The organism is Streptomyces sp. BA2 (genome assembly GCF_009769735.1).
Classification (GTDB): Bacteria; Actinomycetota; Actinomycetes; order Streptomycetales; family Streptomycetaceae; genus Streptomyces.
Genome location: NZ_WSRO01000002.1, coordinates 8970912 through 9026458, shown reverse-complemented (window position 1 = coordinate 9026458; position 55547 = coordinate 8970912). Strand labels below are relative to the sequence as shown.

At 69.2% G+C, this 55547-nt stretch carries 53 protein-coding genes and 1 pseudogene (2 of these 54 cut by a window edge); 20 read left to right on the top strand and 34 right to left on the bottom strand.

Going from position 1 to position 55547, the window contains the following annotated elements; translation table 11 throughout:
* Nucleotides 1-347: the 5' portion of a hypothetical protein gene (locus E5671_RS43235; RefSeq protein WP_160509660.1), read on the bottom strand. 148 nt of this gene lie to the left of the window's left edge; only the first 347 of its 495 coding nucleotides appear in the window; its start codon is at nt 345-347; the stop codon falls past the left edge of the window.
* A gap of 87 nt (nt 348-434) precedes the next feature.
* Complete coding sequence (locus E5671_RS43230; RefSeq protein WP_160509659.1) at nt 435-1325, bottom strand: hypothetical protein; 891 nt, start codon at nt 1323-1325, stop codon at nt 435-437.
* A 608-nt stretch (nt 1326-1933) separates the two neighbouring features.
* On the opposite strand from E5671_RS43230, the gene E5671_RS43225 reads away from it, so the two are divergent.
* Nucleotides 1934-4879 (top strand): family 16 glycoside hydrolase, encoded by a 2946-nt coding sequence (locus tag E5671_RS43225; protein WP_160509658.1) that lies wholly within the window; start codon nt 1934-1936, stop codon nt 4877-4879.
* A gap of 110 nt (nt 4880-4989) precedes the next feature.
* On the opposite strand, the gene E5671_RS43220 is transcribed toward E5671_RS43225, so the two are convergent.
* Nucleotides 4990-5295 (bottom strand): winged helix-turn-helix transcriptional regulator, encoded by a 306-nt coding sequence (locus E5671_RS43220; RefSeq protein ID WP_160509657.1) that lies wholly within the window; start codon nt 5293-5295, stop codon nt 4990-4992.
* 14 nt (nt 5296-5309) lie between these two features.
* Here E5671_RS43220 and E5671_RS47555 point away from each other — a divergent pair.
* Both E5671_RS47555 and E5671_RS47550 read left to right on the top strand, forming a co-directional pair.
* Nucleotides 5310-5729 (top strand): annotated as a pseudogene (locus tag E5671_RS47555) (NAD(P)-binding domain-containing protein); the annotation flags it as partial.
* Nucleotides 5730-5793: 64 nt separating this feature from the next.
* Nucleotides 5794-6102 (top strand): imine reductase family protein, encoded by a 309-nt coding sequence (locus E5671_RS47550; RefSeq protein ID WP_336606008.1) that lies wholly within the window; start codon nt 5794-5796, stop codon nt 6100-6102.
* Between the two features lie 37 nt (nt 6103-6139).
* On the opposite strand, the gene E5671_RS43210 is transcribed toward E5671_RS47550, so the two are convergent.
* Nucleotides 6140-6829, bottom strand: coding sequence for a GntR family transcriptional regulator (locus E5671_RS43210; protein WP_160509656.1), 690 nt, complete (start codon nt 6827-6829; stop codon nt 6140-6142).
* Nucleotides 6830-6980: 151 nt separating this feature from the next.
* Between E5671_RS43210 and E5671_RS43205 the strand changes: the two genes are divergently transcribed.
* The 3 genes from E5671_RS43205 to E5671_RS43195 all read left to right on the top strand — a co-directional run bounded on the left by E5671_RS43205 (nt 6981) and on the right by E5671_RS43195 (nt 12115).
* Nucleotides 6981-8297, top strand: a complete 1317-nt coding sequence (locus tag E5671_RS43205; RefSeq protein WP_443032768.1) for an MFS transporter — start codon at nt 6981-6983, stop codon at nt 8295-8297.
* A 218-nt stretch (nt 8298-8515) separates the two neighbouring features.
* On the top strand, nt 8516-11170 hold the full coding sequence (locus E5671_RS43200) for an ABC transporter substrate-binding protein (RefSeq protein ID WP_160509655.1): 2655 nt from the start codon (nt 8516-8518) through the stop codon (nt 11168-11170).
* Between the two features lie 177 nt (nt 11171-11347).
* Nucleotides 11348-12115 (top strand): methyltransferase, encoded by a 768-nt coding sequence (locus E5671_RS43195; RefSeq protein WP_160509654.1) that lies wholly within the window; start codon nt 11348-11350, stop codon nt 12113-12115.
* A 30-nt stretch (nt 12116-12145) separates the two neighbouring features.
* Here E5671_RS43195 and argF read toward each other — a convergent pair whose 3' ends face one another.
* The 10 genes from argF to E5671_RS43145 form a co-directional block, all read right to left on the bottom strand.
* Nucleotides 12146-13138 (bottom strand): ornithine carbamoyltransferase, encoded by a 993-nt coding sequence (gene argF, locus E5671_RS43190; RefSeq protein ID WP_160509653.1) that lies wholly within the window; start codon nt 13136-13138, stop codon nt 12146-12148.
* Between the two features lie 185 nt (nt 13139-13323).
* The gene (locus tag E5671_RS43185; protein ID WP_160509652.1) at nt 13324-14145 is read right to left on the bottom strand and encodes an HAD-IIA family hydrolase; all 822 of its coding nucleotides are present in this window, start codon (nt 14143-14145) and stop codon (nt 13324-13326) included.
* A gap of 178 nt (nt 14146-14323) precedes the next feature.
* Complete coding sequence (locus tag E5671_RS43180; RefSeq protein WP_160509651.1) at nt 14324-15307, bottom strand: BtrH N-terminal domain-containing protein; 984 nt, start codon at nt 15305-15307, stop codon at nt 14324-14326.
* A 177-nt stretch (nt 15308-15484) separates the two neighbouring features.
* On the bottom strand, nt 15485-16753 hold the full coding sequence (locus E5671_RS43175; RefSeq protein WP_237330374.1) for a lipase family protein: 1269 nt from the start codon (nt 16751-16753) through the stop codon (nt 15485-15487).
* A gap of 115 nt (nt 16754-16868) precedes the next feature.
* A complete protein-coding gene (locus E5671_RS43170) occupies nt 16869-17654 on the bottom strand; it encodes a class I SAM-dependent methyltransferase (RefSeq protein WP_237330373.1) in 786 nt (261 codons plus the stop codon).
* A gap of 17 nt (nt 17655-17671) precedes the next feature.
* On the bottom strand, nt 17672-18640 hold the full coding sequence (locus tag E5671_RS43165) for a DUF3500 domain-containing protein (protein WP_160509650.1): 969 nt from the start codon (nt 18638-18640) through the stop codon (nt 17672-17674).
* A 276-nt stretch (nt 18641-18916) separates the two neighbouring features.
* Nucleotides 18917-19456, bottom strand: a complete 540-nt coding sequence (locus E5671_RS43160) for a GNAT family N-acetyltransferase (protein WP_160509649.1) — start codon at nt 19454-19456, stop codon at nt 18917-18919.
* Nucleotides 19457-19623: 167 nt separating this feature from the next.
* On the bottom strand, nt 19624-20616 hold the full coding sequence (locus E5671_RS43155; protein WP_160509648.1) for a phospholipase: 993 nt from the start codon (nt 20614-20616) through the stop codon (nt 19624-19626).
* Nucleotides 20617-20767: 151 nt separating this feature from the next.
* On the bottom strand, nt 20768-21439 hold the full coding sequence (locus E5671_RS43150) for an alpha/beta fold hydrolase (protein WP_160509647.1): 672 nt from the start codon (nt 21437-21439) through the stop codon (nt 20768-20770).
* Nucleotides 21440-21517: 78 nt separating this feature from the next.
* Nucleotides 21518-21709, bottom strand: a complete 192-nt coding sequence (locus E5671_RS43145) for a hypothetical protein (protein ID WP_160509646.1) — start codon at nt 21707-21709, stop codon at nt 21518-21520.
* 294 nt (nt 21710-22003) lie between these two features.
* Here E5671_RS43145 and E5671_RS43140 point away from each other — a divergent pair, with 294 nt between their 5' ends.
* From E5671_RS43140 to E5671_RS43125, 4 genes are all read left to right on the top strand, one after another.
* On the top strand, nt 22004-23236 hold the full coding sequence (locus E5671_RS43140; protein ID WP_160509645.1) for a cytochrome P450 family protein: 1233 nt from the start codon (nt 22004-22006) through the stop codon (nt 23234-23236).
* A gap of 81 nt (nt 23237-23317) precedes the next feature.
* The gene (locus E5671_RS43135; protein WP_237330372.1) at nt 23318-23698 is read left to right on the top strand and encodes an STAS domain-containing protein; all 381 of its coding nucleotides are present in this window, start codon (nt 23318-23320) and stop codon (nt 23696-23698) included.
* Nucleotides 23699-23814: 116 nt separating this feature from the next.
* On the top strand, nt 23815-24045 hold the full coding sequence (locus tag E5671_RS43130; protein WP_443032814.1) for a chaplin: 231 nt from the start codon (nt 23815-23817) through the stop codon (nt 24043-24045).
* 167 nt (nt 24046-24212) lie between these two features.
* Nucleotides 24213-24953 carry a DUF1838 family protein gene (locus E5671_RS43125; protein ID WP_160509643.1) on the top strand — a complete coding sequence of 247 codons (741 nt, stop codon included), beginning with the start codon at nt 24213-24215 and terminating at the stop codon, nt 24951-24953.
* On the opposite strand, the gene E5671_RS43120 is transcribed toward E5671_RS43125, so the two are convergent.
* The 4 genes from E5671_RS43120 to E5671_RS43105 form a co-directional block, all read right to left on the bottom strand.
* Entirely contained in the window at nt 24950-25666 is a 717-nt protein-coding gene (locus E5671_RS43120; protein ID WP_160509642.1) for a spermidine synthase, read from the bottom strand. The genes E5671_RS43125 and E5671_RS43120 overlap by 4 nt on opposite strands.
* A 45-nt stretch (nt 25667-25711) precedes the next feature.
* Nucleotides 25712-27397 carry a ribonuclease J gene (locus E5671_RS43115; protein ID WP_160509641.1) on the bottom strand — a complete coding sequence of 562 codons (1686 nt, stop codon included), beginning with the start codon at nt 27395-27397 and terminating at the stop codon, nt 25712-25714.
* Nucleotides 27398-27568: 171 nt separating this feature from the next.
* On the bottom strand, nt 27569-28465 hold the full coding sequence (locus tag E5671_RS43110; RefSeq protein ID WP_160509640.1) for a sucrase ferredoxin: 897 nt from the start codon (nt 28463-28465) through the stop codon (nt 27569-27571).
* A gap of 10 nt (nt 28466-28475) precedes the next feature.
* The gene (locus E5671_RS43105) at nt 28476-29687 is read right to left on the bottom strand and encodes a cupin domain-containing protein (RefSeq protein WP_160509639.1); all 1212 of its coding nucleotides are present in this window, start codon (nt 29685-29687) and stop codon (nt 28476-28478) included.
* Nucleotides 29688-29731: 44 nt separating this feature from the next.
* Here E5671_RS43105 and E5671_RS45645 point away from each other — a divergent pair, with 44 nt between their 5' ends.
* Entirely contained in the window at nt 29732-30028 is a 297-nt protein-coding gene (locus tag E5671_RS45645) for a hypothetical protein (protein ID WP_202121482.1), read from the top strand.
* 219 nt (nt 30029-30247) lie between these two features.
* Here E5671_RS45645 and E5671_RS43095 read toward each other — a convergent pair whose 3' ends face one another.
* Together E5671_RS43095 and E5671_RS43090 are read right to left on the bottom strand one after the other, a co-directional pair.
* Nucleotides 30248-30598 carry an SH3 domain-containing protein gene (locus E5671_RS43095; RefSeq protein ID WP_160509638.1) on the bottom strand — a complete coding sequence of 117 codons (351 nt, stop codon included), beginning with the start codon at nt 30596-30598 and terminating at the stop codon, nt 30248-30250.
* Between the two features lie 162 nt (nt 30599-30760).
* Entirely contained in the window at nt 30761-30985 is a 225-nt protein-coding gene (locus E5671_RS43090; RefSeq protein WP_160509637.1) for a hypothetical protein, read from the bottom strand.
* Nucleotides 30986-31246: 261 nt separating this feature from the next.
* Here E5671_RS43090 and E5671_RS43085 point away from each other — a divergent pair, with 261 nt between their 5' ends.
* Entirely contained in the window at nt 31247-31990 is a 744-nt protein-coding gene (locus E5671_RS43085; protein ID WP_160510796.1) for a class I SAM-dependent methyltransferase, read from the top strand.
* Nucleotides 31991-32107: 117 nt separating this feature from the next.
* Here the strand turns inward: E5671_RS43085 and E5671_RS43080 are convergent, their stop codons facing one another.
* Nucleotides 32108-32278, bottom strand: a complete 171-nt coding sequence (locus E5671_RS43080) for a hydrophobic protein (RefSeq protein ID WP_160509636.1) — start codon at nt 32276-32278, stop codon at nt 32108-32110.
* Nucleotides 32279-32547: 269 nt separating this feature from the next.
* Here E5671_RS43080 and E5671_RS43075 point away from each other — a divergent pair, with 269 nt between their 5' ends.
* The gene (locus E5671_RS43075) at nt 32548-32973 is read left to right on the top strand and encodes a peptidase inhibitor family I36 protein (protein WP_237330371.1); all 426 of its coding nucleotides are present in this window, start codon (nt 32548-32550) and stop codon (nt 32971-32973) included.
* An 8-nt stretch (nt 32974-32981) separates the two neighbouring features.
* On the opposite strand, the gene E5671_RS43070 is transcribed toward E5671_RS43075, so the two are convergent.
* Complete coding sequence (locus E5671_RS43070; protein WP_237330955.1) at nt 32982-33530, bottom strand: MSMEG_1061 family FMN-dependent PPOX-type flavoprotein; 549 nt, start codon at nt 33528-33530, stop codon at nt 32982-32984.
* A gap of 265 nt (nt 33531-33795) precedes the next feature.
* Here E5671_RS43070 and E5671_RS43065 point away from each other — a divergent pair, with 265 nt between their 5' ends.
* From E5671_RS43065 to E5671_RS43055, 3 genes are all read left to right on the top strand, one after another.
* Nucleotides 33796-34980: a MalY/PatB family protein gene (locus E5671_RS43065; RefSeq protein ID WP_160509633.1), complete on the top strand. Its 1185-nt coding sequence runs from the start codon at nt 33796-33798 to the stop codon at nt 34978-34980.
* A gap of 348 nt (nt 34981-35328) precedes the next feature.
* Entirely contained in the window at nt 35329-35994 is a 666-nt protein-coding gene (locus E5671_RS43060) for a hypothetical protein (protein ID WP_160509632.1), read from the top strand.
* 235 nt (nt 35995-36229) lie between these two features.
* A complete protein-coding gene (locus E5671_RS43055; protein ID WP_160509631.1) occupies nt 36230-37117 on the top strand; it encodes a sigma-70 family RNA polymerase sigma factor in 888 nt (295 codons plus the stop codon).
* 54 nt (nt 37118-37171) lie between these two features.
* On the opposite strand, the gene E5671_RS43050 is transcribed toward E5671_RS43055, so the two are convergent.
* From E5671_RS43050 to E5671_RS43040, 3 genes are all read right to left on the bottom strand, one after another.
* Nucleotides 37172-37645: an NUDIX hydrolase gene (locus tag E5671_RS43050; RefSeq protein WP_160509630.1), complete on the bottom strand. Its 474-nt coding sequence runs from the start codon at nt 37643-37645 to the stop codon at nt 37172-37174.
* A gap of 119 nt (nt 37646-37764) precedes the next feature.
* Nucleotides 37765-38637: an LLM class flavin-dependent oxidoreductase gene (locus tag E5671_RS43045; protein ID WP_160509629.1), complete on the bottom strand. Its 873-nt coding sequence runs from the start codon at nt 38635-38637 to the stop codon at nt 37765-37767.
* Between the two features lie 54 nt (nt 38638-38691).
* Nucleotides 38692-39474, bottom strand: coding sequence for a glutamine amidotransferase-related protein (locus E5671_RS43040; RefSeq protein WP_160509628.1), 783 nt, complete (start codon nt 39472-39474; stop codon nt 38692-38694).
* A gap of 76 nt (nt 39475-39550) precedes the next feature.
* On the opposite strand from E5671_RS43040, the gene E5671_RS43035 reads away from it, so the two are divergent.
* Complete coding sequence (locus tag E5671_RS43035; RefSeq protein ID WP_160509627.1) at nt 39551-40432, top strand: LysR family transcriptional regulator; 882 nt, start codon at nt 39551-39553, stop codon at nt 40430-40432.
* Between the two features lie 35 nt (nt 40433-40467).
* On the opposite strand, the gene E5671_RS43030 is transcribed toward E5671_RS43035, so the two are convergent.
* The 3 genes from E5671_RS43030 to E5671_RS43020 form a co-directional block, all read right to left on the bottom strand.
* Entirely contained in the window at nt 40468-41313 is an 846-nt protein-coding gene (locus E5671_RS43030; protein WP_160509626.1) for an LLM class flavin-dependent oxidoreductase, read from the bottom strand.
* A 205-nt stretch (nt 41314-41518) separates the two neighbouring features.
* On the bottom strand, nt 41519-43102 hold the full coding sequence (locus E5671_RS43025; protein WP_160509625.1) for an AbgT family transporter: 1584 nt from the start codon (nt 43100-43102) through the stop codon (nt 41519-41521).
* Nucleotides 43099-44391, bottom strand: a complete 1293-nt coding sequence (locus tag E5671_RS43020) for a metal-dependent hydrolase family protein (protein ID WP_160509624.1) — start codon at nt 44389-44391, stop codon at nt 43099-43101. The genes E5671_RS43025 and E5671_RS43020 overlap by 4 nt, the downstream gene beginning before the upstream one ends.
* A 92-nt stretch (nt 44392-44483) precedes the next feature.
* Here E5671_RS43020 and E5671_RS43015 point away from each other — a divergent pair, with 92 nt between their 5' ends.
* A complete protein-coding gene (locus E5671_RS43015; RefSeq protein ID WP_160509623.1) occupies nt 44484-45503 on the top strand; it encodes an Lrp/AsnC family transcriptional regulator in 1020 nt (339 codons plus the stop codon).
* A gap of 27 nt (nt 45504-45530) precedes the next feature.
* Here the strand turns inward: E5671_RS43015 and E5671_RS47180 are convergent, their stop codons facing one another.
* Nucleotides 45531-46973 carry a helix-turn-helix domain-containing protein gene (locus E5671_RS47180; protein WP_160509622.1) on the bottom strand — a complete coding sequence of 481 codons (1443 nt, stop codon included), beginning with the start codon at nt 46971-46973 and terminating at the stop codon, nt 45531-45533.
* Nucleotides 46974-47271: 298 nt separating this feature from the next.
* On the opposite strand from E5671_RS47180, the gene E5671_RS43005 reads away from it, so the two are divergent.
* Together E5671_RS43005 and E5671_RS43000 are read left to right on the top strand one after the other, a co-directional pair.
* On the top strand, nt 47272-47928 hold the full coding sequence (locus E5671_RS43005) for a hypothetical protein (protein ID WP_160509621.1): 657 nt from the start codon (nt 47272-47274) through the stop codon (nt 47926-47928).
* Nucleotides 47925-48527 (top strand): hypothetical protein, encoded by a 603-nt coding sequence (locus E5671_RS43000; RefSeq protein ID WP_160509620.1) that lies wholly within the window; start codon nt 47925-47927, stop codon nt 48525-48527. The genes E5671_RS43005 and E5671_RS43000 overlap by 4 nt, the downstream gene beginning before the upstream one ends.
* A gap of 84 nt (nt 48528-48611) precedes the next feature.
* Here E5671_RS43000 and E5671_RS42995 read toward each other — a convergent pair whose 3' ends face one another.
* From E5671_RS42995 to E5671_RS42975, 5 genes are all read right to left on the bottom strand, one after another.
* Complete coding sequence (locus E5671_RS42995; RefSeq protein WP_160509619.1) at nt 48612-49391, bottom strand: class I SAM-dependent methyltransferase; 780 nt, start codon at nt 49389-49391, stop codon at nt 48612-48614.
* A 67-nt stretch (nt 49392-49458) separates the two neighbouring features.
* On the bottom strand, nt 49459-53328 hold the full coding sequence (locus tag E5671_RS42990) for an ATP-binding cassette domain-containing protein (RefSeq protein WP_160509618.1): 3870 nt from the start codon (nt 53326-53328) through the stop codon (nt 49459-49461).
* 187 nt (nt 53329-53515) lie between these two features.
* Nucleotides 53516-54070 (bottom strand): isochorismatase family protein, encoded by a 555-nt coding sequence (locus E5671_RS42985; RefSeq protein ID WP_160509617.1) that lies wholly within the window; start codon nt 54068-54070, stop codon nt 53516-53518.
* Between the two features lie 62 nt (nt 54071-54132).
* Entirely contained in the window at nt 54133-54600 is a 468-nt protein-coding gene (locus E5671_RS46665) for an ANTAR domain-containing protein (protein ID WP_237330370.1), read from the bottom strand.
* Between the two features lie 187 nt (nt 54601-54787).
* Nucleotides 54788-55547 carry the 3' portion of an SMI1/KNR4 family protein gene (locus E5671_RS42975; RefSeq protein ID WP_160510794.1) on the bottom strand. It continues 680 nt past the right edge of the window, so 760 of the gene's 1440 nt are visible here — the last part of the coding sequence; the start codon falls outside the window, past its right edge; it ends in the stop codon at nt 54788-54790.

Genomic DNA, 55547 nt, shown 5'->3' with positions numbered 1-55547 from the left:
AGGCAGATGTGTCCGCCGCTGTAACCGGTGAGCCGGTAGAACGCGACGGCGAGGCCGGACGTCCCCTTGTGCAGGAGCGACGTCGCGCGGTTCTCGTCATCGCCCTGGAATCCGCCCGTACTGTTGCCCCAGTCGGAGTCCACGCCCGACGACCTGCCGAGGTAACCCTCGCAGCGGTCGTTCCAGTAGGCATACATGTAGCCGTTGGCCGCGTTGTTGTAGTTGTCGGAACAGGTCGCGGCGGCCGGTGCGGCGGCCGGCTCATCGGCCTGTGCGGTGCCTGCGGGGACCAGCATTCCGAGCGTTGCGAGGCCGAGGCCCGCTGCTGTGGCCAGGGTTTTGCGCATGGTGCATCACTCCTTGTTCCGTGGGTGTTGTGGGTGCCCCGCAGCTGTGCCGCTGCGGAAGTTCGCCTTCGTAGACGCGGCTCGGCGTCACTTCTTCGAGTCGGTGATGTCCTCGGCTCGGGCCAAGGCGCCGGCTTCGATCGTTCGGCGCGTGGCGATGGCCTCGCTGTGACGTCGGGGAAGCTTCTTGGTGCGGTACTCGCGCTCCAGCGTGCGTGCCGTGTCGGCAAGTGCCGTCCGCTTCGCGCAGGTTGACTCGGCTACAGCCAGTTCCACTTCGATGGCGTGGGCCTTCGCGTCACTCTGTCCATCGACGAGCTCTTCGAGTTCGGCACGGACCGCCGGAGGATCGGCATAGGCGTGTCCCGCCTTGCGCATGCAGGCCGACCACGCCTTGAGCGCGGTCACGAAGCGCTCTTCGCGCAGCAGATCCGGAACGTACAGCGGAGTCAGGTTGTCGGTGGTCTTCTGGACGCGATACCAGGTCTCGTAGCTGCCGTACAGGCGCTCACCGGCGACGACGCGGCAGCTGTGGGCGGGAGTCCGGACCGTGCCACCCGTGGGCAGTTCGGCCGACAGCATCCGGCCGGTGTCGTCACCGTCGAGGGTCCTGTCGTAGCGGGCGCGTTCAGCGGTGGAGAGCTTGTCGAGGTACGCGAGATTCGGATCGGTCCGTCGGGCCTTCTCAGCCTTCTTCTCCAGTTTCCCGCCGTATCCGTACCGCTTCGCCCACGCGATGTCGTCCAGTGCGTAGCTCTGGCCTTTGCGTTCCTCGACGGTGGGTATCCGCGCCACCCAGTATTTGAAGCCCTTTCCCTCCATGCACTTCTTGACGAGCAACTCTTCGGCATGCCGGACCCGGATCCGCTCTGCGTCGGTCAGGTCCCGCGCACCGCTCCTGGAGGCTTCGGCCGAAGTGTCCCACTGCGGCTCAGTCGCGCTCGACTGCTCGCTCGTGCTGGTGGTGCAGCCGGCCATGGCGCATATGGCGATGACTGTGGCTGTGCTTGCCGAAACGAATGCTCGCCTCATGGTGCAACGCACTCCCCCGAGTTGTGGCGCTGGTTGGTCGACGCGCCGCTTTGCCCCTTGAGCATCTCTGAGGGGAACGGGGTCAGCCAGGCCTTGTAGCTATGCCTCAAAAGCGCAGGCGCCATGGGGGGAATCGAATGCTCCGTATCTACGAGCGAGGCACGGAGTGCGGGACGAGGAGTGCGGGACGCTGAGTGCGGGGGCGCTGAGTAGGGGGCGCGGGGCGCGGCCGTCGCGCCAGCTCCCCTGTAGCAACTCCCAGACAGTTTCTCCTTGTTGAGGACAAAGTATGGACGATACGAGGTGCGCTTCGTACGCTGGGCGTCGCTCTCGTACACAAGTCTGCGCCAGGCGCGGCGTCATGCCGTGGCCGCACCATCCGCATGTGCATCAACTCCCTCCGCGGACACGGGCTTCCGGCGGCCCGGGCCGCCTCACAGCGCCCAGCAGGAGACCGAGTGACGCCACACGAGCACCCCCCGCGCCCACGCCGTATCCGCCCCCGCACGCGTCTGAGACCGCGCAGAGCCGCCGGGATTCTCCTGGGGCTGCTGATGGCCGGCGGCGTAGTGACCGCGCCGGCCGCCGGCGCCGAAGACAAGCCCTTTGCCGATCTGCCGCCGCAGGAACCCGGGGTCACGCTGCGGGTGTTCGACGTCCAGTCCCCGCTGAGCAAGCTCTGCGACCTCAAGCCCGCCCAGACGCCCAACGTAGACAAGCTGATCCCCACCATCGACTGGACCTCCACGGAGGGCTTCGGGTTCAGCGACAACTTCGTGTCGCAGATCATCGGCAACATCAACGTGCCCACGGATGGCGCGTACGGCTTCCGTCTGATCAGTGACGACGGTTCGCGGCTGTTCATCGGTGACAAGAAGGTCATCGACCACGACGGGCTGCACGGCGCCGAGCCCAAGGACGGCGAGATCACCCTCACCCCGGGCTACCATCCGCTGCGTATCGACCACTTCGACCGGAGCTACGACCAGCAGGTCACCCTGCAGTGGAAGCCGCCCGGCGCCGACGACTTCGCCCTCGTACCGAACTCCGTGCTCAGTACGGATGCCGACGTGGTGCGGGTCACCGCGCCGGGCCGCAAGGAGTGCGAGGGCAGCCTCGACACGCCCGGCGACGGCCTCCCCCTGACGTCGGTCAACCCCGGCTACACGCTGAGTGATCTGCGCCCCAAGGGGTTTGAGCCGCAGGTCTCCGCGATGGACTGGCTGCCGGACGGACGGCTCGCGGTGACCACCTGGGGCGGCAGCCAGGAGACCAAGGGCCAGGTGTACGTCCTGGACAACGTCACCGGCGACACGGGACCGGACAAGGTCACCTACGAGAAGATCGCCGACGGGCTCAAGGAGCCGATGGGCATCAAGTACGTGGACGGGAAGCTGTATGTCTCGGAGAAGCACCAGCTGACCGAACTCGCCGACCTGGAGGGCGACAACGACGCAGGCGAGCGGCGGAAGATCGCCGAGTGGCCCTACGGCGGAAACTTCCACGAGTTCGCCTTCGGGCTGCTCTACGAGAAGGGCGACTTCTATCTGAATCTGTCCGTCGCCATCAACTACGGCGGCGCGACGACCGATCCGCAGCCCGCCCCCAACCGCGGCACCACGATCAAGGTGAACAGGAAGACCGGGAAGGTCAGCTACCTGGCCGGCGGCCTGCGCACTCCCAACGGCATCGGCCGCGGCCCCGGCGGTGAGCTGTTCGTCACCGACAACCAGGGCGGCTGGCTGCCCGCCTCGAAACTGATGCACGTCAAGCAGGACCGGTTCTTCAACCACTACACGAACCCGGAAGGACCGTTCGACGACAAGAGCGTCACCAAGCCGGTGCTGTGGCTGCCGCAGAACGAGATCGCCAACTCCCCCAGTACTCCCATGACCCTCAAGAAGGGGCCCTTCGCCGGGCAGATGCTGTTCGGCGACGTCACCTACGGCGGACTGCAGCGCGCCGACCTGGAGAAGGTCAACGGCGAGTTCCAGGGCGCGGTGTTCCGCCACACTCAGGGGCTGGAGTCCGGCATCACGCGTATCTCCACCGGCCCGGACGGGGCGATCTACACCGGCGGTCTTGGGGCGGACGGCAACTGGGGCCAGGAGGGCAAGCTCCGCTTCGGCCTGCAGAAGCTCACCCCGAACGGCAAGACCGCCTTCGACATCAAGACGATGCGCGCCACCCGCGACGGCTTCAAGCTCACCTACACCAAGCCGCTTTCGGACAAGACGGTCGAGAGGCTGACCAGCGGGGCCTACTCCGTCGAGCAGTGGCGTTACGCCCCCACACCCGCCTACGGCGGCCCCAAGGTCGACGAGGAGCCCCTGCCCGTCACGAAGGCCGACATCTCCGACGACCGGCGCACCGTCCAGCTGACCATCCCCGGACTCAAGAGCGACCGCGTGGTGCACGTCCGCTCACCGCGTCCGTTCTCCTCGGCCGACGACGAGCAACTGTGGTCCACCGAGGCCTGGTACACCCTGAACGCGCGCCCCGGCCACGACGAGCCGGTCACCTCCTACGACGCCGAGTCGGCGCGGCTGTCCGGGGGCGCGGACATCGACACCGAGCACGCCGGCTCCACCGGCAGCGGCTTCGTCGACGGCTTCAGCAAGCCCGGTGCCACCGCCACCTTCGACGTCCAGGCCCCGTCCAAGGGCACCTACGCCGTGGGCCTGCGCTACGCCAACGGCCCCCATCCCGCCCCCGGCACCAAAACCCTCAGCGTGAGTGTGAACGGCGGGCCCGCGCGCCAGACACATCTGCCCTCCACCGAGACGTGGAAGCGCTGGTCGACCAAGACTGAGCAAATCGCCCTGCGCAAAGGCCGCAACACCATCACGTATTCCTACGAGTCCGAAGACACCGGCCACGTCAACCTCGACATGATCGAGGTACGGCGGCCGGGCAGCCGTATCGACCTCTTCTCCGGCGGCAGTACGTCCACCGCCTGGCAGCACCCCGACGGCGGGAGCGTCCAATGGCCCCACACACCCGATAAATCCATCGAGGTGTGCTGCGGCGACATCCGCACCAAGCAGGCCTTCAACGACTTCACCCTGCACGCCGAGTTCCGGGTGCCCAGACTCCCCGACGACGTCACCGGACAGGACCGCGGCAACAGCGGCATCTACCTCCAGGAACGCTACGAGATCCAGATCCTGGACTCGTACGGAGTGGAGAAACTCGCCGCGAACGAAGCCGCATCCATCTACAACAAGAAAGCCGCCGACCACAACGCCGCCACGGAGCCGGAAACCTGGCAGACGTACGACATCACCTTCCGCGCGGCCCGCTTCGACGCGGACGGCAAGAAGACCGCCGACGCACGAATCACCGTGGTGTGGAACGGCAAGAAGGTCCACGACAACGTGGCCGTCGACGGCCCCACCGGAGCCGGCGACGCCGAATCCGCGGCAGCGGGAGCCATCCGGCTCCAGGACCACGGCAACAAGGTCCGCTTCCGCAACATCTGGATCCAACCGGAGGACTGAACCCACACACCCGATCCACACCGGCCGCGGCCCGCCCACCACCACATGGGCGGGCCCGGCCTGTTGCTGACCGGACAGGGCGTGGCACGTACCTGAAGGTGCGTACTTGATCAAGAACCGGTGTCCGGGGAGTCTGGTGGAAGCGCGCCAAGTCCCTCGTCCGTTTCCGCCCCGGCCCTTGCGGTCAGGTGGTCCCGACCCCAGTCGGAGAGCAGTTCAAGGAGTTCGTACAGCCGACGGCCCTGCTCGGTCAGCGAGTACTCGACCCCAGGCGGCATTTCGCCGTAGTCCTCCCGGTGCACGATCCCGTCCGCCCGGAGCTCCCGGAGCTGCTGGGTCAGCACCTTCTCACTGATGCCGGTGACCAGTCGCCTGGTCTCCCCGAAACGGCGCGGACCGTCGGCGAGCGCCCACATGATGAACGACTTCCATGTCTGCTTCCCCTTCCCCCGTCACCGTTCTCAGCCTGGGCCCGATGGGCCGGGCCCTGGCCGCGGCGTTCCTGGCCACAGGCCGTCCCACAACCGTGTGGAACCGTACCCCGGGCCGCCCGGATGGCCTCGTGGAGAACGGCGCCGTCGAGGCCGCGACCGCCGCCGAGGCGATCGCCGCGAGCGACCTCGTGGTGGTCTGCGTCCTTGACTACGACGCCGTCCGCACCGTCACCACCCCGCACACCGCAGCGCTCAAGGGACGCACCCTGGCCAACCTCACCGCCGGCACCCCCGACGACGCCCGCGCCACCGCGCAGTGGGCCAGCTCGCACGGCATCGGCTACCTCGACGGCGCCATCATGGTCCCGACCTACCTCATCGGCGGCCCCCACACCCTGGTCCTCCACAGCGGCCCGGCCGACCTGTACGAACGCCACCGCGACACCCTGCGGGCCATCGGCGGCACCTGCGTGCACCTGCGTGCATCTGGGTTCGGACCCGGGCCGTGCAGGGGCGCACGACGTGGCGCTGCTCGACATCTCCTGGACGGCACTGACCGGTGTCGTCCACGCCTTCGCCCTCGCCAGGGCCGAGGGCATCACCGCCCGCGACCTCGCTCCCTACGCCAAGGGGATCACCGCTCTCCTACCGGACGTGATCGACGCCTCCCGCAGCCGGGGAGTGGACAGTACGGTCATCTCCGCCGCCCACGACATCGCCCTCCGCGGCATGACGGCCGGCTACGCGGACGACTCCTATGCCCACGTCGCCGACCTGCTCCGCGACTGAGCCGACCACTCGACCGGGGCGGGCGGGAGCCCGAAACTCACGCTCCTTCCTGGCCGCTCGCGGCGCGCGTCAAGTTGTCGCTGGAGTGGGCGAGGTAGCCCTGGAGCAGCTGCTCCGCCTGAGTCGTGTCGCCCTTCTCCAGCGTCTCCAGCAGGGCGCGGTTGCGTTCCAGGTACGGGGAGTGCAGGGCCTTCGGGTCTTTCAACGCATGGAAGGCCAGGCGGAGTTCGGCCAGGACTGTGCGCATGCATTCATCGATGCGGGGGCTGTCGGCCAGGGCGACGAGTTCCCGGTGGAAGTGGAAGTTCGCCGTACCCAGCGCATCCCAGTCCTCCGCCGCGGTGGCCCCCTCGCCGTCGGCCACGGCAGCCGCCAGGCCGTCCAGGGGGTAGGGCGGCTGCCCCAGCGAGCGGACGACGGCGCACTCCACCAGGAGCCGCACCCGGTAGATGTCGGCGACGTCCGCGGCGCTCGGTATGCGCACGAAGACTCCCCGGTTGAGCTCGTGGACCAGCAGTCGTTCATGGGTCAGCAGGCGGAAGGCTTCCCGAAGGGTGTTGCGGGAGACTGCGAGGGCCGTGCAGATCTCGTCCTCGGACAGTTTTGCGCCAGGCTTGAACTGACCCTCGCCGATGCGTATGCGCAGCAGATCCGCCACCCGTTCGGAGATGCTCGAGCGCCCCAACAGGTATTTGTCGCCCGCGAGTTGATCCGCTTGGCGGCTCATGGATGCTCCTTCCTCAGACCTCAGGGCTGACCATATGACACCCCTCGGGGAGGAACAATGACGCATCCTCTTGTCGGATTGTTCACCAATCCCCTACGGTGACGATTCATCAACTCGCGGCCCCATCAAGCCCCTTGAGAGGTGCACGGCCATGAGCATGAGTTCTCCCTCCCCGGACAAGGCCACCTCCACGGACGCGACCACCGCTCCGGAGCAAGCCGCCTCCCCGGACCACGGCGAACGCCGGTTCGCCTGGTTCCACGAGCTCGGCCCCGATGGGCGGCGCGCCTTCCTCGGCGCGTACGGCGGCTACGGCCTGGACTCGTACGACTTCTACGTGCTGCCACTGAGCCTGGCCGCCATCGGCGTCTACTTCGGGCTCGACAACGGCCAGACCGGCCTGCTGGCCACGGTGACTCTGCTCATGTCCGCTGTGGGCGGGGCCTTGGCCGGAGTGCTCGCCGACCGCGTCGGCCGCGTACGCGCGCTGATGTGGACGGTGAGTGTGTACGCGATCTTCACGGTCGCCTGCGGCTTCGCGCCCAACTTCGGCACCCTGTTGGTCTTCCGGGCACTGCAAGGGGTCGGGTTCGGCGGGGAGTGGGCGGTCGGCGCGGTCCTGGTGGCCGAATACGCGGCGAGTCGTCACCGCGGACGCACCCTCGGATGGATCCAGTCGGCCTGGGCCGTCGGCTGGGGGCTGGCCGTTCTCTCGTACACCCTCGTGTACAACCTCGTAGATGACGACATCGCATGGCGGGTGCTGTTCTTCACCGGCGCACTGCCCGCGCTGCTCGTGTTCTACGTCCGGCGCAACGTGAAGGACGCGCCCGCCGCCGCCGAGCGGTTGAAGGCAGCGGCACGCTCGCACTCGTTCGCGGACATCTTCCGGGGGCCGCTGCTGCGTACGACCCTGCTGGCCGGCCTGCTGTCCACAGGTGTGCAGGGCGGCTACTACACGCTGGCGACCTGGATTCCCAAGTACCTCAACGACGAGCGGGGCCTCTCGGTGACCGGCGTCGGCGGGTTCCTCGTCGTACAGATCGTCGGTGCGTTCTCCGGTTACGTGACGGGCGCCCACCTGGCTGACCGGCTGGGGCGTCGGCTCACCATCCAGATCTTCGCCGTGCTGTCGGCCCTGTGCGTGCTGTGCTACTCCCAGGTACCCGCCGGTTGGGACGAAGCCTCTCTGCTGCTCGGCTTCCCGCTCGGGTTCTGCATGTCGGCGATCTTCTCCAGCTTCGGCTCCTTCCTCGCCGAGCTCTACCCCACCGAAGTACGCGGCACCGGGCAGGGGTTCACGTACAACACCGGCCGGGCCGTCGGAGCCGCCTTCCCCACCCTCGTCGGATTCCTGTCCGACAGCTGGGGCGTGGGCGGCGCGCTCGGCTTCGCCGCCGCAGGCTATGCGCTGGCCTACGTCTCACTGCTGGGGCTTCCCGAAACCCGCGGCATCGAACTGCGCTGAGACAGGCCCACCACGTCGAGTCGCGCTCAGCCGAACGGAGCCGTGTCGCGACCGGCAACTCATTGATCGTGGAGGAGAGCTGGAGGCTTTCCATGAACCGTCCCGTACCGCCGAACCGGCACGACCCCACACCTGGGCACGCGTTCCGTCCAGGGCATGAGCAGAGGTTCCCGGCCTTTCCCCGTTCACGTGATTTCCTGCCCGCCTTCAGGAAGGCGGTGGTCCCTCCCCGGGCCGACTGGAAGTGTCTGCGGGACAAGGTGCTGCCGGCGATGCTGCTGGACACGGGGGACGAAGGCTTCTCGGACGAGCTCCTGGACAAGTTCGCCTTCATTCTGGGGCCCGAGGAGAAGCTGGTCGCCTACGCCAGGGCGCGCCGTCTCCCGGATGCTCCTGCCGATCAGGCACCGCAGGTCTCGTTGACCCTGCGTGCGGGCAACGGCCTGAACGGAGCGAGTCCTCCCCGGGTCGGGAAGCTGCGGCTGCGGACCTTCCAGCTGATGCAAGAGCTCGTGGAGCGGACCCAGACGGAGCAGGCCAGGGCGGAGCTGGCCCAGACAGAGCAGACCCCGGCAGGCCAGAGGGTCCTCGACGAGAAGCCGCTGCGCGACCACATCTACTCGCTGCGCGCCAAGAGCGGGTTCCTCGGCGCGCTGACGAAGCTGAGCTGCGCGGAATCCGCGCAGGTGGGTGGCTGGGTCGACAAGGTGTGGCTGGTGGCTGGGCCGCTCCTTTACACCTTCCCGCGGTGGTGCTGGGCGAGCTGGTGGAGCCGGCGGCTCATCAGGTCCAAGAAAAGCTGGTTCGTGTCCTGGCGAGGTATTGATCCGTCAGGCCGGTTCTTCGAGCGGGCGAGCAACCTGCTCACGCTGCGGGACGGCGATCAGGGGCAGCTCGAGATCTTCGAGGAACTGCTGTTCCGCGCCCTGCTCGCGGACCTCGCGCGGGCCAGGCCGGGGTGGTTCGGCGCCTGGGCGCGCCGCCGCAGGTCCCGGCGCGTGGTCCTGTTCCACCTGCCGCCGGAGGGCTCGCCCGGCGAGGAGCTGACCCGACGGTTCCTGAGCACATATCTGAAGGTCGCCGCCGAGGCGGGAAGCGCCTCTCTGCTCCTTGTCGGCGCGGGGTATGCCGCCGCCTACGCGGACGAAGGCTGGCCGAAGTGCCGGGACCTGAACGAAGCGGCGGACAGGCTGTCCCCGGCCGCCGATCCTGCGAACCCTCCGCTCCCGCTGCTGGTGTCGGCGCGGCGGCCGCACTCCGCCGACGAGGCCGAGCCCGACCAGGGGGAACGTCTGCATCCGGCGCCGGTGAAGAAGTTTCGCTGGGGGCCGCGGACGGAGCTGACCGGCGAACTGGCGATTTGTGGTCTGGTACTCGCCATGCTGTCCACGGCCGTGTGCTACGGAATCGATCCGCCGGAGGCCCAGGCCTGCCTGGACGGAGAGGTTGTCCAAGGGCAAGGCACTCCCGGTACGGTGCCCGAGGCGGCGGACGAGGGCAAGACGCCCCAGGAGCAGTACGAGGAGGTCCTCGCCGCGATCAAAGACCTCAACGCCAAGGCGCTGACCGCCGAGAAGAAGTTCGACAAGCCGGTGCGCAGGGTGGTCTACCTGGGGGCGGGAGTGGATCCCGACCCGGATCAGGTGGTCATGAACGGCATGATCCCCGAACTGCGGGGGATCCTCCTGGCCCAGGAAGAGCTGAACCGTCTGGCGTCGCAGGACGAGGACCGGGTGCGGCTGTATGTCGAAGTCAGGGATACCGGAAGGAAGTTCAAGAACGTCGTCCGGCATGCACGAGACGTCGTCAAGGATGCCGAAGCGAACAAGGAGCGGCAGGACAGCCGGACGATCGTGGGCGTGATCGGGTTCAGGGAGAGCCGGCAGCTGACAAAGCAGGCCGCGCGCATCCTCAGTAACGGGAAGGTTCCGGTGATCGGCACGACGGCCACGGCGGACGCCATGCAGGACGCCGGCTCGTACTACCGGCCGATGTCCCCGGACAACAGCCGTGAGACGGCCATCGCCGCGCAGTTCGCGCGCGACGGGAACATCATCGAGACGACGCCGGGGAACTGCGCGACCTCCACGCGTGCCCTGGTCGTCAAGGACCCCAACGATCTCTACACCCGCGAACTGGGCGGGAAGTTCGTCCACAAGTTCGGCGCGGGCACCGAGACATGGGAGTTCCCCGGAGGGGAAGGCACGGACGTCTCCGCCCAGGACACCGCCCAGCACGTGTGCGACGTCGTCAAGAAGGACCGCCGCACGGTCGTCTACTGGGCCTCCCGCGTCGAGAGCTTCACCAAGTTCGTCAACGCCTATGGGCCCGATGCCGGTTGTGGCGGGCTACCGCTGACGGTCATCGGCAGCAACGAACTCACCAATGCCGCGCTCGGCGGCCTGTACCTGGACAAGAAGTGGCTGCGGCTGTACCACACCGTGCATGTGCTGCCCAACGGGCACGCTGACGAGAACAATGAGGCCAAGGCGTTCATCAAGCGCTACATCCGCCGGTACACGGACCGCGATCCCTGGATCAACGACGGACACGTGGCACTGGCGCATGATGCGCTCAAGGTGCTGTCCTCGGCGGCGGACAGGCAGTACACGAGCGTGGACGCTGTGGACGCCGAGGGGGTCAAGTCCAAGCTCGACGAGGGCATTGCCTTCGAAGGCGTCAGCGGGGAGATCAGGATTCCGAAGGGGCCCGGCTCCAACCCACCCTTGAACAAGGCGCTCGTGATGCTCAACCACACGGCAAAGGGGCAGCGGATGGTCCTGCACTGCGGCGCGTTCAAACAGAACGCCAAAGGCCCGGTGGACCATTGGGGCCCCGACAAGCAGTACGAATGCCCTCAGGACAAACACTGACGCCTGGCCGAGCGGCGGTCCTCGGGGGCACTTCAAGGTGGACGTCACCGGCCCCGGATGGCGGATGCCGTGGTGCGTGGGGCCGGCACGCAGGTGAAGCTGATTTATGGCACCGAGCCGTCGATGCCAACGCGTATCTCGCCTTGACCTGCATAGACGACGTGTGGATACGGTGACATGCCTCAGCACCCCGATGACGTTGCCGCCCACTACGAGCGGCTCGCCGACGACTTCGAAGAGAGCTGGGCCCACAGCCCGGCGTTTGTCTCGTGGATGAACCGGTGTATTCACGCCAGGCTCAGGCTCCGTCCCGGGGACCGAGCGGCGGACATCGGGTGCGGTAGCGGCCTGTACGCGCGATCCATGGCTGAACATGCACTCACTGTCGTGTGCGTCGATCCTTCCGCGAAGATGCTGGCAAAGCTGCCGACGATGACCTCCTTCGTACCGGTGCGGGCATCCATCGAGGATCTGGCCACCGGGGCAGTTCGACTCCCCCACACGGGGCAGCTCGACGCGGTACTGGCGAAGGACGTCATCCATCACGCTCGCGATGTGCCGACGGCACTTCGGACGCTGGCAGCCTTGCTCGCTCCAGGAGGCAGGCTGGTCGTCGTGACCTGGCCGTTGCGCATCGACTATCCGCTGTTCGACAAGGCGGTGAAGCGACATGAACAGGCTTACATCGACCCTGCGGACATGGCGAGGGTGCTTACCGACTGCGGCCTGACGGTCGAGGTGACTTGCCAGACGTATCGGTTGTCGATCGCCAAGGAGAAGTGGCTGGCTTGGGTGGCCAACCGCTTCATGTCGCTTCTCAGCTCGTTCGACGACGATGAGCTGGGCGAGGGCCTTCGCGAGATCGACACCCGCTACCCCGGGCCTGTGATCGAATTCGAGGGCCGATTCGTCTTCACCCACGCACAGGCACCCGCACACAGCTGAAACGGGGCGCGGCGCTTGTCGGATGCCGTTTCAGTCGGCTCGCTGCTGTGCCGTGGTGATCAGGGTGTGCAGCACGGCTTGGGCGGTGGGAAGCCGGTTCGCTGCCTCTTGCCAGGCCAGGCAGCGCGGTCCGTCGAGGACGTCGGAGGTGATCTCCTGCCCGCGTACGGCGGGCAGGCAGTGCAGGACCATCGCCTCCTCGGGCGCGTGGGCCAGAAGCAGGTCATCGACCCGGTATCGGGCCAGATGTGTCCTCCGCTCCACGGCCTGGTGGTGTTTGTCCATGGCCACCCACACTTCGGCGTAGACGGCCTGCACGTCGCGGACAGCATCTTCGGGTTCTGTGGTGAGAGACACGGACCCGCCCGACTGGTCGGCCGTCTGCCGGGCCTCGTCCAGAAGGTCCGCATCCGTCTCGTATCCGGGAGGGCTGGCGATGACCAGGTGCATGCCGGAGGCGGCACACGCCGAGAGGAAAGAGTTGCAGGTGTTGCTCTTCCCGTCTCCGATGAAGGCGGCACGCAATCCGGTCAGTGTCCCGAAGTGTTCGCGCAGAGTCATCAGATCGGCCAGGGACTGGCAGGGGTGGTGGCTGTTGGTCAGCGCGTTGATGACCGGGACGGAGGAGGATTCGGCCACTCGTTCCACCGTGGAGTGCTCGAAAGTGCGCACCGTGATGGCGTCGAGGTAGGAGGACAGGACGCGGGCGGTGTCGGCGACGGTTTCCCCGTGGCCGAGCTGAAGCTCGTCCCGGTTGAGCACGATGGCAGCCATGCCGAGACGTTGAGCAGCTGTGGCCAGCGACACCCGCGTACGCGTGGACGGCTTCTCGAAGACGCACCCGACGGCTGCCCCACGCAAGCTGTCGGCCCAACCCAGCGGCTCTCGCTTCATGCCCTCCGCCAGATCGAGCAGAGCCGGAAGCACTCCCGGATCCAGGTCGCTGACCCGCAGCAGATGATCCGGAATCTTGCCTCGTACGACCGGGGAGCCGGCAACGGAAGGTACTGGAGGAGGGGGCATGGCACGTCTCCAATTCAGGTATCCACCAGGAGGCTCAGCCCCGAGCCTGTACCCGGACGAAAGACCAGGCACCCTCACCCGTCCGATCGGATGAACTACCGGCATCCTCATCCGCACCAGCAGAGCGGCCGCGTTGAAGCGTCCGGCGCCCCTCCCATGTCGCGCCGCAAACCGCCGCCTCAGGCTCAGTCGGAGCCCTCGGCCAGGCGTTTCAGGAGGGCGGGCAGGGCCGCGAAGGAGTCGAGTACGTGATCCGGCGTGCCGGTGGCGGCGCGGTGGGTCTCGGGGAGGTACTTGCCGGTCTTGACGAGGGCACCGGTGACGCCGCTGCGCTGGGCGGCCAGCACATCGGACTCGATGTCGTCGCCGATCATGAGCGCCGCGGACGGTTCCGCCCCGAGGTGGGCGAGCGCGGCGGCGAAGAACGCTTCCGCCGGTTTGCCGGTGACCTCCGCCTCGACCCTGGCAGCCCGCTCCAGGCCCAGGAGAAAAGCGCCCGTGTCGAGGTCGAGGCCGTCGGCGGTGCGCCAGTAGAGGTTCCGGTGCATCGCCACCAGACGGGCTCCGTGCTGAAGTTGCCGGAAGACGCGATTGAGGGCCTCGTAGCCGAATTCACCACCGGCGCCGCCGAGGATGACCACGTCCACACCCACGTCCGCGTCAGTGTCCTGCTCGTCGACGAGCGTCACACCCGTCAGGTCGTCCCGGATGTCACCGGCGTTGAGGAGCAGGCAACGGGCGCCCGGGCAGTGCTCGCGCAGATACGCGGCGGTGACCGTGGGAGCCGTGACGATGTCGTCGGCGGTGACAGGGAAGCCTGCCCCCGAGAGGCGTGCGGCGATCGACGCACGGGTCCGCGAGGTCGTGTTGGTCACCAGCGCGAGGGAAAGCCCGGCGTCGCGCAGCCGTTCCATGGCCTCGATTGCCCCGGGCAACGGCTCCCAGGAGACCGTGAGTACGCCGTCGATGTCGATCAGTACTGCGCCGACCGTGCCGACTCGTTCCATACGACTGACAGTAACCACCCTCGTACGGCTTCGCAGGACCACCTCGTACGGCTTCGCGGAACCGCCCTCGGACAGCCTCGGCGGGGATTCGGCGCCATCGGCGAGGGCGGCATCCGGGTCATCAGTGACGACATCGTGCCACGTAGTGCTCGCCGTCGGTTCCTCTCAAGAGAAACTTTTAGAGCATGGTGAGCGCCTGCATCGCATCGCGTTCGATGCGCGAGAGGTCGTGGAGGATGGCGCCGGCCTGCATGAGGCTTTGAGCGTCGCCTGATTCGCCTGCCGTCTCGACGAGTGCGGCCACCTGTGTCCAGAGGGTGGCGGCCTCGGTGTACAGGCTGTGGCCAGTGCGCAGATGGCTGCTGTCGATCAGCTGGGCGCACTCGCCGAGGAAGTCCCGGTAGAGATTGCGGAACAGGGCGCCCCCGGTACCGGCCCTCTCCATGAGGACGGCGGCCCGTGGCAGGTCCTCCTGCGGATTGTCGCTGCGCTGCAGCCACTTCGGCACTTGCTTGGCGGTCTTCTCGATGCCCCGGTGGCCCAGGTTCGCGATGGGAAGGTTCAGGAAGGCGTCGGCGCAGGTCTTGATCGCGGGGATGATCCGGTCCTGCGGCGACGTCAGGCTGCCTGGCGCCGTGATGGTGAAGGAGCGGTGCTTGGCTGTCATGGGGCCCCGCTCGGCCCTGGCCCTTGCCAGGTTGGCGAGGCTGGTCGAGACGGCGCCGCCCTGCGGGTCGGTGTCCACCAGGTAGGCGTCCTGTTCGTCGTAGCCGTACATGGCCACGACGTGCCCGCCGAAGTGCACCTTGGTGCTGAAGTAGTCCAGGTGGTAGCTGTCGAGCTGAAGACCGACCGGCCGACTGGCGTCGATGGGTGCCGCCACGTTCTGCCATGCCTTGCGCGGAGAGGTGGTCTCCCCGACCAGCAGCTCAAGTCCGAGTACGGCGGCCAGGTTCCTGGTGAGCTCGAACGGCTTGACCCGGCCTCCCAGGAAGGGAAAGCCCATGGCTTTGCTGTCCCAGTAGATGAAGGACAGCCCGGAGCCAAGCCCGAACAGCATGGGTTCGGACAAGTCGAGTCCCTCATGCCGCAACAGCACGCCCAGCGCCGTCGTCTCACAGTGCTGGGTACCGCGGACATCGATGTCTTTCACCATCGTCATGCCGCTCATTCTCCCTCCCCCACCCCCGTGCTCAAACGGGCCCGCACCCTGGGCCAAGAGACGCCGTACGACTTCCCCCACCCGCCCACAGACATCGGCCCGCACTCGCCCCTCCGCCACCGTCCGTTGACGATGGCGGAGGCACGGGTGCGGGCCGTTGTCTCGGGTACGGACGTATCAGGTACCGCAGTTGCCCGGCGTGGACTCGCCGGCGAAACGTCGTCCCAGCCACTCAAGTGCCGGGCCGTTGCCCTGAATTGCCGTCCCCACATGGGACTGCCCGGGGAAGGTCTTCCACTCCACGGCGGTCCCCTTCGCGCACCAGTCGGCCCGCAGCTTCTGCCCGACCGCGTAGGGGATCGTCTCGTCCGCGTCCCCGTGGTAGAGGAACGTCGGGGCCGACGGCCGCTTCGTTCCGATCAGTTGCTTGGCGATGGCCCGCTGCCACTCCGGCCTGTCCAGCGGGTTGGACGTGGTGACGTCCTCGATCGTCTTGCCGCGCCCTGCCTCAAGGACCGTACCGACGCACTCGTTCCGCACCACTTCGGCGAGCTTGCGGCCCTCCTTGTTGAGGTACTTGTTGAGCGCCAGTGCCGGGTTGGCGGCGTTCTGGCCGACGGCGGACATCAGCAGATAGCCGGCGCTGTCCCCGCCCTCCAGTGAGTCGGCGACCTTGGCGAGATCGGCGGGGACGCCGCCACTCGCCGTTCCCTTGACCTTCAGCTCGGGAGCGTAGGTCGCGGCCATCTCGGCGGCCTTCGCGCTGGCGCCGCCGCCCTGGGAGTAGCCCATGATCCCGACAGGCGCGCCCGCGGAGACCCCGTACTTCGCCGCTTCCGGGTGCCGTTGGGCCGCACGAGCCGCGTCGAGGACGGCGCTGCCCTGAGCCTTGGCGACCATGTAGGTGTGGTCACCAGGGGTACCGAGGCCTTCGTAGTCGGTGACGGCGACGGCATAGCCACGTACCAGCGCGGCGTTGACGAGCGGCGCCTCGGCCGTCGTACCCCCCGGGAATCCGGCGGACGGCGCGCACTTGTCGCCAAGACCGACCGTGCCGACGGCGTACGTGATCAGCGGGCGAGGGGTGGTCCTTCCGTCGTCGGGAACGATCACGGTGCCGGACACCGCGTTGGCCCGTCCGTCGGCGGAGGTCGACCGGTAGGTGATCTTCCAAGCCTTGGTGGGGGTCGGGACGCCCGGGGTGTACTGGAACGAGGACGGCTTCGAGCTGATGATCTTGCCCGGGGCGGCCTTCGCACCCGGCTTCTTCCCTGGGCTCTTTCCTGAGCCCTTTCCTGGGCTCCCGGAGTCGGCCGAGGGGGTCGCGTCTGGGGCACTGCCCGGCGCGCTCGCGCTCTGCGCGGCGGCGGACCCGGGGAGCCCGAGCACCGCCACCGCGAGGACGGCACCCGCGGCCACCGGTCGTCTGCGTAAGGCTGACATCATGCAGCTCTCCCAACTCTCCTGTGGGCAAGGGGGGTTGGGCAGCACCGTACTGACCTGTCAGTAATACGGCCATAGATGTGCGGCGTCCGGGGCGAAACCGGCCACGCGCCAGCGACTACCTCCGACGCGCAAGATGAACCGTGATGTCGGCCGCAATCTCGACCCTCTCCGGCAGAACCTGCGCGATCTGTCTGAGCACCTGAACCTGCTCCATGGCCGGCAGCACCAAATAGGCCGAGATGGTCGAGAGTTGGCCGACGTAGTCGCGAGCGCTCATCGTCAAGCGCCTTTGCAGCAGGGCTTGTTGGACATCGGTGAACAACTCAGAGCGCTGGAGCTCCGTACCCGGCCACTGCATGTCCTGCTCCGGAGGCGTCCCGTCCGGGGACGGGACCCCGTCGCTCTCCAAGAACGGTGCTCGCGCGGCTCGAACAGCTTCCTCCACAGCTGGATCGGCCAGCTGGATCGGCCCACCGAACGACGCGAACACGCCACCCGGCTCAAGCAGCGCGGCCATGCGTGACCATCGACCCTCCGGTTTCGTCCAGTGCAGTGCCGCGGCCGCATACACCAGCCCGTACCTTTCGCCCGGTCGCGAGCCTTGGCCCGGTCGCAAGCCCTCGAACGCGGCTTGCACCGTCTGGACACTTGACGGAACGTGCTTGCGCAGCTCGGCGAGCATGTCCCCGTCGGGGTCAGTCGCGGTGACCGCAATGCCCCGTCGAGCGAACAGGCGGGTTGCCTTGCCTGTCCCAGCGCCAATCTCAAGGGCAGTCCGAACCGGCCGACCCGCGTACTCCATCACCATGTCGACAAGCTCCATGGGATACCCCGGCCGGAACCGTTCGTACGCCTCCGCCATCGGCCCGAAGCTCAGTGCGCGATCAGACATGCCGTCCATTTACCGGTGCTGCTCCGTCATCTGTGCTGCTCGCTGTAGTGCGCGCGAAGCAGGTCGGCGCCCCAGTCGTGGCGGACGTGCCGCCAGACCGAATGGGCGTGATTGCCGTCGTCCTGGGTGTTGTCGTACTCGATGAGGAAGTCCGGGGCCCGAACGCAGTAATAGTGCCGGTCCCCGGGTGTGCGGCCACCGGCCCAGGCGAACGAGAGAGCATCCAGTCCCTGCGCCACGGTGTCGGACCAGCACTCCCGCGCATACGCCGCGGGCGCGCGGTCCAGGTAGCGGCGCACCAAGCGCTCGAGCAGCCGCTGTTGACCGGACGTCATGTCGCCATACGTCAATCCGGTCGGCAGCAGGTCCGGATCCGCGAAAGGATCGTCGCGGGTCAAGATGTCGTCCGGCGGAGCAGCGGCGAAGACCGCTTTGGCCCGCCGACCGACGTCCAGGTCCGTGACCAGCTGCCTCGCCAGATCTTCCTCCGGCCCCAGCAGCCGACGGCCGGCCTGCGGGCCATCGGCAATGCGCGCCGGTTCCGCACCGATGAAGTGCGGCGTCACCCGGATGCCTTCCGGCGTGATCAGTACGTGTACGGCGAGGTGATGGCCGTTCATCCGCCAGCCCCAGGCACCGCCGCCGTCCGGGTCACCCAACAAGCGCACCCAGTAGCGGTCGTCACCCGTGGCGCCGGCCGCGGCGCGGCGGTACCGCTCCACTTCGATCGCCCCACGAGCCAGCTCCGCTCCCGCCGCGCTGTGCGCCGCGGCCAGCACGGCATCGACCGCCTCGCGCTGCCGGGCGTCAAGGCCCTCGGTGGCCAGCCCGGGGCGCGAGCCCGGCAGATACGTCCACTCCCGCAGCTCGGGCGCATCCAGACGGGCGGGCCCCGCACGCAGCACACGCACCTGCTCCGGTTCCAGCACGCGCAGCAGCCCACGCACCGCCTCCCGCACGCCCGCGGCCGCCGCCTCCCACCGATGTCCGTCCACCGTTCCTCCTCCCCCACGGCGCCGGACCCGGCGCACCCGCAAGGCGATGTCATTCCCCTGAAACCCTGGGATCCTGGGATCCTGGGATCCTGGGACCCATGGTGCGCCATCAAGTAACGACGCGACACCGGATCCCGGCCGGGCGCACCCGGCCCGGCTCCCGTACCAGCCGAACTGTCGCACCGACTCAGGAAGCCATCCAGCGGTCCATCTCCCGCGCCCGAGCGTCCAGCGCGTCGACGATCAGGCAGCGGCACACGCTGCCGTGCCACGCCATCACATCGGGAAGGAGAACAGACGCAGCGACCCTGAAGGCCAGTACACGTCGTCGCGCAGAGGCGTCACCATGGTCCGCAGCGGCATGGTCACCAGGCGGCCTTCAGGCTGTTCGACCAGTACGTCCTCGTCCACGGGGTGCCATCCGAGGCGCTGGTACAGCCTCACCAGAGGAGCTCTGCAGAACAGGAGCGCGTGCTGAGGGCCCATGGTGCGCGCGTGGTCGAGTGCCGCTGTGACGACGAGTCGCGCCAGCCCCTGGCCTTGCAGGTCGGGTGCGACGGCCACTCCCCCGACGCCCACCACCTCTGTCTCGACACCGCCGATCGCGACAGGCAGCCGCAGCAGGCCGGCATGTGCCACCAGCCGGTCGCCGTGTCTTATACCGAAGTGCTCTTCCTTGGGCAGCCAGGTCAAGCCGGTCGCGGCAACACCGAAGGGATCATCGCCGTCGCCGAGAATCTCGTCCTGCTCCGACTTCGTGTAGCGAGGGAGCCGCACCGCCGTGGGTGCTACAGGGGGTCGGTTGTTCTCAGACATCCCTACATGATGATCTCTGCCCCGAGGACTGGCCAAGCGATTACTCACCGAGTATCGACATTCGGCCGTGGCTCCAACGGCCGTGCGTTTGAGGCGAGTTGGCCGCTCACCGCAGCGGAGCGAGCCGCCCGCTTACCCGCCGGAGCGGCTAGGCGGGCGGCCCGGTGTCAGCTGCCGAAGGGGATGTCGGCCGGGGTGGCCATGCGGCGGGTGTCGGGGTGGGCCTTCACGTAGTCCGTGATGTACGAGAGCGACTCCCGCACCCCGCTGTCGTCGGTGCCGCAGCCCTTCGGACCGTTGACACCGTCCGGGTAGCACGACATCCGGTTGCCGTAGATCAGGCTGTCCACGGCAGCCGCCCCGTCGGAGGCATCGAGCAGGGTGGCGGCGCGCTCCCCGTCCCCCTTCCCCACCGTCCAGCCGACGGTTTGCGCGAGACGTCCGGCGTCCCGAGCGTTCCTGCCGGCCTCGAGCTCTTCCCGGATGCTGCCGAACTTCAGCGCCATGTTGAACAGGCCGTTGTCCATCACGCGCTGGTCGCCGGGGACATTCGGCCCGTGCTGGGCGAAGCCGTCCCGGACCTGTGCGTAGGTGCCGCTGTAGCTGACTGCTTCCTTGGAGTTCAGGTCACCGAGGGCGTTCTTCCAACCGCTGCCGCCCTCCTTGCCGTAGAAGCCGTAGAGCACCCGGATGCCCCTGCTCTCCAGCTTCTTGCGTGCCATGTCCCGCAGTTCGGCCACGGAGCAGTGGCGCCACTCGGGGTCGCTGCTGTCGCACCAGTCGGGGTTCTTCATGTCCAGCCAGACGAAGGAGACGTGACGCCCGCCGTCGTGCTCCTTTGCCACCTGGTCGAACATGTCCGACATGGTGTCGCCGGAGCTGGTGAGAGTGCCGTCATGGTCCGCCCACCAGCCCTTGCGCCAGGCCGTGGCGTCGATCTCCAGCGCGTTGGCCCCGTTGGAGAGCGCCGTGGTCACCCCGCCCGTGGTCAGCACCCGGTGAGCGATGGCCCAGGTGGGGTGCTGCGCGGCGGCGCTCGGTGCCGTCGGGGAGGTCTCGTCCTCCGGTACGGCGATCGCGGCTCCGGTGCCCAAGGTGGCTGCGGATACGACCAGAGCCAGCGGGAGCAGCGTGGCGCGAAGCCGACGTGGGGCGGCCATGAGGACGGGTCCTTTCTGTTTCGGGCTGCGTGGTGCGGCAGCCCGTCTGCCGTGCGGTGGCTGCCTGTCGTACAGCCGGGCGGGCCGACTGCCCGCGCCTGTAGCACCCTACGTCAAGTTACCCGTGGGTAATAGTTGGGTCGGCCGAAGGTCAGCCCAAGAGCAGGTCGACGAGCTCCACAGGGCGGCTGAGCGCGACACAGTGGCTCGCGGCGATCTCGTCAGGGACCACCCCGAGACGTTCGAGCGCGAGCCCGCGCTGCAATTCGGGAGGGAGGAAGCGGTCCTCGGTGCACAGCACGAACCTGGTCGGCACGGTCGGCCAGGCATCGAGCGGCCACGGCTGGGCTGACGCGGCCGACGACGGGTGTGCCCGCTCCTGGCTCATCGCCTTCTTAGCGATCCCATGGGACACATCGTGGTAGAACGATACGTAAGGGTCGTCGCTGCCGGTGAGACCGCCGTCCCGGGCCGCCTGGCGCTGCACGGCCTCGGTGTAGCCCGTGGTGCTCCACCACTGATCCGGTGATTCACCTGGCGAGGGGACCATCCCGGCGACCAGGATCAGCGCCTCCACCGGACGTCGGGCGGCGACAAGGGGCGCCGTGAACGCGCCGAACGAATGGCCCACGACCACGAGTTCGTGACGGTCACCCACTTCCTCGACCACGGCGTCGGCATAGTCGTCGAGGGTCAGCGAATCATCGTCGCCGGGAAGATCCGGAGCCACCACGTCGTGCCCGCGCGCCCGCAGCTCCGCCTCGACCAAGTGCCAGTACCAGCCGACATCACCGGCGCCGTGGATCAACACGAACGTACTCACAACAAAGCTCCTCAGTCGTCGAGCTCCCAGCTTCCCACCGCCAGGCCCCAACTGACCTCGGAACAGAGCGACATGCAATCAGGGGATGAAAAGCGCCACGCCCAGGGCGACAACAGCGCACAGGGCTCCGGCCATCGCCAGGAGGATCGCCTGAGCTTGCACGGCGTCCGTGTCCTCGCCCTCCATAGGGGCACGACTCAGGTCCCACACGGCTTGGATCTGCACAGACAATCCGATGACGACTCCGAGCAGAACGATGGCGTCGGTCATTTCATTCTCATTCCTCCGCGCGGCAACGGTCGCGCTCGGGCTCGAGCAGGCGCCGTACAGTGCGATGATCCACCGGCACCGCTTTCCCGTGACGGTCAACGCGCCGCAGCGATGCAATCTCATGCGCGGCCATCGCGTCACTAGCCACTCTGACCACGCGATTAGGCCCTCCCCGAAGTGCCCTTCACCGACCCGACGGTGGACAACTACTGTGTCTCGTGCCCGTCCCGGTCCGGCGACTTGAACGGCGTCGTGCCACCCGCGTCCTTCCCAACCCCCTTGAGGAGCTTTCGCATGGACCAGTCGCAGATCCTCGTCCTGGACGCCACCGGCAGCGACCGGCACGCCGAAGATGCCGAGTTGCGCTCGCGCGGGCCGGCCGCCCGCGTCGATGTCCTGGGCGTCGAGGCGTGGGCCGTGACCGATCCGGCCCTGCTCAAACAGCTCCTCACCGACCCGCGGGTCTCCAAGGATCCTCGGCGGCACTGGCCGTTGTTCCCCGACAAGATCGTCGGCACCTGGCCACTCGCGCTGTGGGTGGCCGTCGACAACATGTTCACCGCCTTTGGAGGCGACCACCGACGCCTGCGGCGTCTGGTCAGCCCGGCCTTCACCGCGCGCCGCATCGCCGCCATGCAGCCGCGCATCGAGGAGATATCCCAGGCGCTGCTCGAGGAGTTCGCCACCGTTCCCGCCGGAGAACCCACCGACCTGCGCGAGCGGTTCGCCTATCCGCTTCCGATCCGGGTCATCAGCGAACTCATGGGGCTTCCCCACCACTCCCAGCTCGGCTTCCGCCGTACCGTCGACGGCGTCTTCGACACCACGCTCAGCCCCGATCAGGCCGCCGCGAATACCCAGGAGTTGTACGCGATCCTGGCCGACCTGGTCGCGGCCAAGCGCGCTGAGCCCGGCGAGGACATGACCTCCGTACTCATCGCCACCCGTGACGAGGACGGCTCCGCGCTGTCCGAGCAGGAGCTCCTCGACACCCTCCTCCTCGTGATCAGCGCGGGCTACGAGACCACCGTCAACCTCCTGGACCAGGCCATCGCCGCGCTGCTCACCCATCCTGAACAGCTCGCCCTGGTCCGCGAGGGCAAGAGCGCCTGGACGGACGTCGTCGAAGAGACGCTGCGCTACGAGGCGCCCGTCGCGCACCTGCCGATGCGGTTCGCGGTCGAGGACATTCCGCTGACGCAAGGACTCACGATCCGTCAGGGCGAGGCGATCCTCGCCTCCTACGCGGCAGCAGGCCGCCACCCCGATCTCCACGGCTCGAGCGCCGGCTCCTTCGACCTGACCCGAGTCAACAAGAACCATCTCGCCTTCGGCCACGGCGTCCACGTCTGCCTCGGCGCCGCCCTGGCGCGGATGGAGGCCGAGACCGCGCTCCGGGCCCTGTTCACCCGCTACCCGGACCTCACCCTCGCCGTCCCCGCATCCACACTGCGCCCCGCCGAGTCATTCATCTCCAACGGGCACCACGAACTGCCGGTCATCCTCCGCCCGGACACTGCGAACTGAAACATCCTCGCCCTCTGCGGGCGCCAGGATCATCTTCCGTGTTCCCTGCGCGCCCCAGCGCGTGTATGGCAGGGTCGAGGAATGTTTCCCGACGACAACAAAATCGATGTCTCCCTCATGGAACGGGTCGCCGTTGTCACGTTGCGCCACGAGATCGACCTCCAGGACGCGGGCGCGGTCACCGCTGCCCTCGAGCGCGCCCGGACCCTCCGTGACACCGGCGCCACTCTGCTCGTGCTCGCCGAACTCACCTTCGCCGACAGCACCCTGCTCGGCCTGATCCTGCACACCAGCGCCGAGCACGAGAAGGCTGAACGCCCCCTCGTCCTGGCCGGCCCCTTCCAGACATCCGTCCGACGCTTGCTCGAGATCACCGGCGCCGGCGACGTCCTGACTCTGGCCGACACCCGCGACGAAGGGCTTCGGCATTTGGGGGAATCAGCGTGTCCGAACTTCAGATAGGGCGTTGACCAGCACAGGCGCCAAAGAAGCGGGGTGCTCCGGCCGCGCGACGTCTGTTGAGGCTGGCTTGGCGCCTACTTGCTGATCGAACCCTAGGAGAAAGAAGTATGTCTGCCATGAAGAAGACGATGAGCGTCGTGCTGGCCACCGGTGGTCTCGTGATGGGCGCGGCCGGTCTCGCATCCGCTGACGCCGGTGCCCAGGGTGCCGCAGTGGGCTCGCCTGGCGTGCTCTCGGGCAACCAGGCTCAGGTCCCGATCCACATCCCGATCAACCTGTGCGGCAACACCGTCGACATCATCGGCCTGCTCAACCCGGCCTTCGGCAACACCTGCGTCAACGCCTGACCAGCCGTATCGCACCGTCGAGGGCCCGCCGGCTCGACACGGCCTGAGCGAGCGTGCCACCGACCCTCCTTTTCGGTGGCACGCTCGCTCGTCTGTTGTCTGCCGCATTGGCCCCAGCCGCGGGGGCGCCCGCCCGGCCCGTACGGCAGTGGCGCAGAGTACTCCGTATGACGACACCCGCAGAGCTGCTCCGCTCCTTCGCACGCACCCGGGCCTCGCTCGACGGCGAGGAAGTGACGTACTGGTGGTCCGGAGACGTGTACTCCTGGGCGCCGGACGAGCCCTACCAGCGCGTCTTCGGCTTCGAAGGGCTCAACGTCTCCCGCCTCGTGGAGGACACCGAAGGCGGCCCGGACTCCTACCAACTGCTCACCCGCGAGGCCGCCTTCTACCTGGACCCCGTGACGCGCGAGATCCTGGAGACCTGGCAGGACCTGCCGGTGGTGCACGTATGGAACGACCCGGCGAACCAGAAGTGGCGCCCCTTCCCCATACCGACGACTGAACTCGGCGGACAGGTCTGCTTCAGCCTGGAGATCCCACTCGCCTACCCCTCGCCGCTGCCGGTGGCCCAGTACCCCCTCCACTCGGCCGGCGATACGTACAAGGCTCTGGAGCTTTTTCAGTTCTTCGCGGACCGCGCCGACCTCGCCGGCGCGTCGCCCAGCGTCCCGGCCACCATGTCGTGGACCCGGATGTCCCCGTGGCTCCCGTTCATGGCTCGCGGCCAGCGGCCCGGCGGCCTCACCTATCACTGCCGGGGGCGCAAGCTCGGCTCGTACGTCGAGGTCCCCGAGCGCACCCGTGCCTACATCGCCGACCACCACCCGGAGTTCGCGCAGGCCCCGGAGAAGTGGAGCGAGCCGAACGAGACCAGCTGGACGTACTTCCGCAAGCTCAATCCCTAGCCCGTCACGTACACGGTGTTGGTGGCGCTTCCGTCCTGCAGTGGGTTGGGGAAATGGACGACGTGGCTCTCCGACTTCGGGAAGACCTCGGCGAGTACGGCGTTGAACTCCGCGTCCGGCGGGTCGTTCGACCAGAGAGCGAAGATGCCTCCGGGGCGCAGCCGCCGGGCCAGTGCACGCAAGCCACTGGGCTCGTAGAGCGCCGCGTGGCTGGGGTGCAGTACGTGGCGGGGTGAGTGGTCCACGTCGAGGAGGATGGCGTGGAAGCGGCGATCCGGCTCCTCGGGGTCCAGGCCGCCGCCCTCGCCGGCCATCGCCATTGCGAAGAAGTCGCCCTGGACCAGGCGGCATCGGGGGTCCGACGACAGGGCGGCGCCCAGCGGTACGTATCCGCGCTCATGCCACTCGATCACTTCGCCGAGTGCCTCGATGACGGTCAGCGAGCGCACCCGCCGGTCGTCCAGTACGGCACGTGCGGTGTAGCCGAGGCCGAGTCCGCCCACGGCGACATCCAACTCGATGTCCGGCAGGGGCTCGAGGCCGAGCCGGGTCAGCGCGATCTCACCGGCGGTGAAGAGGCTCGACATCAAGAACTCGTCCCCGAGCTTCACCTCGTACACGTCATCGCCCGATGCCGGATCCCGTCGCCGCCGCAGGCTGATGTCCCCCATCGGTGTCGGCCGCCAGTCGATCTCCTCGAAGCGCACGCTCATCCGTTCACCTTTCTGGGCGGCTTGGGCAGCTGGACCGGCGCGTGGTCAGGCGTCGATGATGACCGGGATGATCAGGGGCCTGCGGCGGTGTGTGCGGTACGCCCAGTTCGCCACGGAACGAGCGATGAGCTGTTCGAGCTGGTGGGCGTCCCCGACGCCTTCCTCGGCAGCGGTTGCCAGAGTCTTCTCGATCACCGGGATGACGGACTCGAAGGTCGTCTCGTCGTGGACGAAGCCGCGGGCCAGGAAGTCGGGGGTCTCGGCCAGCGCACCCGTATCGGCGTCGACGATGGCGACCACCGTGACGACGCCCTCCTCGGCCAGAGTGAGCCGGTCCTTCAACGAGGCTTCGGTGACGCCGCCTACGGTCATCCCGTCCACGTAGACGTAGCCCGCGGGGACCTTGCCGGTGATGGAGGCGCGGCCGTCGACGAGGTCGACGACGACGCCGTCCTCGGCGATGACGACCCGGTCGGGATCGACGCCGGTACGGATGGCCAGGTCGGCGTTGGCCTTCAGGTGCTTCCACTCGCCGTGCACGGGCATGACGTTGCGGGGCTTGACGATGTTGTAGCAGTAGATGAGCTCGCCGGCACTGGCGTGGCCCGAGACATGCACCTTGGCGTTGCCCTTGTGGACGACGTTCGCGCCCCATCGGGTCAGGCCGTTGATCACTCGGTAGATCGCCGTCTCGTTGCCGGGGATCAGGGAGCTGGCGAGGAGGACGGTGTCTCCCTTGCCGATGCGGATCACGTGGTCGCGGTTGGCCATCCGCGACAGCGCGGCCATCGGCTCGCCCTGGGATCCCGTGCACACCAGGGTGATCCGGTTCTCGGGTAGCTTCTCCAGCTCCTTCATGCTGACGACCAGGCCCGAGGGAACCTTCAGATAGCCCAGGTCGCGGGCGATGCCCATGTTGCGGACCATCGAGCGGCCCACGAAGGCGACCTTGCGGCCGTACTGGTGGGCGGCGTCGAGCACCTGCTGGATGCGGTGTACGTGGCTGGCGAAGCTGGAGACGATGACTCGCCTCGGCGCGGTACGCAGGACCTGCTCGATCGCGGGGTTCAGCTCGCGCTCGGAGGTGGTGAAGCCCGGCACCTCGGCGTTGGTGGAGTCGGTGAGGAACAGGTCGACGCCCTCCTCGCCGAGCCGGGCGAAGGCGCGCAGGTCGGTGATCCGGTCGTCCAGCGGGAACTGGTCCATCTTGAAGTCACCGGTGTGGAGCACCATCCCGGCGCCCGTTCGGATGGCGACAGCGAGCCCATCGGGGATGGAGTGGTTGACCGCCACGAATTCGCAGTCGAAGGGCCCGAATCCGCGCCGGTCCCCCTCGCGCACCCGCACCGTTCGCGGTCGGATGTTGTGTTCCTTGAGTTTGGCCTCCAGGAAGGCCAGCGTCAGCTTCGATCCGACGACGGGGATGTCGCGCCGTTCTCGCAGCAGGTAGGGCACGCCGCCGATGTGGTCTTCATGGCCGTGTGTGAGCACCACGGCCACGACATCGTCCAGCCGGTCCCGGATCGAGGTGAAGTCGGGAAGGATCACGTCGACGCCGGGCTGGTTCTCCTCGGGGAACAGCACGCCGCAGTCGACGATGAGCAGCTTCCCGCCGTACTCGAAGACCGTCATGTTGCGGCCGATCTCACCCAGACCGCCCAGGGCGACTACCCGCAGGCCTCCCTTGGGCAGCGGCGGGGCAGGTTTCAGCTCAGGGTGCGGATGACTCATACGGTGACGTTACCGGAGTGTCGAGGGGGCTGGTTCGCAGGGCGCCTGCGCTTCTGCCCGGGTCTTCGGCACCTTCTGACGGCTCTTGGAGCTATTTGTCGCCAGATCGGCGCGCCGGTCCGGCGGCATCGAGTCCGCTTCCGCTCTGGTCCAGACGAGCGAACCACAAGTTCAGCCGACCCCGATCGAGGTGACCTCGTAGACAGCGGCGGAACTCATGGACAGTCCGCGGCAGGTCAGCTGAGACGGCGGGGTGCGGTGGGAGTGCACCTCGACGTCCAGAGCCGCGGGACGAGGCGGGCGACCGGTGATGCGGATGCGCCATCGGTTGTCTTCGCGTGACGTCTCGACGACTGCGTAGTCGTGCCGGCCGGCCGGGCCGAAGCGTCTGAGTACGGCTGCGACAGCGGCCTGCTGCGGTGGGAAGAGATCCGTGTATCCGCGCAGGTGCTCGGCGTGAATCCGGCCGGCCAGGTGCTCTTCGACCGTGGTGACCGACGACTTGGCGTCGAGACCGCCGTAGTAGACGCCGTCGGGTGCGACAACGACGTTGGCCGCGAACCTGTCACCGCCGACGTGGGTGCATTCCCACACCAGCTCCGGCCAGCGCTCACTGAGGGCGCGTCCCACGGGCCGACCGCGCACGGCGCAGCAGGTGTCGTGCTGGCCGTGGGCGCAGACGAGGACGACGGGCGGAGAACCGAGCTCTCCGGGGGCACCGAGAGCCTGGACGATCTCCACCAAGTCCTGATCACGGCTCCATGTGCCCCATCGCTGGCGGTAGGCCCCGGAGTTGTCCTGGCGCAGCACGGCCCAGCGCCTGGTGCCTTCGGGGCTGCGGCGTCCGTGCCGCCTGACCAGAAGTACGCGTGCCCGCACCGCCTGGGCGGCGGAGAACACGAGTCCTTTGGTGTGCGGCTCCAGGTCGAGGCCGTCGAAGCCGTTGGGCGGCCAGCCGCCTCGGTGCTCGATGAGTACCCAGACAGAGCCGTGCGGCGCTGTGCCCGCGAGTGAGTCGCCGCGTGTCCGCGCGGCGTCGGCGCAGAAGAAGCGTTCTGCCGCGGTCACGGTGGCCACGTCATCGGTCCGCGGGCACCAGTACGCCCGCGCGCAGCAGTCTCCCGACGAGTTCGACGCCGAGATCGCCGGCGGTGCGGACCTCGCCGTCGAGCATGCGGGTCACCGACGGCAGATCAGTGGCCGTGAAGTCGAGCCAGCCCACGCGGGTGGCCAGGCGCGGGCCCTCAAGACGCGCTTCCAGCTGTCCACGAAGCCGCACCCGTGAGTGGGGGCCGAGGCCGTCGACGGCCTTGAGCTGGGCCAGCGGTCCCAGCGGCGCGGGGCGTCCCTGGCCTCGCCGGGTCCGGTGGAACAGCGGAGCGGAATCGACCTTGGTGATGGCGGCGATGAGACGTTCGCGGACGATGTCGATCTCGCCGTCCGGGCCGTCCACACCGAGAGGCAAGGTGCTGCGCATATCGGGGTCGTCGCGCAGCACCGTGAGTGCGGACTGGGCGAGCTGTTCGGCCAGCGCGTAGCGCGTCCAGCTGTGGATCCCCAGCGTCAGATGGATCGAGACCTCGCCCTGCGCCTGGGCGGCGTGCAGCCAGCCCCGCGGCAAGTAGAGGACGTCACCGGGCTCGAGAACGGCGTCGATGCAGGCCTCGCCCTTCGCGGCCTCGGCGACGGCGCGGCGGCGATCGGTCCAGGGCTGATCCCGCAGTGGGTCGGGATGTACGGGCTCGCGCACGAGCCAGCGCTTGGTGCCGTCGATCTGAAGAACGAAGACGTCGTGGACGTCGTAGTGGTCGTCGAAGCCGCGGTTCTGCGGCGGGGTGACGTAGGCATTGGCCTGCACCGGGTGCCCCAGCTCTGTGCTCAGCCTGGCGCTGAAGTCCGCGACCGGCCCCCACGTGCGCTGCAGGGCTTGCAGGACCAGCGTGGCGCCGTCGGTGAACCTGCGCCACAGAGCGGTGTCGTCCAGCTGGTCGCCGATGGTGGCGCCGGCACCGGCGGGAGAGGTGTACGACGACTCGGGGAGGGTGGAGCCGTCCTTGGCAACGCGGAGGAACGGCGTACGCAGCCCTCGACGCGAGGTCAGTTCATCTACGGCATCGGCGGAGAACAGATCGGAGAAATCGCTCGCGCGTCGCGTGAGCAGCGCTGTGCGCGCCCAGACGTCGCGGGCGAACTCCGCCTGGGTCAGGCCGGTCAGCCGCGTCTCCAAAACGCCGACGCCTGGTGTGGCGTCGGCGTCGGCGTCCTGAAGCTCGGTCGGGGGGATGCTCAAGAGCCGCTGGCGGACTGGTCGGCTCCCCCGTCGGCACCTCCGTCGTGGACGCCGGGCGTGCCCGCCGCACCGCCGTCAGCGGGCCCCTCGGCCCCACCGTCAGCGCCCCCGTCATGGACACCCGGCGTACCCGCCGCACCGCCGTCAGCGGGCCCCTCGGCCCCACCGTCAGCGCCCCCGTCATGGACACCCGGCGTACCCGCCGCACCGCCGTCAGCGGGCCCCTCAGCTCCACCGTCAGCGCCCCCGTCATGGACGCCGGGCGTGCCTGCCGCACCGCCGTCCGCAGGGCCCTCGTGCTGGTTCGGATCCTGCTCGGGGTTGGTCATCATGCCTCCTGAGAATCGAACGGCTGGGACGCTGGGATTGGGCACAACCACAGAGCCCTCTCCACTCTCACCAAGCTCGCTCACGCAATTCTGGTCGGCAACCTGAAGGCATCACGGGGAGGCCAGTCGGCGGGCACCGGGCGTCCGGCACCGGGAAGTGGTGACCAGGAGGTCTCCGGTGTCAGGTTCTTCCTGGTCGAGGAACCCTCCACCGGAGACCTCACTGCTTACTCAGCTCGTCTGCATGGGAACAGCAAGGTACTTGTCGGCGATCCAGCCGGTCTCGCCCTTGTGCGGGCCGCTGGTGACCTTCAGGAAGGCCCACGCGCCGCCCTTGGCGGTGCAGGTGACGTATACCCAACGCCCTTCGCCCACCGTGCCCTTGGCCGTGTAGCCGGTCCCGGGGCCCGTGCGGAACTTGACCGTGGTGTCCGTCTGGGTGTCGTAGTTGGCGACGTTCTTCGTGCAGGCGCTGGAGCCCACCGCGGATGCGGTCGGCGCCAGCGCTACGGTGCCGCCTACCACCACAGCGCTGACTGCGGCCACGCTTGCGAGTCGGGCGGCGACCTTGTGCTTCATCACTTGTTGCCTTCTTTTCAGTTCTGGATGTGCAGGTCAGGGCGGAGCTGAGGCCGATCGGAACCGGGCGCAGCTCGCTCCCATGCAGGCAGCCTCACGTATCGCCCCAACATTTCCCCAACATGCGGCTGCCGCTGTGAGGAGCTCCCCACCCGCCTCCCCTCCTCACCCAGAGGGCTCGTCCGGCACCGGCTTCTCCGGGTGGCTTTCCAGGGACCGGGATTCGCCACGCCTGGCGGTGCCTCCCTCGTCCGTGTCGGGGACCTCGGCCGCCTTGTCCACGTCGAGGTCCCAGGCGTCCGGCTCGTCTGTCGCCTGCTGGTCGGGCGGGTCCCTGGGAACAGGTGTGCTGCCGTCCTCGCCGGGGGAAGCCGGTATCCGATCGCTCATGGTGTCTCCTCCTTGGCCCTTCGGTGCTTGGCCGGAGCAAGTACCCGCGGAGGGGAGGACGACACGTCGCCCCACCGTGTGCGGCGCGGCATGCCAGGTAGGTGCCGTGGGCTTGTGCGCTGAGCCGGGACCGCGTCCAGATCTTCGTGGCTTCCGCCAATACGGAGGGCTGCCGGGGCTCGTAGAGACTGCCAGCCAAGAGCCTCGGCCTGCCCGGCAACGGGGGTCGCGTCCGAGGGGGAACCGATGGAGGACAGCACCATGAGCGCGCAGCAGTACGACGAGATCGGTGAGGCCTACGAGGGGTTCAAGGCCCTGCCGTTGGAACAGTACGCAGTAGTGCCCAGCTTCCTGGCGATGGTCGGGGACGTACGCGGAAAGTCGGTCCTCGACCTGGCCTCCGGCACCGGCTTCTACAGCAGGGAGTTCAAGCGGCGCGGCGCCACCGATGTCCTCGGCATCGACATCTCCAGTGAAATGGTAGCCGTGGCAAAGCAGTTGGAGGAGCGCGATCCGCTGGGGGTGCGCTACGAGGTCGGCGACGTGGCCGAGCTTCGGCCGCTCGGCGGGCGCTTCGACATCACACTGGCCGTCCAGCTGCTCAACTACGCCCCGGACATCGCCACGACGGAACGCATGTGCCGCAACATCCACCGGAACATGAAGCCGGGCGGCGAGCTGTTTCTGCTCAATCAGTCGCCCGACTTCCGCTTTGACGGGCCGAGCCCCGACAAGTACGGCTTCCGCAGCGTGCTCACCGGCGAGGAGGTGGAGACGGGGCCGCGGGTGAGGACCACGGCGCTGCTCGACCCGGCACCGGTCTCGTTCGTCGCCAACTTGCCGCGCCGCGACGTCTACGAGAAGTGCCTGCCGGCGGCCGGGTTCAGTGACCTGGCGTGGGTGCCGCTGACGGTTTCGGAGGCCGGCGTGCGCGAGTTCGGTGCGGACCACTGGGCGGACTTCCGCGACAACCCGCCGCTGGAGATGCTGCGTTGCCGCGCCTGACACGCGACGTGTGACCCAGAGGAGTAGCCGCAGCCTGACCTGCGCACCTGGCAAGAGTCGGGGGTGGACCCGGCCGTCCCAGGCCGGGCCCACCCCTTCGTCGTACTCAGGTACGCGTCACCATCGGTACCAGCGGCTCCTGCGACCGCCGCTCGCGCCGGGCCGGATCACGAAGCCGAGCAGCCACACCACCAGCACGATGACCGCGATCCACCACAGCGCCTTCAGCGCGAAACCCGCACCGAAGAGAAGCAGAGCCAGAAGAAGCACCAGAATCAGGGGAACCATTGCTATCAACCTCCAGCCCACCAAGTGCTCTCTGACCTGCCCCGCAAACACATGAAAGGCATGTTTCCCTCGCGGATCGAAGGTAACGCGCCCGCGTAAGGAGGAGCCTCAGGTCCACGTCCATCTGTCGCTCCCCCGATGTCACGCCTGTGGGGGATAGTCGATCACCGAGGAGGGCACGGAGTCTGAGGTGGCAACGGCGCGCGCACCGCTGTGGTGGTGTCCGCGCGTCGCGGACTGGCGGGCACTGATGACGAAGGCGGATCGGTATGCGCAGGGCAATCGCAATGAGGAAGAAGCTCGCCGTGCTGTTCGTGGCGGTGGCCGCGGCGGCCGCCACCGGGGTGCCGGGCACCACGGCACACGCAGCCGATGGGTACGACCGGTGTCCCGACGGCTCCTACTGCATGTTCTCGGGGCTCGACGGAACCGGCGACATGATCGCCCTCAGGGCAAGCACCCCGGATCTCGCCGCGCTGGGCATGGATGACCGGGCCAAGTCGGACTGGAACCGGACGCCCTCGACCATCTACCTCTGGTCCGATGCGCACTACACCGGCTGTACGGTCGTGACCTCCTCCGGCCCGACGGGCAAGGGGAACTTCTTCCCTGCCTATCGGGACTTCTTGAGTGCGGTGCAATTCGACGGTCCGGGCGGTCCGAGCTGCGGCACTCCGCCCGGCGAGGGCGGTTGAGCGCGGTCTCACGGGCGGGGTGTGTCCTGCGGCCATGTCTCCGGTTGCCAGAGGCCCGCGCGCCGCAGTGACTGTGAGCAGTGGCGGAATATCTCGTCTATCTCGACTACGAGCGCCAGTCGGGGCCGCTGGCCCTTGACGGTCATCGAGTCGAAGAACGGGGCGTCCGTCAGAATTCGGGCCCGGCCGTTGATGCGCAGGATGTCGGAGCTGCCCGGCACCAGGTGGAGCAGGCCCACGTGCGGGTTCCCCAGGATGTTGCGGAAGCTGTCGCCTCGCCGGTTGCCGGGGCGGTCGGGGAGGGCGACGGTGCGCGCGTCGAGGACGTGGACAAAACCCGGTGCGTCGCCTCTTGGGGACGTGTCGCAGTTTCCTTCCGCATCCGCGGTGGAGACGACGCACAGTGGGGAGCGGGCCAGGATGCCCAGGTCGTCATCGGTCAGTTCGTCGTGGACCTTGTCGATGACGATCGGGTGCGGCTCGCCGAGCAGCTCGGTCAGCTCGGCGTCCGAGCGGAGCTCTTGCCAGGTGTGGGGTCCCGTGGCGCTGCCGTCCAAGGGTGGAACGGACAGGGGTGTCGCGGCGTCGGGCACGGGCGTTCCTCGGAGGTCAGCGAGCGGGCGAACGGACTGGCGAGTCAGTAGTTAGGCTCACCTTACTGGGGTGTGGAACGGCAGCTGAGAGTGCCCCCCCCCCTGACCGGGCCACGAGCAATTGATTCGTGAGCGGTGACCGCGTGCGCGGCCCGCGAGTTCGCACGGGCGCTGCGCTGATCACGTCGAAGCAGGCAGGAATCCGCTCGGGTCTGCCTACCTTTGACGTATGGAAAATGTGTCGCGTGATCTCGTCGTGCCGGACAGGGCGAATCCCCTGCGTCAGCTCTCGCTGGAGCAACTTCGGCGGCGTACGAGCATGAAGTGGCGGACGTATCCGAACGACGTACTGCCGCTGTGGGTGGCCGAGATGGACGTCCCGCTCGCCGATCCGGTCGCCGAGGCGATAACCGACGCCGTTGCGCTCGGCGACACCGGCTATCCCGCCGGGACGGCCTACGCCGAGGCGCTGGCCGGGTTCGCTATCAAGCGGTGGGGCTGGGACGGGGTCGCCGTCGAGCGCACGGCGATCGTGCCCGACGTGATGCTCGGCATCGTCGAGATGCTCAAGCTGGTCTCCGCGCCCTGCGACCCCGTCATCGTCAACTCCCCCGTGTACCCGCCCTTCTACCAGTTCGTCGGTAACCTGGACCGGCCTGTCGTCGAGGCGCCGCTCGGGCCGGACCTGCGGATCGACTTCGCCGTACTTGCGGATGTGTTCCGGCGTGTGGCAGAGGGTGCCGCCCGGCCGGTGTATCTGCTGTGCAGCCCGCACAATCCGACCGGGACCGTGCACACCGCCGCCGAGTTGACGCGGATCGCGCAACTGGCGCGGGAGCACGGCGTACGTGTCGTGGTCGACGAGATCCACGCTCCGATCGTGGCATCGGGAGCGTCGTTCGTCCCCTTCCTGAGCGTGCCCGGGGCGGAGAACGGGCTGTCGCTGATCTCGGCGTCGAAGGCCTGGAACCTGGCCGGGCTCAAGGCCGCCCTCGCCATCGCGGGGCCCGAGGCCGCCGAAGACCTCGCCCGCATCCCCGAAGAGGTCAGCCACGGCCCGAGCCATCTCGGCATCATCGCCCACACGGCGGCTCTGCGGGACGGAGGTGACTGGCTCGACGCGCTGCTCTCCGGCCTCGACGACAACCGCCGGCTCCTGGCCGCTCTGCTGGCCGAGCACCTGCCCACCATCGGCTACAAGCCCGCGCAGGGCACCTTCTTGGCCTGGCTCGACTGCCGGGAACTGGGCCTGAGCGGCGACCCGGCCGAGGTCTTCCTGCAGCGCGGCCGCGTCGCTCTGAGCTCCGGAAGCACCTTCGGAACCGGCGGCGAGGGCTTCGTCCGCCTCAACCTCGCCGCTTCACCGGAGGTCATCACCGAGGCGGTCCTGCGGATGAGAACAGCCGTCGCCTGACGGCAGTTGACGAAGCTCCCCCTTGGCGGCTGCCGCACTCACCAACTCGCCTTTCCCCAGCACTCCCAGCGAGTTGTTGAGTCGCAGCCGGGTGCACCACTCACGAGACCACGTCAATTTCGAACGCGAGATCGACATGGTGTGGAGGTGAGGGTCAGTTTTCCATTCGTGCATTCGCCGACGGGCGCCAGAACGTAGCCTTCACTGCTCACACATGAGTTACTGCTGTTGCAGGTTGGGCAGCCACCATTCAGGGTGCATCAGGTGCGCCCTCCCATCAGGAGTGCTCAGTCGTGAGCACGACCCGCTATCCGCACGACCACGTGCGCTCACGAAAAGGTCACTGTCATGTCAGACGTTCAGCCGGAATCTGCCGGAGTTCAGGCCCACTACGCCGCCCGCGTCGCCGCGGACCTCGAGACCAACCGCAAGGAGCAGGAACGCCTCGGTGCTGAGGTGACTGCGCTCCAGGAGCAGTTGCGAACGCTGGAGAGCGACCACGCGCTGTTGCTGAGCATGCAGCAGGCGTTGGGCTCCTCCAACACCGCGGCGGCCGCCGACAAGAAGGCTTCGAACCGCGCGTCAACCGGCAAGAAGGCAGTACCCGCCCCTCGGGCAAGTGCGAACAATTCCGGTGCGGCCCGAACGAAGAAGCCTGCAGCCACCAAGCCCAAGGACAAGGACAAGGACAAGGACAAGTCAGCCAAGGGTGCTCCCAAGGCCACCGCGAAGAAGTCCGCCGAGGCGACGGCGGGGCCCACGCTGGTCGAGCTGATCGACAACCACCTCAGCAAGCAGAGCGAGCCGCGTTCCGCCGCTGAGATCACCAGCGCACTCGCCCAGGACCGACCCGACCGCACCATCAAGACCACCGTCGTGCGCACCACCGTGGAAGGCCTGGTCGCCAAGGGCCGAGCGCACCGCACCAAGCAGGGTTCCTCCGTCTTCTACACCGCGGCGGCCGCCCCGGCGGACTCTGCCCCCGCACCGCAGTCGGAGAGCGCCGCCAGCTGAATCGGCTGGCACCACGTGTGTGCCTCACGGTGGATCCTGGCCGCTGTCCACCAGCCATCGGTGGACAGCCCGCCTGCACGGTGCTCGCCGGGCCGGACGGTCCACGCCTTGCTCGCCGTACGAGATCTGTGGCTGCTTCCGGCCAGGCTCCGTACTCGAAGTGGTTCATCAGTTACCTGAGCCCCTTCAGGCCCGTCATCACCCATGACGGAGCAGATTCGAGGAAGGCAGCAACATGTCCGACACCAGTCCGGCGAGCCCGGCGGATCCTATGGCCGAGGCGTTCGAGGCCCAGCGCGACCGGCTGCGCTCGGTCGCCTACCGCATGCTCGGATCGCACGCCGACGCCGAGGACGTGGTCCAGGAGGCCTGGTTGCGCCTCTCCCGCCAGGATGCGTCGACCATCCACAACCTCGCGGGCTGGCTGACCACGGTGGCAGGACGCATCAGCCTCGATGTCCTGCGATCCCGCCAGGCCCGCCCGGAGGCGTCCTACGACGACAGCCTGCCCGAGCTGGTGGTGACGCTCGACGACGGCCCCGCTCCCGAGGAGGACGCGGTGCTCGCCGACTCGGTCGGGCTCGCGCTGCTCGTCGTCCTGGAGTCGCTGCGGCCGAGCGAGCGGCTGGCGTTCGTGCTGCACGACCTGTTCGCGGTGCCGTTCGAGGAGATCGGCCAGATCCTCGGCAAGTCCACCGCCGCCACCAAGATGCTCGCCAGCCGCGCCCGCAGGAAGGTGCAGACGATTGAGCGGCCGACGGGCGCCGGGCCGGAGCAGCGAGAGGTGGTCCAGGCCTTCCTGGCGGCGGCTCGCGGCGGCGACTTCGAGGAGTTGCTGCGGGTGCTCGACCCCGAGGTGAAGCTGACCGTCGACACCCCGTCCGGCGTGGTCGTCACCCTCGGCGCCACCAAGATCGCCGCCGGCGCGCAACTGTCCGCCGACGCGGCCACACACGGCCGGGCGGTGCTCGTCAACGGCCTCCCGGGGGTCATTTCCTGGCGCGAGGACGGCTCGCCGCTCTCGGTCCTCGCGTTCACCGTCGTCGGCGACCGGATCACCGAGATCGCGGTCGTGATCGACCCGGCCAAGCTCGCGCTGATGGACCTGCCGGATCCCGCGTGAGTTGACTGCCACCTCCCGTCGCGCAGACTCCGGTCAGCTGCCTCATCAAGTGCCTCAGTGCTGGATCAGGCCGCCGACCGGGACAGCGGCCACGTGGCCGGTTGCCGGACGGGTCTGCGCGAGGGCGAGGCCGATGTCGACCAGCGACGACCGGCGCAGGCAGGCGACGTCGGGGAGCGGAGTCCAGACCGACTCGGCGATCTCGCCGTTCGGCTCTGGCCGGAGCCGGCCGCCGGCGATACGGGCCTGGTAGAAGATGCCGACGTTCTGGTGCTCCGGCCCACCGGGCATCGTGCGCTCGGCTGCGGGGATGATCCGTGAGTCCACGCCCAGCAGGCGCTCCACCACCGCGTCACAGCCCGTCTCCTCAGCGACCTCGCGCTTCACCGCGTCGAACGGGTCCTCCCCGTGCTCGACCCGGCCGCCCGGAAGAGTCCAGTTGGACTCGCCGTGTGCTGACACGTGACGGGCAAGCAGAACCCGTCCGCCCGCAAGGCACACGGCGTACGCCGCCAGCCTGAAGCTCATGCCTGCCCCTCCCCTCGGACGCTCTCGGTTGTCCACGGCCCGCGCCCGCTCGCCGAACTGGTCGCCCCGCTCCCCGAGATCTGCCTTGAGGGACGAACTGGACGGGCCAGGAGTGGCCACTACAAGACCGGCGGCCCCTGCTCCACGCGGCGCAGCACCGGTGCGAGCCTGTCGAGGCCCTCGCTCGTCTGGATCTGTCGCTCGTCCCACCAGGTGACTCCCGCGTCGGCCAACGGGCCGATCAGGTCACGGGTCTTGGCGGCGTCGCCGCCCGGCGAGGCGCCGCCGAGGACGATCTCGAAGGGAGAGGGGGTGTCTGGACGGTCCTCGCGCTGCTTTGTCACGTAGGCCACCAAGTCGTGGACCTGGTCGATCGGCGGCACGTAACCGTGTTTGGCGTCGGTGAACAGCGGGACCGCGCCGTCCCAGCGTGCGGCCCGGCGCATGGGCGGGCGGTTCGGCCAGAAGCCGGCGATCCAGATCGGCGGCCGGGGGCGTTGCGCCGTGGCCGGGAGCAATGTCACGTCGCGTGCCTGGTAGTGCCGTCCGTCGTGGTTCACCGGCTCGCCCGACCAGTAGCGCCGCAACAGGTCCAGGCCCTCGTCCAGCCGCTCGGCCAGCACCTTCGGGTCAGCGGTGTCGCCAAAGCTTGCGTACTCGTCTTCGACGGGCCCGCCGAGCCCCGCACCGAAGGTGACCCGGCCGCCGCTCAGGACGTCCAGGGTCGCCACCTGGCGGGCGAGCTGCTGCGGGCGCCGCCGGGCGACCGGGGTGACCAGCGTGCCCAGCCTGATCCGGGAGGTCGCGAGCGCGGCGGCGGTCAGCAGCATCCAGGGGTCTCCGAAAGGCCTGCCCGCATGCTTGCGGTGCAGCACGTGATCCCAGACGAACAGCCCGTCCCATCCAGCTTGTTCCGCCGCGACGGCCACCTTCGCCACGGTCCTGGGATCTGCGAAGTCACCAAAGTTCGGGATGTTGACCGAGAATCGCATCCCCGCATCCTGCTGCACCGCACTGGGGTCGGCAACCGCAATCTCGCCTCGGTCTCACCTCAGGACAGCACTGGCTTCCTCCGCATGCCGCACCGCGGCCTGGGCCAGACCGGTGATCAGCGGGTGGGGGCGGGTGCCGTCGCCGTGCAGTTCGGGCTGGAACAAGGTGGCCAGGAAGAAGGGGTGGTCGGGCAGCTCGGCGACGCGGATGTCGCCGTTCTCGTCGGTGCCGGTGAAGTTCAGACCGTGGGTGCGCAGCCGCTCCACATAGGCGGGGTTCGGGCCGTAGTTGCAGTGATAGCGCTCCACCGTCCGCTGGGCGCCGATGAGTTGGGCCGCCCGGGAGTCCGCTTCGAGGACGATCGCGCCCTCGTGGCCGACGAGAGAGCAGGCGAGCGGGACCAGCACCTCCTCCCCTCCCCTGTCACTTCCCTTGTCACTTCCCCTGTCACTCTGGCTGTCGCTGTTCTGGGGGGTGTTCGCGCGGTGGGTGTTCTCGGCATGGACCGCGTCGCCGAGCCCGCACACCGACCGGGCGTACTCCAGGAGCAGGTACTGGAAGCCGCCACAGGTACCCAGGAAGGGGATGCGTTGCTCCCGGGCCGTGCGGATGGCGGCGAGCGCTCCGGCTTCGCTGCGGTAGGGGCTTCCGGGCAGCACCCAGACGGCGTCGAAGCCTTCGACTCCGGCCTCGGCTTCCTGGGTGGGGATCCAGTACGCGTCCAGGCTGAGGCCGTCGCGGGCGCGCAGGGCTTCCATGAGGGTGGGGATACGAGTGTGGGAGCGGACGTGGTCGGAGCGGTCCGCGACCAGTGCGATACGTGCGGCAGGAGTCATGCGTCCATCGTCAGCGGCGTCACCACATCACGTCCAACGATGATTCATGCACTGTGCATTAGCGATACTGATGCACATGGATCCACACCTCCTACGGACGTTCGTCTCCGTCGTCGAGAACCGCTCCTTCTCGGCCGCCGCCCAGGAACTGGGCTACACGCAGTCCGCCGTCTCGCAGCACATCGCCGCACTCGAAGCCGACCTCGGCCCGCGGCTCGTGCATCGCCGACCGGTGGGGCCCACCGAGACCGGCGAGCGTCTCATGGAACATGCCCGGCCCCTGCTCCTGCGCCTGGACGCGGCCCGCGCCGACATCGCCCGGCTCCACGCCACGCGCTCGACGCAGCTCACCGTCGCTGCCAGCCCTCTCGCGGTGACCCCCGCTCTCGCTCTTGCCCTCGCCCGGATCCGCCGTGTCGCCCCCGGCCTCGCCGTGTCGCTCGACGTGCTCGGGCGGGAGGCGGTGGTGGCGGCCGTCATGGCCGGGGACGCAGACCTCGCCCTGGTGGACGGGGCAGCGGCGCCCACCGACCCCCTGCCGCTGTCCGACCCGGGCCCCCTGACCACCACCGCCGTCGCCGAACACCCCCTGGCAGTGCTGCTCCCGGCCGACCACCCCCTGGCACGCCGGAGGACCCTCCAACTGCCGGACCTCACCGACGCGCACTGGCTGGACGCACCCGATACGGCCATCCCCCTGACCCAACTCCGCGCAGCCGCCCACACCGACGGCTTCCGCCCTCAGGTCACCTACCGCGGAACCGACATCAGGGGGGTGGGCACCCTCGTCGCCGGCGGGCACGGCCTTGCGGCCCTCCCCCTCACCACAGCCGCCGAGCTGCCGGGAACGGCCGCCGTCCCCCTGTCCGCGCCCCGCCTGGTCCACCGCACCGAAGTCCTGCACCCGACCAACCCCCCTGCGCCCGTCCCCGAGTTGGTCGCTCTCCTCGGCCGATGACCGGCGCTTGGCTGCGGGCGCGGGCAGGTCGCCCATCACAGAAGCTCTGCGAGGCGTTCCACCTGGTTCGGGTCGAGGCCGTGGCAGTAGAGCATGACCTCGTCGGCGCCGAGGTCGGTGAAGGCGGTGATCGCGTCGCGGATCTCGGCCGGGGTGGTGCGGAGTCCGGCAACCATGCGGTCGGGCGTGCCGGTGAAGGCGTAGTACGCGTGCATGTTCGTCCGGGCGTCGTCCACCACGTCGTCCGGACCGAGCGCGACGTTGAGCTGCGCGACGATGCGCGGTTCGCCGTCGCGGTCGTACTCCTTCCAGAACTTGCGGGCGGTGTCGAACAGGCCGCCTGCCCAGGCAGGTGGCGCGGCGGCCAGGAAGCCGTCGCCCCAGCGTGCGACGCGTTCGATCGCGGCGGGCTTGAAGCCGCCGAAGAGCACCTCGGGGCCGCCCGGCCCGGCGGGCGCGGGACCGATCGGGCCGACGCCGTCGCCATACGGTTCGCCGGACCACAGGCGGCGCATGACCGCCATCTGCTCGTCGAGGCGTCGGCCTCGGGTGCGTATGTCGGTGCCGGTGACCTGGTGGTCGTCTTCGCGGCCCCCGACGCCCAGGCCGAAGGCCAGTCGGCCGCCGGACATCTGATCCAGGGTGGCGGCCTGCTTGGCGAGGAGGGCGGTGTCGCGCAGCGGGGCGAGCAGCACCTCGGTCTGGACGCGGATGCGGGAGGTGGCGCCGGCGAGGAGTGCGAGCGCGACCAGGGGTTCGGGGTTGTCGTAGACGAGCCGGTCGAGCAGGCCCAGGGTGCTGAAGGGGCCCGCGTCGGCGCGCTGGGCCCAGGTGAGCAGGGTGGCGGGGTCGCCGATGGGCAGACCGATACCGACGTTCATGACGGAGACCTCCGAAGGAAGGGTCGACAAAGAAACTGCCGCCTCCCCGGCACCTCAGCGAGGTGGGACGCTCCCGCTCTGCGGCGTGCTTCTGGGGAACGTCTCGTCGAAGTGGGCTCACTTTAGGATCAGTTGGTCGGCGGGACAACCGAATTACTCGGATTACCCGGATTACGAGGACGTCCGCGCCGCCCGCGCAGTCTGCTCAGCGGTGGATGTCCGCGCCGGGGCCGAGGGGCAGACCGAGGCCGTAGAAGAGGCCGAGGACCGCGAGCCAGGCGATCAGGAACGGGACCACGAACACCGAGAGCCGGGACAGGACCGTGCCGAGCTGTGCCCCGGGTTCGTAGCGGCGCAGGATCGTCAGCATCAGGAAGACGTACGGATTGAGCGGCGTGATCATCTGGGTCGCGGAGTCACCGATCCGGAACGCCGCCTGGGTGACGGCGGGTTCCATGCCGAGGAGCATGAACGCCGGTACGAAGACCGGCGCGACCAGGGACCACAGGGCCGAGCCCGAGGTGACGAACAGGTTCAGGACGCAGACCAGAAGAACGAACAGGACCAGGCCCGTGAAGCCGGTCAGGCCCGCGGACTCGAGCAGGTTCGCGCCGTTCACCGCGAGCAGGGTGCCGACGTTGGACCAGTCGAAGACGCCGATGACCTGGGAGATCACCAGGATCAGCACGATGTAGCCGGACATTCCGGTGATCGACTCGGCCATCATGCGTGGCGCGTCGTCGGCACGCTTGAGCGTGCCGACGGTGCGGCCGTAGACGACGCCGGCGAGGACGAACGCGACGAACAGCAGCGGCACGATGCCGTCGAGGACCGGCGAGGGGACGAGCGCGCCGCCCTCGCCGCGCAGCGGGGAGCCCGGCAGCAGCCAGCAGGTGACCACGGCGGCCGCGTAGAGCAGGACGGCGAGCCCGGAGCGCAGCAGGCCTGTGCGCTGTCTGGCGGTGACGGTGACCGTGACGGAATCCGCCTCGGCTGCGGGCCCGGCCTCCGAATCGGCCGCCGGGTCCGGATGGGGCAGCCGGGGTTCTAGGACGCGGGAGATCAGGAAGCCGCCGATCAGGGCGAGCACGCAGCTGGCGGCGGCTGTGTAGAAGTAGTTGATGAGAATGTGCGTGGGGGCGCTCTCGCCGCCCGGCACGACCGCGGCGGCCTGGTGTGTGATGCCGGTGTAGAGCGCGTCGAGCGCGCCTATGGAGAATCCGGCCGCGTAACCGGCGCAGACGCAGGCGAAGCCGCCGATGAGGCCCGCGATCGGGTTGCGGCCCGCGTTCTTGAAGGCGAGTGCGGCCAGCGGCGGGATCACCAGGATCGCCACGTCGCTCATCAGGTGCGCCTGGCAGGACACGAAGGCGACCAGGTACGGCAGCAGCCTCCTCGGGGCCCGCGCGATGGAGGCGCGTACGGCCGTCTCGAGCAGGCCCGTCTTCTCGGCCACGCCGACCGCGGCCATCATCAGCAGAACCGTGCCCAGCGAGGGGAAGCCCGTGAAGTTCGGGATGAAGTTCTCGAGCAGCCAGCGCACGCCCTCGCCGCTGAACAGGCCCTTGACCGCGAGCGTCTTGTCCTCGCCCGGCACCGTGACGGTGGTGCCGGTGGCGGCGAGAACCGTCGAGACCGTGCCGATGATCAGGAACAGGCCGAGGAAGAGCAGCACCGGGTGCGGCAGCTTGTTGCCCGCGCGCTCGATGCCGTTCAGGACCTTGTCGAGTACGGTCCGCCGCGGTGGTTCGCCGGCCGGCGTCTTCGCGGGGGTTGTCGAGGTGCTCATCCGGCCGCTCCTTGCGATGGTGTGCCGCTCGCCGCGGGGGCGGTCCGCGCCAGGCCGAGCGTGTCCTTGCGTACGGCGCCGCGCTGGGCGACGAGCACGATGCGGGCCGGGTCGGCGAGCACCGAGATGTCCGCGAGCGGATCGCCGTCGCACATCACCAGGTCGCCGTGTTTGCCTGCCTCCAGCGTGCCGATCTCCGCGGAGAGGCCGAGGAGTTCGGCGGCGCTGCGGGTGCCCGCCTCGATGGCCCGCTGCGGGGTCATGCCCAGCGACACCAGGTGGGAGAGCTCGCGCAGGTTGCGGCCGTGCGGCACCATCGCCGCGTCGGTGCCCATGGCGATGCGTACGCCGTCGGAGATGCCCGCCGCGATGTTCTCCCGGGTGATGCCGGACCAGCGGACCTTCTTCTCGTAGTGGAAGGGCTGCATGGTCGAACGGTCGATGCCGTCGAACACCGTCGACAGGGTCGGCACCACGAACGTGCCGTGCTCGCCCGCCAGTTCGCGTGCCTGCGCGGTGAGGCCGTAGCCGTGCTCGACGCTGCTCACGCCGCCGCGGATCGCGTTGACGATGCCCGCGGTGCCCTGGGCGTGGGCCGCCACGGGCCGGCCGCCGTGCCGGGCCACCTCGTCGACGACCGTGCGGATCTCCTCGACGGTCAGGCCCTCGTCGTCGGGCTGGTCGTAGGGGCTGCTCATGCCGCCGGTCGCGCAGACCTTGATGACGTCGGCGCCGGAGCGGAGCAGACGGCGCACCGCGACCCGCACCTCGTCCGGGGTGTCGGCGATCTCGCCCACGCCTGCACTGGGGTCGAAGCCGCACTCCGAACGGAAGTCGGCGTGGCCGCCGGTGTGACTGAGGATGCGGACCGCCGTGTGCAGCCGGGGCCCTGTGGTGAGGCCCGCAGCCACCGCGTCCCGATAACCGGCCGGAAGACCGCCCAGGTCGCGGGCGGTGGTGATGCCCGCCTCCAGGGTGATGCGCAGCCGCTCGGCGGTGCGGAAGGTCTCCACGGTCGGGTCGGACTCGTGGCGGCGGACCATCTGCCGGGGCGATTCGATGGCGAGGTGGACGTGGGTGTCGATGAAGCCCGGCAGGACCGTGCGTCCAGCCGCGTCCACGGTGCGGGCCCTTGCGGGCGCCTCCGGTGCCGTGGCGGCGGGCCCGGCGTGAACGATCGTGCCGTCCTCGTCGATGTCGATGACGGCGTCCGTGACGGGGGCCGTTCCGGTGCCGTCGACGAGACGGGCTCGGATGATGCGCAGGGAGGAGAACTGTGCGTGGCTCATGGCCGACGATCCTCGGTATCAGGGATCACGACTGTGTAAAATCGCCGGAATCTTTCACCACGACGCCGCTGACGCAGGATTCCGTACACGTCATGGAAACGCAGCGAGCGCACACCCTGGACGAACTGGACATGGCCATCGTGCACGCCCTCCAGATCCAGCCCCGGGTGCCCTGGGTGCGGATCGGCGAGGTTCTTGAGGTCGACGCGGTGACGGTCGCCCGCCGCTGGGACGGCATGGTGCGCGCGGGCATGGCCTGGGTCGACGGCTATCTGTCGCCCGGCCACGACGAGGGCGTCTACGCTCAGGTCGAGATCGACATGGACGGACGCCTGAGCGAGGACACTATCGGGCAACTCGCCCGTGATCCCCACGTGTTGAGCCTCAAGCAGACCTCGGGCGGGCGCGATCTGCTCGCGATCGTCGGTGCCGCCGACCTCGACGGCCTCGCCCGGCTCTCCGGCGACCGGGTGTCGCAGCTGCCCGGCGTACGCGCCGTACGCAGCCATGTCATCACCGCGGCGCCCTTCGAAGGAGCGTCCTGGCGGCTGCGCAGCCTCACCCGGCAGCAGCGGAGCGCCCTGACCGTGGAGCGGCCCGCGGTACCCGACGAACCGCTGCGGCCCCTCGACCGCCGCATCGCCCTCGCGCTCGGCACCGACGGCCGGATGCCGCTGACGGATCTCGCCGAGACCGTCGGCGCCTCCGCCGCGACCGTCCGGCGCCGGCTGCGTGTCCTGACCGGTTCCGGGCGGCTCTCGCTGCGCTGCGCGCTGGCCCGGCCGCTGACCGGATTCCCGGTCTCGGTCGTCTACTTCGGCTCGGTGCCCGCCCAGCATCTCGACGAGACGGTGACCGCGCTGCGCACCCTGCCCGGCCTGCGCATGTGCAGCATCACGGCGGGCGCGCACAATCTGGTGCTCGACATCTGGCTGCCGGCGCTGTCCGAGGTCCACACCACCGAGGCGCTGCTCAACAGCCGCCTCGCACACCTGGATCTGCGCATCACGGAGCGTGCCGTGGTGCTGCGCACGGTCAAGCATGTGGGGCGGGTCCTTGACCGCAGAGGGCACAGTGTGGGCTCGGCGCCGCTCAACTACTGGGACGAGTAAGGGGTTTGGGGCCCATGCGCCCTTTCCTCACACACCTCTCTCCCTCGTGAGCGACCGCAGGGCGAACAGCCGGGTGAGCGGGTGGAAGCGGTAGCGGCCCGGAGCCCTCGACTCCAGGAACTGCACGTCGACCAGCTGCTCCAGGATCACCTCCGTCGTCGACGGCTCCTCGCCGGTCGCCGCTGCTGCCTCCGGGACCGTCAACTCCCCCTGCTCTGCCGCCAGCAGGGGCAGTGCGAGTGCTGCCACCCGGCCCGTGGGTCCGCGGGCCAGCAGCTCTCGGTGGCCCGCTTCCAGAGCCGCGTACATGTCCAGATCCGCGAAGGACAGCTCCGCAAGGCGACGCTCCGGGTCGGCAAGGCGGTCGGCGAGTTCCCGCACCGGCCACCGGGGGCGCGCCGCCAGGCGGGCGCCCGCGATGCGCAGGGCCAGCGGCAGGTGATCGCAGTGGTGCGCGATCGCCTCGGCGGCGGCACGTTCGGCGGTCAGCCGTCCCGCTCCCGCCCAGAGGCCGAGCACCTCGACGGACGCCGCGGGCGGCAGGGGCATCAGGTGGAGGTGGACGGCGCCGTTCAGGGCGGCGAGGACACCCCGGCTCGTGACCAGGACCGCGCAGCCGTGCGCCGCGGGCAGAAGGGGACGCACCTGGGCCGCGTCCAGGGCGTTGTCGAGGACGATCAGCACTCGTCGCTCGGTGAGCAGCGTGCGGTAGGCCGCCGCCGCGTCCGCCACGCTGTCCGGATACGGCCCCGACGCACCCAGCGCGCAGAGGAAGCGCCTGAGGACGACGTCGGGCGGAACGGGATGCTCGTCGCGGCGTGAGCCCCGCAGGTCGGCGTAGAGCTGACCGTCGGGGAACCGCTCGCCGAGCCGATGGCCCGCGTGCACGGCGAGCGCCGACTTGCCGACGCCCCCGGGGCCGTCGAGCGCGACCACTAGGGGGCCTTTGCCCCGCGGCGCCGGACCGAGCACGTCGAGCTCAGCCATCTCCCGCTCCCGGCCCGGGAGTTCGGGGATGTCGGCAGGCAGCTGGCGAGGGACGGGAGGGTGGCGAGGGACCGGCGGCGATGAGCCGGCGCCGTCCGTGCCGGGAGGGCCCGTGCGGCCGTTGGTGGCCGGGCGGGAGCGGCGCGCCTCCTCCACCCGGTCGCGGGCCGTCGCGAGAAGACGCAGCTCACGGCCGGTGGCGCCGAGCAACTGGACCAGGGTGTCGAAGCGGTCGGTCGGTGGCAGGGTCTTGCCCGCGAAGTAGTCGCCGATCACCCCGTGCGCCCAGCCCGTTCGCGCGGCCAGTTGCCGGTAGGTGATCTGTGCGCCTCCGTCCCTGCGGGCGGCGCGTCTGCGCAACTGGCGCAGCAGCACGGCCAACGCGTCGGCCGTGTCCACGGAATCCACCGGGCCGACGTCTGCCGCCGCCTCCCGCGGTCCCCCGTCCGACGGGTGTCCCGCCGCCCCCGTTCCCGCTGGCATGGTTCGCATCCTCCGCACCGGCTCGCGCCCGGGCGACGCCGTACGACCGTCGCCTGGCCGAAGCCATCCGGACCTGTCCGGTCGTGCCCGATTTCGAGGATCGCCCCCCGGGTCGCGCTGCGAGCATCCGTCTACCGCTCGGATCCCGCGTATCGGCGACCGGGCACCGCACCGGCTGTCACTACGGCATTCGTGAAATGCCGTCCGCCGGTTTGGTGCGGCTTCCCGTCGGACGCCGCAGGCCGGGCGTGGCAACACCGCACGACCGACATCGGACAACCAAGGAGGCACGACCTATATGAGCAGGGTCTGCAACAAAGCCCCCGGCCTGCCTGACGGCAGCGTGGCCGAACAGTCCCTCTACGAGCGCGTGGACGGCCCCATCGCCACCGGCTCGGCCCACTTCATGCGGGCGGGCAGCGAGCTGCACCTGATGCATTCCGACCTGGAGCTCAACGACGTGCGCCAGGCCGCCCTGCGGGTGCGCTGTGCTGCCGCAGCAGTCCGGGCCGCGCTGGTGGAGTACCGCGCCTCGCACCGCGTCGCCCAGGAGCTTGGCTTCTACCCGGTCCACGACGAGCGGCTGCGGGTCGCGGGCGGCGGGACCGCCCCGGTGCGCGAGACGCTCGGCGCGGCCCGCGACGCGGACCTGGTCCAGCTGGACCGGACCGCCGTCGAGGCCATCGCGCTGCGCTACGAAGAGGGCGGGGACGAGGCGGCGTTCGGTCACTTCGTGTCCGAGCTGACCGGGTTCTCGGCGGAGCTCGAGGGCTTCGCGGCGCACGCCGCCGAGGCCGGTGCCGCCGACTGGCAGCGCGTGGCCTGGCAGTTGCTCACCGGATTCGACCGCATCCGGATCTACGGCCAGGCACTGGCCGTCATCAACATCCTCGGTATGACCCCCAGCGCCGTCGCCGTCACCGTCGCCGGCCAGGAAAGGAGGAACGGGATATGAGCGCCGTCTGCAACAAGCTCCTCAGTCTCAGTGAGGAGGACCTGCGCGACAAGAAGCAGCTCGCGCTGGCAGCGGGTACCGAACTGAACGCGGCCACCAGCGAGTTGTGCCGGGCCCTCGAACTCGCCGAGCACGGCGACGGGGTGGCCGGTGCCGCCGTGTACGCCGCGGCGGCACGGGACCGGCTCGGCGGCGCCGCCCGGATGCTGGCGCAGGTGGCCGACATCCTGGCGACGGGCACGCTCACCAGGGAGACCGCCGCGTGGTACAGCAGGCTCGACTTCGACCGGCTCTACCGCTCGGGCGTCAGCCTGGGCCAGGTGCCGCAGTCGGCCGAGCTGTGGCAGGCGTTCACCCAGCAGGCCAGGACCGGCGGCCCGCTCGGCACCTGCCACGACATGCGCGACCGTACGCTCGCGGTGGCCGTGCTGATCGGTGACTGGCTTGAGCGGATCGACGCCCCTGCGGCGGACACCGCGCTGCCGCGGATCCAGTCCGCCATGGCCGACCTGGCCGCGTACGCCCAGCTGGTCGCCTTCGCCAACAAGGTGGAGCCGCGGGACCCGGCATGGGTGATCGCGCAGGACGCTGCCGCGTAGCCGTACGCAGGAAGCCGTACGCAGGTAGAACGGAGGAGCGCCGGCCCGGGCCGGCGCTCCTTTCCTGCCTTTCGCAGAGGTGCTTCAGAGCCGCCGGACTCGCAGCACGCCGGTCAGCATCGGGAGAGTGAACTCGCCGTGGGCGGTCTCCGGTCCGTTCGCGAGGAAAGCGTGGATCCGGCTCAGCGTGGCTTCCTGTTCCTGTTCCGGCATGACCAGCATCCCCGCGCGCGTCGCGAGGGTCGCGACGAGTGAGTCGGCGGTGCGGCGCTGGCCGTGCGGGAACTCGGCCTGCTCCGGCGAGCCGAACCGAGCGGCGGCGCCCGTCTTTGGAAGGTGCATGTCGGCTGTCTCCGCGCGCCAGCTGGTGGGCGTGTCACGCGGGCCGATGGCCGCGCTCCCGCCGACTCGAGCGAGCCCGGCAACCCACTCGACGCGGTCGTCCATGACGTTCCACAGACCGGCCAGGATGCCACCGGGTGCGAGGACCCTGGCGATCTCGGGTCCCGCGACGGCCATGTCGAACCAATGCATGGCGTTGCCGGCCAGCACAGCGTCGACGGATGCGTCCGGCAGCGGTATCGCCTCCGCACTACCCGGCAGGGCACGGACAGTCGGCAACGAGCGGCGCAGCTCGGTCAGCATCGCCGGGTCGGGCTCGACCGCGATGACTTCGGCGCCCAGCGCGACCAGCATGGCGGTCAGCTTGCCGGTTCCGGCGCCGAGGTCGAGCACGCGCAGGCCGGGCGCCGCCTCGATCGCCCAGCGCACCGCGGTCTGCGAGTAGTCCGGACGGTGCTCGGCATAGGCGGCCGCCGCCGCGCCGAACGACGAGGCGTGAAGCAGCCGTTCATCCCGGTCCATGCGGCGACGCTATAGATGTCGGCGGCGGTCGGCCACCCCACCTGAGCACTTCGTCGACAGCCACTCGTCACCTGTAGGCGCGCGCCTGGAGCCCGTACATCTGCGCATAGAGCCCGTCCTGCGCCAGCAGTTCCTCGTGGCTGCCCGTCTCGGCGACCCGGCCTCGGGCGAGTACGACGATGAGGTCGGCGCTGCGCACGGTCGAGAACCGGTGGGAGACCAGCAGCGTGACCGTGGCCGGACGGCCGCCGTCCGGCCGGTGACGGCGCGCTGCCTCGATGTAGCGCTCGAAGATGACGTGCTCGGTCTCCGCGTCCAGGGACGCGGTCGGCTCGTCGAGAATGCGCAGCAGGGGTTCCGGACGCATCAAGGCCCTCGCGAGCGCCACCTTCTGCCACTGGCCCGTCGACAAGTCGATCCCGCGCTCCCAGCGACTGCCCAACTGGGTGTCAAGGCCGTCCGGCAGCGTGCCGGGCAGGCCAGTGGCTCCGCTTCGGCCGAGGGCTTCGGCGACCGCCCGGGGGTCGGCGACACGCGACAGGTCCCCGACGCCGACCGTCTCGCGGAGGGCGAACTCGAAGCGCGCGAAGTCCTCGAACGCGGCACCGATCCGCTCACGCCACCGCTCGGGAGGAAGGGCGTCGAGGGCGACTCCGTCGACCGTGATCCGGCCCAGCGTCGGTTCGTACATCCGGCACAGCAGTTTGACCAGGGTGGACTTCCCGGAGCCGTTCTCACCGACCAGGGCCACCACTCCCCCGGCCGGCAGCCGCAGTTCGACGTCGTGCAGTGTGGTCACCGCAGTGCCGGGATAGCGGAAGGAAAGCCCCTCGACGGCGATGTCATGGCGCAGCCTCGACGGGACGGCCGCCGCCCCAGAGGTACGGGAGGTGTTCGCGGGCGCGAGGCTCGCCTTCTCGGCGTACGTCCGCAGCCAGCGCAACCGCTCCGCGCTCTGCAGGAGTTCGACGACGGCACCTGTGGCCTGCACGAGTCCGCCGACATGCCCGGTGAACCGACCGGCCAGGACGACGGCGAGCAGCACAGCGCCAAGGCCGGTCTGCCCTGTCACCGCGAGATGCACGACGAAGGCGACCGAACCGATCAGGCCGAGCGAGTTGAGCAGCCCGGCCGCGCAGCCGATCGCGGCGAACCGCCACTGGGCCCGGCTCGTCACGCTGTCGGCTCGGCTGCGCAACTCGCCCACCCTGGAGCACAGTTCCGGCCCCGCTTCGAAGACGCGCAGTTCCTTTCCCGCCTTCGGAGAGGTGGCGAGGCGGGCCAGGCGTGCGGCGAGCCGGTAGTCGGCCACCGTGGTCTCCTGGGCGCGGGCGATGATGCCGCGGGCGGAGATCTGCAGGCGCAGGGCGAGTGCCCCGATGAGCGGGAGCGCCAGCAGGGCGGGGTGGACGGTGGCCAGGAGCGCGGCGGTCACCAGGAAGCCGCCGACTTGTTCGAGCAGGTTGAGCACCCAGTTGAGCAGGGCTCCCATGGCCAGGGTGCGGTCACGCAACAGATGGAGCCGGTCCTGGAACGCGGGCGACTCCTGGTAGCGCAGCCCGGGAATGCCAGCGGCGAGCCGGGCCAGCAGCCGGTCGAAGGCGAAGCCCACGCGCTCGCTGAGCCCGATCCTGGCTCCGATGGCCGCCAGTTCGACCGCCTCCCACACGCCGAGGCTCATCACGAGCAGGAGCGCCGCCGTGACCGTGGACTCCAGCAGCCCCTGCTGCACGCCCTCGGCCATGGACCTCAACCACAGGGCCTGCAGGGCCGCGAGACCGGCCGCGGCGGGTACGAGCAGCAGCCCGAGCACGGCGAGTTTCCAGGACTCCCGGAAGGACTCGACGACCAGGGTGCGCAGCGCGTCGAGCACGCCGCGCCACCCGTGTTCGTGTTCGGACAGCTCAGGAGGGTCGATATCGACGTCACGGACGCCTTCCGAAAAGCCCTCCGAATCGCCCTCCGAGACGCCCTCCGAGACGCCTTCCGGCGCCGCACGATCCACCGGCGACGGGCCTCCGGACAGCGGAGGGCCGACCACGCTGGGGCCAGTGTCGTCGTCGGCGAATCGCTCCGCCTGCAGCCGGTACATCCGGGCGTATCTGCCGCCCAGGGCCATCAGGGCGTCGTGCGAGCCGCTCTCCACGATCCGCCCGCCGTCCATGACATGGATGAGGGCGGCCTTGCGTACGCCCGAGAAGCGGTGCGAGACCAGGATCGTGGTGGCGCCCCCGCTCACCGTCAGGAACCGGTCGAAGAAGTCGGCCTCCGCCCGCGCGTCGAGATGCGCGGTCGGCTCGTCGAGCACGAGCACGGCTCCCGACCGCGCGGCCAGGAGCGCGCGGGCGAGCGCGACTCGCTGCCACTGGCCGGCGGACAGATCGGCGCCGCCCGCGAACTGCCGGGAAAGCACGGTGTCCCAGCCCGCCCCGAGCCTGCCGGGCAGTTCGGCGCCGTCGGCCAGTTCCAAGGCGCGCTCCAGTGCGCCCGCGTCGCCGCTGGCGTCCGGGGCGCCCATCGCCACGTTGTCGCGCAGTGTCAGCGGGTACTTCACGAAGTCCTGGAAGACGACGGAGATTCCTCGGCGCCACTGCCGCGCGTCACACGCGCGCACGTCCGCGCCGTCCGCCGTGATGCGCCCGGCGTCGGGCTCGTACAGCCGCGCGAGAAGTTTGATCAGCGTCGTCTTGCCGGAGCCGTTCGCCCCGACGATCGCTACGGAGGCCCCGGCGGGAATCTCCAGGTCGAGCCCGCGCAGTACGGGTTGATCCGTGCCGGGATAGGTGAAGTCCACGGATTCGAAGGCGATTTCGCGGCGGAGCGCCAGGGCCCGGCCGTTCGCGTGACCGTTCCCGCCGGCCCCCTGGCCATGGACGCAAGTACGCCGCCCCTTGCCGCCGTTGCCCCAGGCGTTCCCCGGCCTGCGGTCGCTCCGGGCCCTGTTGTCGGCGGCCCCCCGCGACTCCAGCGCAAGGAGCGACCGCAGCCCCAGCAGCGCGTCACGCACCATCAGATCGTCATCGCCGACCCAGCCGAGTGCGGGCAGGGCGAGCGCCGCCTGGGCGCTGATCACGAGCTGGGTGAGCCCCAGGTCACCACGCGCGGCGGCGAAGGCCGCGTACCCCAGGACCAGGCCCTCCCCCAGCACCACGAACCCCACCGCGCCGTACGCTCGCCGAGCTGCCGTCCCGCGGGTGGCCCAGACCTTGGCCATGCCGGACTGCCAGACGTCCGTCATCCGGCCCGCGAGCCAGTCGCCGAGCCCGAAGACACGTATCTCCTTTGCGGGTTCGGGGTCCACGGCAAGTGACCGCAGATAGCCCGCCCTGCGGATCACCGCACTCGCGGACTCCATGCTGCCGTGCACCTGCCGTGACAGACGCAGATAGGAGCGATAGGTCAGCACCGCAGCGAGCCCCAGCAGGAGCGGCGCCCACCACGCCAGTGGCGCCAACAGAACGAGCAGACCGATCCCTTCGAGCCTCGGGCGTACGATCTCGGGGAGCAGGGCGGCGAGTTGGTCCGGCCGGGTGCCCTGCTCGGTGGCCAGGCGCAGCGTGTCGGCGTATCCCGGCTCTTCGAGGTGTCCGATGCCGTCCGGGCCGGTCCCGGCCGCGATGGCCCGGTCCTCCACCACACTGGCCGCCCGCAGCCGCAGCACCGCCGCGATCCCGCTCTCCAGGGCGCGCATTCCCGTGCGTACGAGGGTCAGCGCGCCGAACACGGTGAGGACGACCAGCGCGCGCCTGGCCTCTGCCGACCCGGCTCCCCCTTCCACGGCTCCGGGCAGCGCGCCCACGAGCCTTCCGGTCGCGACGACTATGAGCGGGCCGGTGAGCGCCCCGCAGACCACGGTCAGGGTGAGCGCGACCGTGTGCCGCGGCCCGGCTCGCCACAGCAGCCCCCCTGCTGCCGTCCACTCCTGCCACGTACGCATCCCGGCCTCCTGAGCCGCGCGCCACCGTCGGGAGGACGATGCTCACAGAGGAGCCAGGCATCCGTCCGACGGTCCCGGCCACGACCGGACACCACCGGTCAGCTGCCGCGTCGCGACGTTGCCGGGTTACGCGCCCCCGCCCGGGTCGCGCCCATCATCGGAGGTGTATGAGCGAGCCAGGACGCGCTCAGCCGGCGTGTGACTCAGCGAAGTCCACCTCGGCCGCGGACAGCACCCGGATACTCCGGCCCGGGAATCCGAGGTGCCGGAAGATCTCGTTGTGGTGAGCGATCGACTGCGCCGGAGAGGCGTACTCGCCGCCCTCGGGCCGGACGGACGTGGTGTGCCCATCGGCGACCACCACCAAGTCGTAGCCATGGCTCAGTGCCTGCCGCGCCGTGGTGTCCACGCAGATCTCCGTCGCGAACCCCGTGACGACCACCTCGGTGATTCCCAGCGTCTCCAACGTCTTGTCGAGATCCGTGCCCAGGAAGCTGTCCGGGCTCGTCTTGTGGACGATCGACTCCCCGTCGGCGGGCGCCAGTTCGGACACGACTTGCCACCCCTGGGTTCCCGCCTCCATCCCGCCGCCCTGGTCCTGGATCGTCACGACGGGCACGCCGGCGGCCATGGCGCGTTCGCGCAAGCCTGCGATCACGGCGACGGTCTCGGCGGGCCGGTAGGCGATGGACACCGGGGTGTTCTGCATGTCGATGACGAGGAGCGCGGAGACGTGTGGCATGGACTCACGGTAGAGGGGCCGACGGCCCCGGCTGTCTTCACCGCCCCCGAGGACCGCCCCGATCAGCCCGTGGCCGCCCGTCGCCTTCTCAGCGCCTCGCCGAGAGCCACGCGGACAGGGGTGGGCAGCGGCTCGCCCTCTGTCGTGGCGATCAACTCCTCTGCCACCGCGCGCAGTTTGGTGTTGGAGTGTTGCGACACCTCGACCAGAATTTCCCACGCCTCGTCCGCGGTACACGGCCCCAACGTCATCAGCATGCCCCGCGCCTGGTCTATGGACGGGTGGGACTCCATGGCGCGATGCAGATCGTTGACCTCGGTGCGCAGCGCCTTGATCTCGGCGACCTCATCCGCACAGTCGTCGTCGGGGGCCGGCTGCTCGGGATCGCAACGAGGGTTCAGTGCCGATGCGTTGAGAGAGTCCGGTGAGGAAGCCACCTGCTCTACCTCTCGTTTACTCAGGCTGCCTCTGGCGGGCCGGCAGAACCGCTGATGATCCGAGCATCGCAGATTCCCCACATCGATGGCCATAGTTTGTGATTCTGTGCGTGCGGCAGCGCCGGTGGCTGTCTGTCTCAACCATCCGGCGCCTACGTCGCACAGCGCTGTGCTTACGCAGCGATCGGGTAGCCACCTGCATTGATCTCAAACGGACAGTTGCCGACGGCCGATCGAGCGGGGGCCGGACATACCCTGTCCGGTTCGCTCTCCCCCGCGGCTAAGGCACGACACCCACAGGGTCGGCGGGACCCACGGGACCCGCAGGACCCACACGATCGAGGTCGCCTTCGATGCGGGTCTGGACGATCTGGGGTCGGTCCCAGAGGGCCAGGATTTCGTTGGCTATGGCCACCGTGGGCAGCGGGTCCTGGTCGCCGTGCACCTTGATGGCGGCGGCCGACAGGCTGCGCGGGACGGCTCCCGCGTCGAGGAGGACGCGCCATTCGGCCGGGCCGATCGCCAGGAACTCCAGCGTGTCGAGCCCGGCGATCTCCAGGGGGTCGGCGAGCGTGCCGGGGTAGGCGGCAAGCGTCCTCAGGCGGGGCAGGTCGGCGACCGGGGCGAGGCTGAGGGGCTCGGCGTCCCAGACGCCGATGGACAGGACCTCCAAGCCGGGGTGCGCGGCGGCTTCGATGCTCGGCAGGCTTCGTATGTTGACGTGAGCCACGGGCGGCGGCTGGTCTCCTCCTGAGCCGCCACGTCCCTCGCTCTTCCGGTCCAGCACCAGGTCGGTGAGCGAGTCGGCGACCAGGGAGGCTCCGATGTTCTCCTCGTGGCTGAGGATGATGATCTGTCCCGCGTGTCCGCGCGGGCCAGGTGTCAGATCGACCGCCAACCGGTCGCCGCCGCCGTTGTCCCCGAAGACGATCCAGCCGGGCGAGCCGACCAGACCCTGCACAGCGGCGTCGGGCGGGGTGACGACGGCTTCCATCGCCGCGAACTCCCAAGGGGATGGGCGGGACGACGCGTCGGCGACG

What these genes read in the sequence shown, in the direction of transcription:
- E5671_RS43230 (WP_160509659.1), bottom strand. Translation starts at nt 1,325, where the DNA reads ATGGCCGGCTGCACCACCAGCACGAGCGAGCAGTCGAGCGCGACTGAG.
- E5671_RS43225 (WP_160509658.1), top strand. Translation starts at nt 1,934, where the DNA reads ATGGCCGGCGGCGTAGTGACCGCGCCGGCCGCCGGCGCCGAAGACAAG.
- E5671_RS43220 (WP_160509657.1), bottom strand. Translation starts at nt 5,295, where the DNA reads ATGTGGGCGCTCGCCGACGGTCCGCGCCGTTTCGGGGAGACCAGGCGA.
- E5671_RS43210 (WP_160509656.1), bottom strand. Translation starts at nt 6,829, where the DNA reads ATGAGCCGCCAAGCGGATCAACTCGCGGGCGACAAATACCTGTTGGGG.
- E5671_RS43205 (WP_443032768.1), top strand. Translation starts at nt 6,981, where the DNA reads ATGAGCATGAGTTCTCCCTCCCCGGACAAGGCCACCTCCACGGACGCG.
- E5671_RS43195 (WP_160509654.1), top strand. Translation starts at nt 11,348, where the DNA reads ATGCCTCAGCACCCCGATGACGTTGCCGCCCACTACGAGCGGCTCGCC.
- argF (WP_160509653.1), bottom strand. Translation starts at nt 13,138, where the DNA reads ATGCCCCCTCCTCCAGTACCTTCCGTTGCCGGCTCCCCGGTCGTACGA.
- E5671_RS43185 (WP_160509652.1), bottom strand. Translation starts at nt 14,145, where the DNA reads ATGGAACGAGTCGGCACGGTCGGCGCAGTACTGATCGACATCGACGGC.
- E5671_RS43180 (WP_160509651.1), bottom strand. Translation starts at nt 15,307, where the DNA reads ATGACGATGGTGAAAGACATCGATGTCCGCGGTACCCAGCACTGTGAG.
- E5671_RS43175 (WP_237330374.1), bottom strand. Translation starts at nt 16,753, where the DNA reads ATGATGTCAGCCTTACGCAGACGACCGGTGGCCGCGGGTGCCGTCCTC.
- E5671_RS43170 (WP_237330373.1), bottom strand. Translation starts at nt 17,654, where the DNA reads ATGGACGGCATGTCTGATCGCGCACTGAGCTTCGGGCCGATGGCGGAG.
- E5671_RS43160 (WP_160509649.1), bottom strand. Translation starts at nt 19,456, where the DNA reads ATGTCTGAGAACAACCGACCCCCTGTAGCACCCACGGCGGTGCGGCTC.
- E5671_RS43155 (WP_160509648.1), bottom strand. Translation starts at nt 20,616, where the DNA reads ATGGCCGCCCCACGTCGGCTTCGCGCCACGCTGCTCCCGCTGGCTCTG.
- E5671_RS43145 (WP_160509646.1), bottom strand. Translation starts at nt 21,709, where the DNA reads ATGACCGACGCCATCGTTCTGCTCGGAGTCGTCATCGGATTGTCTGTG.
- E5671_RS43140 (WP_160509645.1), top strand. Translation starts at nt 22,004, where the DNA reads ATGGACCAGTCGCAGATCCTCGTCCTGGACGCCACCGGCAGCGACCGG.
- E5671_RS43135 (WP_237330372.1), top strand. Translation starts at nt 23,318, where the DNA reads ATGTTTCCCGACGACAACAAAATCGATGTCTCCCTCATGGAACGGGTC.
- E5671_RS43130 (WP_443032814.1), top strand. Translation starts at nt 23,815, where the DNA reads ATGAAGAAGACGATGAGCGTCGTGCTGGCCACCGGTGGTCTCGTGATG.
- E5671_RS43125 (WP_160509643.1), top strand. Translation starts at nt 24,213, where the DNA reads ATGACGACACCCGCAGAGCTGCTCCGCTCCTTCGCACGCACCCGGGCC.
- E5671_RS43120 (WP_160509642.1), bottom strand. Translation starts at nt 25,666, where the DNA reads ATGAGCGTGCGCTTCGAGGAGATCGACTGGCGGCCGACACCGATGGGG.
- E5671_RS43115 (WP_160509641.1), bottom strand. Translation starts at nt 27,397, where the DNA reads ATGAGTCATCCGCACCCTGAGCTGAAACCTGCCCCGCCGCTGCCCAAG.
- E5671_RS43090 (WP_160509637.1), bottom strand. Translation starts at nt 30,985, where the DNA reads ATGAGCGATCGGATACCGGCTTCCCCCGGCGAGGACGGCAGCACACCT.
- E5671_RS43085 (WP_160510796.1), top strand. Translation starts at nt 31,247, where the DNA reads ATGAGCGCGCAGCAGTACGACGAGATCGGTGAGGCCTACGAGGGGTTC.
- E5671_RS43080 (WP_160509636.1), bottom strand. Translation starts at nt 32,278, where the DNA reads ATGGTTCCCCTGATTCTGGTGCTTCTTCTGGCTCTGCTTCTCTTCGGT.
- E5671_RS43075 (WP_237330371.1), top strand. Translation starts at nt 32,548, where the DNA reads ATGCGCAGGGCAATCGCAATGAGGAAGAAGCTCGCCGTGCTGTTCGTG.
- E5671_RS43065 (WP_160509633.1), top strand. Translation starts at nt 33,796, where the DNA reads ATGGAAAATGTGTCGCGTGATCTCGTCGTGCCGGACAGGGCGAATCCC.
- E5671_RS43060 (WP_160509632.1), top strand. Translation starts at nt 35,329, where the DNA reads ATGTCAGACGTTCAGCCGGAATCTGCCGGAGTTCAGGCCCACTACGCC.
- E5671_RS43055 (WP_160509631.1), top strand. Translation starts at nt 36,230, where the DNA reads ATGTCCGACACCAGTCCGGCGAGCCCGGCGGATCCTATGGCCGAGGCG.
- E5671_RS43050 (WP_160509630.1), bottom strand. Translation starts at nt 37,645, where the DNA reads ATGAGCTTCAGGCTGGCGGCGTACGCCGTGTGCCTTGCGGGCGGACGG.
- E5671_RS43045 (WP_160509629.1), bottom strand. Translation starts at nt 38,637, where the DNA reads ATGCGATTCTCGGTCAACATCCCGAACTTTGGTGACTTCGCAGATCCC.
- E5671_RS43040 (WP_160509628.1), bottom strand. Translation starts at nt 39,474, where the DNA reads ATGACTCCTGCCGCACGTATCGCACTGGTCGCGGACCGCTCCGACCAC.
- E5671_RS43035 (WP_160509627.1), top strand. Translation starts at nt 39,551, where the DNA reads ATGGATCCACACCTCCTACGGACGTTCGTCTCCGTCGTCGAGAACCGC.
- E5671_RS43030 (WP_160509626.1), bottom strand. Translation starts at nt 41,313, where the DNA reads ATGAACGTCGGTATCGGTCTGCCCATCGGCGACCCCGCCACCCTGCTC.
- E5671_RS43025 (WP_160509625.1), bottom strand. Translation starts at nt 43,102, where the DNA reads ATGAGCACCTCGACAACCCCCGCGAAGACGCCGGCCGGCGAACCACCG.
- E5671_RS43020 (WP_160509624.1), bottom strand. Translation starts at nt 44,391, where the DNA reads ATGAGCCACGCACAGTTCTCCTCCCTGCGCATCATCCGAGCCCGTCTC.
- E5671_RS43015 (WP_160509623.1), top strand. Translation starts at nt 44,484, where the DNA reads ATGGAAACGCAGCGAGCGCACACCCTGGACGAACTGGACATGGCCATC.
- E5671_RS47180 (WP_160509622.1), bottom strand. Translation starts at nt 46,973, where the DNA reads ATGCCAGCGGGAACGGGGGCGGCGGGACACCCGTCGGACGGGGGACCG.
- E5671_RS43005 (WP_160509621.1), top strand. Translation starts at nt 47,272, where the DNA reads ATGAGCAGGGTCTGCAACAAAGCCCCCGGCCTGCCTGACGGCAGCGTG.
- E5671_RS43000 (WP_160509620.1), top strand. Translation starts at nt 47,925, where the DNA reads ATGAGCGCCGTCTGCAACAAGCTCCTCAGTCTCAGTGAGGAGGACCTG.
- E5671_RS42995 (WP_160509619.1), bottom strand. Translation starts at nt 49,391, where the DNA reads ATGGACCGGGATGAACGGCTGCTTCACGCCTCGTCGTTCGGCGCGGCG.
- E5671_RS42990 (WP_160509618.1), bottom strand. Translation starts at nt 53,328, where the DNA reads ATGCGTACGTGGCAGGAGTGGACGGCAGCAGGGGGGCTGCTGTGGCGA.
- E5671_RS42985 (WP_160509617.1), bottom strand. Translation starts at nt 54,070, where the DNA reads ATGCCACACGTCTCCGCGCTCCTCGTCATCGACATGCAGAACACCCCG.
- E5671_RS46665 (WP_237330370.1), bottom strand. Translation starts at nt 54,600, where the DNA reads ATGGCCATCGATGTGGGGAATCTGCGATGCTCGGATCATCAGCGGTTC.